Annotated in this window: 47 protein-coding genes and 6 tRNA genes (1 of these 53 running past the window's edge); 17 read left to right on the top strand and 36 right to left on the bottom strand. The window is 38.9% G+C overall.

All coding sequences use genetic code 11. From position 1 onward, the window contains the following. On the top strand, positions 1-219 hold the final stretch of the coding sequence (locus K1X82_01205; GenBank protein MBX7180699.1) for a hypothetical protein. The gene continues 1,014 nt to the left of window position 1, outside the view; the window shows 219 of its 1,233 coding nt (coding positions 1,015-1,233); its start codon lies off the left edge, out of view; its stop codon occupies positions 217-219. A gap of 60 nt (positions 220-279) precedes the next feature. Next, complete coding sequence (locus K1X82_01200) at positions 280-1,323, top strand: nucleotidyltransferase family protein (protein MBX7180698.1); 1,044 nt, start codon at positions 280-282, stop codon at positions 1,321-1,323. Positions 1,324-1,371: 48 nt separating this feature from the next. Here the strand turns inward: K1X82_01200 and K1X82_01195 are convergent, their stop codons facing one another. From K1X82_01195 to K1X82_01155, 9 genes are all read right to left on the bottom strand, one after another. Then, the gene (locus K1X82_01195) at positions 1,372-2,106 is read right to left on the bottom strand and encodes a hypothetical protein (protein ID MBX7180697.1); all 735 of its coding nucleotides are present in this window, start codon (positions 2,104-2,106) and stop codon (positions 1,372-1,374) included. A gap of 3 nt (positions 2,107-2,109) precedes the next feature. Then, positions 2,110-3,072 carry an NAD(P)-dependent alcohol dehydrogenase gene (locus K1X82_01190; protein MBX7180696.1) on the bottom strand — a complete coding sequence of 321 codons (963 nt, stop codon included), beginning with the start codon at positions 3,070-3,072 and terminating at the stop codon, positions 2,110-2,112. 20 nt (positions 3,073-3,092) lie between these two features. Then, the gene (locus tag K1X82_01185; GenBank protein MBX7180695.1) at positions 3,093-5,339 is read right to left on the bottom strand and encodes a CotH kinase family protein; all 2,247 of its coding nucleotides are present in this window, start codon (positions 5,337-5,339) and stop codon (positions 3,093-3,095) included. Between the two features lie 552 nt (positions 5,340-5,891). Then, on the bottom strand, positions 5,892-6,731 hold the full coding sequence (locus K1X82_01180; protein MBX7180694.1) for a hypothetical protein: 840 nt from the start codon (positions 6,729-6,731) through the stop codon (positions 5,892-5,894). A gap of 153 nt (positions 6,732-6,884) precedes the next feature. Next, on the bottom strand, positions 6,885-7,328 hold the full coding sequence (locus tag K1X82_01175) for a MarR family transcriptional regulator (protein MBX7180693.1): 444 nt from the start codon (positions 7,326-7,328) through the stop codon (positions 6,885-6,887). After that, entirely contained in the window at positions 7,321-7,812 is a 492-nt protein-coding gene (locus K1X82_01170; protein ID MBX7180692.1) for a glutathione peroxidase, read from the bottom strand. Before K1X82_01170 ends, K1X82_01175 begins: the two co-directional genes overlap by 8 nt. Before the next feature lie 6 nt (positions 7,813-7,818). After that, positions 7,819-8,244, bottom strand: a complete 426-nt coding sequence (locus K1X82_01165; GenBank protein ID MBX7180691.1) for a hypothetical protein — start codon at positions 8,242-8,244, stop codon at positions 7,819-7,821. An 80-nt stretch (positions 8,245-8,324) separates the two neighbouring features. Continuing rightward, positions 8,325-10,289, bottom strand: coding sequence for a transglycosylase domain-containing protein (locus tag K1X82_01160; protein MBX7180690.1), 1,965 nt, complete (start codon positions 10,287-10,289; stop codon positions 8,325-8,327). Continuing rightward, positions 10,286-11,158 (bottom strand): nucleoside phosphorylase, encoded by an 873-nt coding sequence (locus tag K1X82_01155; protein ID MBX7180689.1) that lies wholly within the window; start codon positions 11,156-11,158, stop codon positions 10,286-10,288. Before K1X82_01155 ends, K1X82_01160 begins: the two co-directional genes overlap by 4 nt. 133 nt (positions 11,159-11,291) lie before the next feature. On the opposite strand from K1X82_01155, the gene K1X82_01150 reads away from it, so the two are divergent. Further along, positions 11,292-12,182: a universal stress protein gene (locus K1X82_01150; protein ID MBX7180688.1), complete on the top strand. Its 891-nt coding sequence runs from the start codon at positions 11,292-11,294 to the stop codon at positions 12,180-12,182. A 735-nt stretch (positions 12,183-12,917) separates the two neighbouring features. Here the strand turns inward: K1X82_01150 and rpoC are convergent. From rpoC to K1X82_01025, 25 genes are all read right to left on the bottom strand, one after another. Continuing rightward, on the bottom strand, positions 12,918-17,195 hold the full coding sequence (gene rpoC / locus K1X82_01145) for a DNA-directed RNA polymerase subunit beta' (protein ID MBX7180687.1): 4,278 nt from the start codon (positions 17,193-17,195) through the stop codon (positions 12,918-12,920). Positions 17,196-17,274: 79 nt separating this feature from the next. Beyond that, a complete protein-coding gene (rpoB, locus tag K1X82_01140; protein MBX7180686.1) occupies positions 17,275-21,084 on the bottom strand; it encodes a DNA-directed RNA polymerase subunit beta in 3,810 nt (1,269 codons plus the stop codon). A 109-nt stretch (positions 21,085-21,193) separates the two neighbouring features. Then, positions 21,194-21,574, bottom strand: coding sequence for a 50S ribosomal protein L7/L12 (gene rplL, locus K1X82_01135; protein ID MBX7180685.1), 381 nt, complete (start codon positions 21,572-21,574; stop codon positions 21,194-21,196). A gap of 60 nt (positions 21,575-21,634) precedes the next feature. Continuing rightward, a complete protein-coding gene (rplJ, locus tag K1X82_01130) occupies positions 21,635-22,159 on the bottom strand; it encodes a 50S ribosomal protein L10 (GenBank protein ID MBX7180684.1) in 525 nt (174 codons plus the stop codon). Between the two features lie 28 nt (positions 22,160-22,187). Beyond that, positions 22,188-22,883, bottom strand: coding sequence for a 50S ribosomal protein L1 (rplA, locus tag K1X82_01125; GenBank protein MBX7180683.1), 696 nt, complete (start codon positions 22,881-22,883; stop codon positions 22,188-22,190). 28 nt (positions 22,884-22,911) lie between these two features. Continuing rightward, positions 22,912-23,352 (bottom strand): 50S ribosomal protein L11, encoded by a 441-nt coding sequence (gene rplK / locus K1X82_01120; protein ID MBX7180682.1) that lies wholly within the window; start codon positions 23,350-23,352, stop codon positions 22,912-22,914. Between the two features lie 300 nt (positions 23,353-23,652). Further along, complete coding sequence (nusG, locus tag K1X82_01115) at positions 23,653-24,204, bottom strand: transcription termination/antitermination protein NusG (GenBank protein MBX7180681.1); 552 nt, start codon at positions 24,202-24,204, stop codon at positions 23,653-23,655. Positions 24,205-24,222: 18 nt separating this feature from the next. Continuing rightward, positions 24,223-24,441: a preprotein translocase subunit SecE gene (secE, locus tag K1X82_01110; protein MBX7180680.1), complete on the bottom strand. Its 219-nt coding sequence runs from the start codon at positions 24,439-24,441 to the stop codon at positions 24,223-24,225. A gap of 12 nt (positions 24,442-24,453) precedes the next feature. Beyond that, positions 24,454-24,526: transfer RNA gene (locus tag K1X82_01105), tRNA-Trp, on the bottom strand. Positions 24,527-24,604: 78 nt separating this feature from the next. Further along, positions 24,605-25,792, bottom strand: a complete 1,188-nt coding sequence (gene tuf, locus K1X82_01100; GenBank protein MBX7180679.1) for an elongation factor Tu — start codon at positions 25,790-25,792, stop codon at positions 24,605-24,607. A 180-nt stretch (positions 25,793-25,972) separates the two neighbouring features. Then, positions 25,973-26,044 (bottom strand) — tRNA-Thr (locus K1X82_01095). A gap of 6 nt (positions 26,045-26,050) precedes the next feature. Beyond that, a tRNA-Gly gene (locus K1X82_01090) sits at positions 26,051-26,123 on the bottom strand. Positions 26,124-26,199: 76 nt separating this feature from the next. Next, positions 26,200-26,282, bottom strand: a tRNA-Tyr gene (locus K1X82_01085). 47 nt (positions 26,283-26,329) lie between these two features. Further along, a tRNA-Thr gene (locus tag K1X82_01080) sits at positions 26,330-26,402 on the bottom strand. 138 nt (positions 26,403-26,540) lie between these two features. After that, positions 26,541-27,692: a sigma-54 dependent transcriptional regulator gene (locus K1X82_01075; protein MBX7180678.1), complete on the bottom strand. Its 1,152-nt coding sequence runs from the start codon at positions 27,690-27,692 to the stop codon at positions 26,541-26,543. A gap of 59 nt (positions 27,693-27,751) precedes the next feature. Beyond that, the gene (locus K1X82_01070; protein MBX7180677.1) at positions 27,752-28,816 is read right to left on the bottom strand and encodes a tetratricopeptide repeat protein; all 1,065 of its coding nucleotides are present in this window, start codon (positions 28,814-28,816) and stop codon (positions 27,752-27,754) included. A gap of 4 nt (positions 28,817-28,820) precedes the next feature. Beyond that, positions 28,821-29,390 carry a sigma-70 family RNA polymerase sigma factor gene (locus K1X82_01065; protein MBX7180676.1) on the bottom strand — a complete coding sequence of 190 codons (570 nt, stop codon included), beginning with the start codon at positions 29,388-29,390 and terminating at the stop codon, positions 28,821-28,823. A gap of 24 nt (positions 29,391-29,414) precedes the next feature. After that, positions 29,415-30,137 carry a TonB-dependent receptor gene (locus K1X82_01060; GenBank protein ID MBX7180675.1) on the bottom strand — a complete coding sequence of 241 codons (723 nt, stop codon included), beginning with the start codon at positions 30,135-30,137 and terminating at the stop codon, positions 29,415-29,417. 87 nt (positions 30,138-30,224) lie between these two features. Further along, positions 30,225-31,412: a phosphoribosylformylglycinamidine cyclo-ligase gene (locus K1X82_01055; protein ID MBX7180674.1), complete on the bottom strand. Its 1,188-nt coding sequence runs from the start codon at positions 31,410-31,412 to the stop codon at positions 30,225-30,227. A gap of 64 nt (positions 31,413-31,476) precedes the next feature. Further along, positions 31,477-33,468, bottom strand: coding sequence for an OmpA family protein (locus K1X82_01050; GenBank protein ID MBX7180673.1), 1,992 nt, complete (start codon positions 33,466-33,468; stop codon positions 31,477-31,479). Positions 33,469-33,588: 120 nt separating this feature from the next. Continuing rightward, positions 33,589-34,755, bottom strand: a complete 1,167-nt coding sequence (locus K1X82_01045) for a class I SAM-dependent RNA methyltransferase (GenBank protein MBX7180672.1) — start codon at positions 34,753-34,755, stop codon at positions 33,589-33,591. Between the two features lie 6 nt (positions 34,756-34,761). Beyond that, entirely contained in the window at positions 34,762-35,526 is a 765-nt protein-coding gene (locus tag K1X82_01040) for an MBL fold metallo-hydrolase (GenBank protein ID MBX7180671.1), read from the bottom strand. 643 nt (positions 35,527-36,169) lie between these two features. Beyond that, complete coding sequence (locus tag K1X82_01035; protein MBX7180670.1) at positions 36,170-36,739, bottom strand: hypothetical protein; 570 nt, start codon at positions 36,737-36,739, stop codon at positions 36,170-36,172. 234 nt (positions 36,740-36,973) lie between these two features. After that, a complete protein-coding gene (locus K1X82_01030; GenBank protein ID MBX7180669.1) occupies positions 36,974-37,390 on the bottom strand; it encodes an EVE domain-containing protein in 417 nt (138 codons plus the stop codon). A gap of 1 nt (position 37,391) precedes the next feature. Further along, positions 37,392-38,039 carry a hypothetical protein gene (locus tag K1X82_01025; GenBank protein MBX7180668.1) on the bottom strand — a complete coding sequence of 216 codons (648 nt, stop codon included), beginning with the start codon at positions 38,037-38,039 and terminating at the stop codon, positions 37,392-37,394. A 91-nt stretch (positions 38,040-38,130) separates the two neighbouring features. Here K1X82_01025 and cphA point away from each other — a divergent pair, with 91 nt between their 5' ends. Continuing rightward, positions 38,131-40,776: a cyanophycin synthetase gene (gene cphA / locus K1X82_01020; protein MBX7180667.1), complete on the top strand. Its 2,646-nt coding sequence runs from the start codon at positions 38,131-38,133 to the stop codon at positions 40,774-40,776. A 216-nt stretch (positions 40,777-40,992) separates the two neighbouring features. On the opposite strand, the gene K1X82_01015 is transcribed toward cphA, so the two are convergent. Together K1X82_01015 and K1X82_01010 are read right to left on the bottom strand one after the other, a co-directional pair. After that, a complete protein-coding gene (locus K1X82_01015; GenBank protein MBX7180666.1) occupies positions 40,993-41,949 on the bottom strand; it encodes a DUF4249 domain-containing protein in 957 nt (318 codons plus the stop codon). Further along, positions 41,949-44,360, bottom strand: coding sequence for a TonB-dependent receptor (locus K1X82_01010; protein MBX7180665.1), 2,412 nt, complete (start codon positions 44,358-44,360; stop codon positions 41,949-41,951). Before K1X82_01010 ends, K1X82_01015 begins: the two co-directional genes overlap by 1 nt. Before the next feature lie 167 nt (positions 44,361-44,527). Here K1X82_01010 and K1X82_01005 point away from each other — a divergent pair. The 13 genes from K1X82_01005 to K1X82_00945 form a co-directional block, all read left to right on the top strand. Continuing rightward, positions 44,528-44,600: transfer RNA gene (locus K1X82_01005), tRNA-Pro, on the top strand. 62 nt (positions 44,601-44,662) lie between these two features. Next, a complete protein-coding gene (gene fabG / locus K1X82_01000) occupies positions 44,663-45,412 on the top strand; it encodes a 3-oxoacyl-[acyl-carrier-protein] reductase (GenBank protein MBX7180664.1) in 750 nt (249 codons plus the stop codon). A 96-nt stretch (positions 45,413-45,508) separates the two neighbouring features. After that, complete coding sequence (locus K1X82_00995; GenBank protein MBX7180663.1) at positions 45,509-47,218, top strand: T9SS type A sorting domain-containing protein; 1,710 nt, start codon at positions 45,509-45,511, stop codon at positions 47,216-47,218. Between the two features lie 60 nt (positions 47,219-47,278). Further along, positions 47,279-47,677: an acyl-CoA thioesterase gene (locus K1X82_00990; protein MBX7180662.1), complete on the top strand. Its 399-nt coding sequence runs from the start codon at positions 47,279-47,281 to the stop codon at positions 47,675-47,677. After that, complete coding sequence (locus tag K1X82_00985; protein MBX7180661.1) at positions 47,677-48,321, top strand: YdcF family protein; 645 nt, start codon at positions 47,677-47,679, stop codon at positions 48,319-48,321. The genes K1X82_00990 and K1X82_00985 overlap by 1 nt, the downstream gene beginning before the upstream one ends. Before the next feature lies 1 nt (position 48,322). Then, positions 48,323-49,456 (top strand): phosphatidylinositol-specific phospholipase C1-like protein, encoded by a 1,134-nt coding sequence (locus tag K1X82_00980; GenBank protein MBX7180660.1) that lies wholly within the window; start codon positions 48,323-48,325, stop codon positions 49,454-49,456. 294 nt (positions 49,457-49,750) lie between these two features. Next, the gene (locus K1X82_00975) at positions 49,751-50,596 is read left to right on the top strand and encodes a transketolase (protein MBX7180659.1); all 846 of its coding nucleotides are present in this window, start codon (positions 49,751-49,753) and stop codon (positions 50,594-50,596) included. Between the two features lie 10 nt (positions 50,597-50,606). Then, the gene (recJ, locus tag K1X82_00970; GenBank protein ID MBX7180658.1) at positions 50,607-52,307 is read left to right on the top strand and encodes a single-stranded-DNA-specific exonuclease RecJ; all 1,701 of its coding nucleotides are present in this window, start codon (positions 50,607-50,609) and stop codon (positions 52,305-52,307) included. A gap of 715 nt (positions 52,308-53,022) precedes the next feature. Continuing rightward, complete coding sequence (locus tag K1X82_00965; protein ID MBX7180657.1) at positions 53,023-54,252, top strand: OprO/OprP family phosphate-selective porin; 1,230 nt, start codon at positions 53,023-53,025, stop codon at positions 54,250-54,252. Between the two features lie 6 nt (positions 54,253-54,258). After that, positions 54,259-54,684, top strand: coding sequence for a Rieske 2Fe-2S domain-containing protein (locus tag K1X82_00960; GenBank protein MBX7180656.1), 426 nt, complete (start codon positions 54,259-54,261; stop codon positions 54,682-54,684). Between the two features lie 12 nt (positions 54,685-54,696). Further along, positions 54,697-55,761: a hypothetical protein gene (locus tag K1X82_00955; protein ID MBX7180655.1), complete on the top strand. Its 1,065-nt coding sequence runs from the start codon at positions 54,697-54,699 to the stop codon at positions 55,759-55,761. A 4-nt stretch (positions 55,762-55,765) separates the two neighbouring features. Beyond that, the gene (locus tag K1X82_00950; GenBank protein ID MBX7180654.1) at positions 55,766-57,145 is read left to right on the top strand and encodes a c-type cytochrome; all 1,380 of its coding nucleotides are present in this window, start codon (positions 55,766-55,768) and stop codon (positions 57,143-57,145) included. A gap of 42 nt (positions 57,146-57,187) precedes the next feature. Continuing rightward, positions 57,188-57,671, top strand: a 484-nt coding sequence (locus K1X82_00945) for a hypothetical protein (protein ID MBX7180653.1), incomplete at its 3' end; no start/stop codon positions are given.

Below are 57,671 nucleotides of genomic sequence, written 5' to 3'. Positions count from 1 at the left end.
GTTTTACAACAAGAACCCGGCAATTTTATTTTTGATTTCGACCAACCGGATCAATTTTATCTGGCACACCTGGGTAGGTATGCAGAGGAATTAAAACAATCAAAACCAAACCCACAAGTTAAAAACTATGCAATTCATTGTGAGGGAGGTTTAATTCATTATCTCAAGCATTATGAAAATTCCAAAACCTTGCAAAACCTGTTAAAAAATTGGTACTAGCTTAAAATAGTAGGTACTTGAAAAACCAAGCTACATTTTACATTATTTCGCACCTTCAAAATGGACGAAAGAACCGGTTTTAAAGATTCGTTGGAGTTATTGCAGGCCTGCATTATTGAATCGGAGGCAGAATCCTTGAAGGTATTTCAAAATTGGTTACAATCGGGCCATTTCGATATTCGATTTTCAACAGCCGAGTTCAGGTTTTTACCCTATTTATGGTTCCGACACCAGGAAACATTAGAGAAAAATGATGTTTGGCATAAAATTCAAGGCCTTTTTAAGCGCACCTATTTTCACAATACACAATTATTACTATTGGCAAAACAACTTTCCTCACAACTAGATGAACGAGGAATAACCCATGCCTTTTGCAAAGGTTCAGTGTATTTGCTAACCAAGTACCCCCATTTAGGTTCCCGGCCTATGGCGGATTTAGATATTTTGGTGCATCCGGAAGATCTAGAAAAAACCGCATCTGTATTGGAAGGAATGCAATTTACCCCTACCCGACCGCTTTGGGAAAGTAAGTTCGTTCACAAGCACTCCCTGGGGTTCACAAATAGCAAAAATCTAAGTTTGGATTTACACACCAGGCCTTCACCATCCGTTATAAATGGCTTTGATTCAAGGTATTTTTTGTCAAACCTAGCTCGGGAAACTACTAAATTTGGAAAATTACCCTTGTTAGATCTCAAAAAGGCTTTGGAATTTACATTGCTTAACAACTTGTATTCCAGGGATGTACATTGGATGCTAGACTTGCTATTGGCCGATCCCCAAAGGCAACATCTAACTCTGTTTTTCGAACAGTTAAAAAGCTTTCCTGAATTACGAAATGCATTGATTTTCAGAATCCAAAAAAACTATCCTTCCTTGCTACCAAGCGGAATTATCGTTGCCGAGTTACCCCAATTTTACATCCGATTTCTTGAAAATTTGTTTTTAGACAAACCGGAAACTACCTATGCCAATCATTTGTATTGGTATTATGGATTTAACGGAAAACATATGAAAAATCCCCAATTTAACCCAGTCTATTGGATAAAACTTGGAGTTTATAGCCTTGTCTGGTTCTGGAGAAAAAAAGTTGAGTGGATTTAATGAAAGGAAGCCTTACCTGGATTTTATTCTATTTGCATTAAACTCAAACTACCTTTCAAATTTAGTATTTTGAATATCAACCTTAACCAAGGCGTTCTTTTCCCAGGAGTAAATTTCAGTTATACTATAATTCTCCTCACCGGAATTGGGATTGGAATACCTAGTCGATTTCAATAATTTATGTTTGGAATCAGGAACTAAATTGGGAATTTCAATCGACTCTTTAACCAATACCAAATTTCGGGAATCCTCATCAAAAATCAATAAATATCCATACGAATCAGCATTTCCCATGCTTTGATAAAACTGAAGGAAAATATCTCTTCTATGGTCGAAATTATAGTCTTCAATATTAAATCGGAAATAAGCCGGACTAAAGGAATGAATCGGCAAATTGATCGAATTAGAACTTTCCTTCCACTTCCCATTGGATTCTAAAAAGTTTCGCACTAGTATGGCTGAATCTGAAATAGAATAAGCAAACAAAGTATTTTTTTCCTTTTTCGAAAACAAAAAACCTGATTTTACTAAAAACAGAGAATAGGGGCTAAAATCGCCATAAAAACCGGCACTTTCCAGGCTATCGACCATGGCTGTTTTGGAAAGATACGTTCGAACAGAATCTTCCCAATGATAGGTTGTTTCCATTGAGACATCGGCATTGGAGGAATTAATTTTCTTTTCTGCAATACCACAACCGACAAGGGTGAAAATCCAAAGCCAAAAACAAGGGGAAACAACAGGTGGTTTAGGATAACAAATGCTATGAAAAATCGCTTTCATTTATTATATTTTCAAAAGCACATTACCCAATTTCTGTCCGGTTTCAACATATCGGTAGGCTTCAACTATCTGATCCAATGAATAGCTTCTATCTACTATTGGTTTTAAAAGACCTTGGGAGGCTAGTTCCCCTAAAAATTCCACGTCTGATTTTGCTATGGAGGGCATAGGAAACATAACTCTGGGACCATTCATAAACGGTTTCAACATAGGCAACCAAACATTTTCCCAGTTTTTCCCCAATTCGGTTGAAATATAAATCCCATTTTCTGTCATTAACTTTTTACAAACTCCGAAGGAAGATTTACCAACTGCATCCAGCACCAAATTAAACCGATGTTGCGTTTGGGTGAAATCCCGGGTCTGGTAATCCCAGAGCTCATCCACAACACCCAGGTTTTGAATAGTCTGGTAATTTTTAGAATTTACCACGGCAACAACAAAAACATTCATAGATTTAAGAATCTGAATAGCTGCAGAACCAATTGCTCCGGTAGCACCATACACCAGGGCCTTCTGACCTGAAACTATTCCCGATGCTTTGATATCCACCAAAGCATAATGAGCACCTTCCGTTAATACAGCGGCGGTTTCAAATGAAACACCTTCGGGAATCAAGGCTATGGCATCGTTTTCCTTCTGAATTAAAAATTCAGCATGTCCGCCAAAAGTTTGATCGTTGAATCCAAAAACCCGGTCACCTTTTTTAAATTGGCTTACCCCCTGCCCTACTTCCTCAACAATACCCGAAAATTCGCAACCCAACACAGAAAAATTTGGCTTCCACAATCCGCTCCAAAATCGGGAAATAAAATATTCTGCACTTCGAAATCCGCAATCGGTGCGGTTTACCGACGAGAACATCACCTTTACCAATACCTCTCCGGCTTTAGGAATTGGACGTGGTATTTCTTCTAAACGAATAATTTCCGGTGGACCATAGCTGGAATAAACAGCAGCTTTCATGGTTTTTGCTTGGTTCTCCATTATAATTTTATCCATTTCTTAACCTGTTTCTCGGCCCCTTGCTTCATTTCCACCCAGTAACAACCCGGTGACAAATCACCCACATTCAAGTCCAATTTATAATTTCCGGTTCCCGACCTTTGATAAACCTTGTTTAGAATTCGTTTTCCGGAAAGGTCTATCACAAATAATTCTACCTGGGATTCCTTTTGTTCAATAGTAATGGTGATTTTGTCATTACCAGGATTAGGATACAAAACAAAACCCGGTTGTGTTATGTTGGTTTTAACATTGGTTGGGTCAACCCTACAATGACCGGGAATATTGGCCTCTAACCAGGCACAGCGGTTCGAAATCCAATTTTTCAAGGTATCCAATCCGGCAAGGTATTCAGTGGCAACAGCACCTACTTCCGGAGCCACAACCGCTTGTCCTAAAATATTCCATTTGCTGAAATGCCTTTCCTGGGAATGTTGCACCCGCAAGGCTATGCTATCAATAAAATGATTTAGGTATTCCGGATTTAGAAACCTATCCCGGTAAAATTCATAACGGCAGCGCAATTCATTGGCATACATACTGTCCTGGAGCAAACGAACATAATATCCATTTGAATTTACATCCTGACCGCCGCAATCATTGATAAGGTAAGCCCAACCCGAACCATCAAACACTTCATTCGACGGACAGCCCCAAATATTTTTAAATGCCCAGTCAAAATCCCAAACCGGTCCGGCCTTCATTTTTCCACCTTTTGAAAACTTGTCCTTATGGTAGAAAATACTCTTTTTAAATCCATCAAAGTTCCTGGCTAATTCATTCACCAAAAAATAATCAATAAATGATTTTACATCCATGTAGTGGCGGTAACCCAAGGCTGTATCGCTAAAGTTATCGGCATAGAGTGCGGTTTCCATGCTATCAACATAGGAAGCGATATAGTTTTTTTGTGGCAATTGAATGGCAAATTCGTCCGGATATTCGTACACATAATGAATGTCTAAACCGGGGTGATCGATAGGAGAATAATTGGAAAGAAAACTGTTGTTATCGTTCCAATAATTTTGCTGAAGAATATAACCGCCGGTTAGCTCATCCCCGAGTGTATCTGCCGGGTTCAGTTTAGAAATATTTACTCTTCCGGCATCCCTTTTTACCTTTTCTCCAATCAGGTAAACACCTTGATAAACACTATCAACCAGCACTTCGCAAAGTTGTTGCCTGATGCTGTAATTGCCCATTTTTGCAAACAAATCGTAGGCTATTAAGTTTCTCATCAAACTCATATCGCCATAGTTAGAAATCAACACCCAATCGTTTTCGCTTGGCATACCTAAAATAGAAACATCGTTGTTTGTACCATCTGCATTCCGGGTTTCAAAACCATACGGATGTTGAGGAAATCCGGATGAAGTGGCTCCACGAATTTCTATTCCAACCATTCCGCTATACACATTCGACGGACTAGTAACATAAGTTAAGCTGCCCAGTCCGTTGTATTTAATTTCCATTTGGCAATCGATTTTGGTATCCGGAACTATGGTTTGTCCGCCGGTATTTATAAGTACCAATGGAAGTTCGGTGCTATCGAGTTGAACAGGTTGAAAGGGTTTTATACACAAGCGAAAATCACCAGTTGCACCGCCATAACCGAAAATTTGCACGTAAATTGTCTCACCCACCGGCAAACTTTCCAATTGCAAGTACGAAAAATAGCCTTCACCGGCATCATCGTCACAAGCTAGTATTTGAAGACTATTGCAATCATCTCCCCTCCAGATACTCATTCCTGTATCGTTCAAATTGCCGCTATCGGTTTCAAAGCGAAGGTTCCCGGGGGCAGGCACTACCAGTTTAAACCATATATCCGAACCTTGATAACTCGAACAATTTGGCAACAAGCCTGTTCCCGGATAATCGGAATTATTGGCCAAGGTGCAAGTAACCGTATCTACCGGAATGGCAACACAGGGGTGAGCTCCGGGCAAGGCTTGAGTGGTGCAATTACCAACTGAGGCAAAAGCCAGGCCGGCAGTTGGATTGGGTCCATTTTGAAATATCAGTTGGTATGCTCCATCCAACAAGCGATATGAATTTTCTTCCTCCCAATCTCCGGCGGTATAAACCAATTCCAGGCTATCTCCGTCGCATAGTTGAAACGTTGCTGAGCTAGAAGCATTTTGACCACTATAAATACCGACAGAAGCTTGATTAACAAACACTTCCAAAGAACCTCCATTCCATCCATCGCCATACGAATCTTGCATAATTAGAGTGTAGGTACAACATTGTGAAAACGCAATCCCGGTGCTGAAAATTGAAAGGAGAAGTACGAATAGGCCGGTAAGCCCAAAAGAAAAAGCCCGCATAGGTATCCAGTTAAAACGAGGATGGAAAAGTAAGGTTTTTTAAACACACAAGGATGAAAGGTGGGTAGGATTATTTGGCGGGCTCCATTCCGCCCCAAACAGTGCATTTTTTGAAAAGGAGTAAGATTAAGGGGCGGAATGGCCACGCTTTCGGCGGTAGTCCTCGCCCCATTCCGCTTAGGCTGCATGGGGCTGTGGGCTACACTGCCTCAATCGTTGCCCGGGGATGAAGTGCAAAACCCAAGCTTGAAATAGAACCTTTCGATTACGTAAGAAACTATGTACAAAACGTCCGGGCAGGGATAGAGCAGGCTACCCCACAGGACCACGCGGCGCTAGCCAAGTGGGACGAGGAGTAGCAGCGATAGCCCGGCCCAGCCGCCTTGCAATACGTTAATTCATGCACAAATATTGGTGGCGGATGGGGCCCGCCAAATAAAAAAAACTAAATCAATGGCGACAATCACAATTCAAAATCCAAGGCTGAATCCCTTTCTTAAGCACATGAATTTTAGGACAACTGAAACTATAATATTCCAAACCCAAAAGTACGGGCGGTTGACCTTTTATCAATGAACCTATCCATTGATTACCGGTACTAAAATTTGGATCAACCAGGTTCAAGGGAGCAGGCTCACAACTTTCGGAACTTTGCACTAAAAAATCATCCAACAGTTCACCGGTAAGCTTGTTCTTGATTATATAGTGGTAAGCCTGACTCGATTGCTTCGTCATGGTATGAACATCAATCTGAAATTCATTATAGGTAGCAGTAAAGTATGCGTTTTTTTGAATTTCTGAACGCCAGAAAGAAGGCAGAGTCGAATTTTGCTTAGCAAAGTCAACCGCCTTACCAGGAATCCAAGAAACCATAGACAAACCTTTACTCATAAAGATATTTACTTTATTTATGGTAGCCAAACTATTAATTAAATCGAAATTTTGGACAGGGAATTTAGACAAATCCAATTGAAAACCAATCATATAATCACCCACCTCAAATCCTCCTTCCTCCCAATTATCGTAAGGGTTTAAAACGGCAACCAAGTCCAAAGACTTGACCGGTGCAGACCAGATATTATTGGATTTATAATCAAAAATCCATACCTTTTCGTTTTCAGAAATTGATGCCTTCTTAAAAAAGTCCTTTCTAGTTTCGGATGGAAGCAGGAATTTAAAAGCCGAATCTTTAGGCCAGTCAGAAATATCCGGAAAGGGAATATAGACAGAATCGGATGGAATATAAACCAAATCACTAAGACTAATAAAGGCAAATTCGGTATTATTCAAATTCTGGTATGTCCCCACCGGAAACAAACGGGGATTTTGACAAAGGCCCAAGCCCTGAAGCAAAAAAAACAGGATAAAGAAAGAAAAAAATTTCACGATATTTTAGTTGCCGGAGCTAAACAAAAACCAAGCCAGGGAAAACAAAAATAAGGTCTATTTTTCCAAGGCATTAATTAGTTTATTCAAGGTAAGTTTGAATTGTTGAATTTCCTCTAAATTAAGGACAGAATTATTCAATGAAACAATAAGATTTTCAGGAATACAAAAGGCTTTTTGCCTTAAATCAGAACCCAATTCTGTTAATTGAATTTTGACTGATCGTTCGTCACTTGGAGAGCGTTTGCGTATAACCAGATTTTTGTCTTCTAATCGTTTAAGCAGGGGAGTTAAGGTATTGTAATCAAGATACAATTTCTTACTTAACTCCCCTACGCTTAGGTTATCATTTTCCCATAAAACCAACAACACCAGGTATTGAGGATAGGTTAGCCCCAATTCCTCCAACAAAGGAGTATAAACCCGTGTAGTTAGCCTGGAGGCCACATAAAGTGGGAAACAAAGCTGGTTTTCGAGTAAAAGGACTTCATCCTTAGCCATTGGCCAATAGTTTTTGAAGAGTTGGTTCGATGTCTTTGGGTAAAACTGTTGGAGCAAAACGTTCCACAGGATTTCCATTTCGATCGATGACAAATTTGGTAAAATTCCATTTGATTTCGTCAATCAAAAAGCCACCTTGTTCCTTTTTAAGGTATTTAAAAATTGGATGCGCATTTGAACCATTAACATCAATTTTTTCAAACATGGGAAAACTAACCCCGTAGTTAAGTTGGCAAAACTCCTGAATTTCGGAGGCATCACCCGGCTCTTGTCCGGCAAATTGGTTGCATGGAAATCCGAGAATTACCAAACCTTGGTCCTGGTATTTTTTGTACAAGGATTCCAAGCCTTCAAACTGAGGGGTTAAACCACATTTGCTAGCCGTGTTTACTACTAAAATTACTTTGCCTTTAAACTCTTCCATAGAGCAGGCTTGGCCATTAATTCGATTGGCTGAAAAGGAATAAAAATTGGTTGTTGACATGATTATCTATTTTGATTTTATTTTTTTGATGAGGTTAAAGGAATCCATAGACCATAAAGCCCAATAGATTAGAATAGGTTGAAATAAAAGTCGAATCAGGCGTTTGGATTCTGTATCCAGACCAAAAGCATTAATATCATAGTAGTATTGATTAATATTTCCTGGAAAAACCAAAATGAGAAAGATAGCTAATCCAATTCCGAAATAGGGCCTGAGTTTGGGGAGAAAAAGCATTCCAAATCCGATAAACAGTTCCATCCAACCGGAAACAAGCACAACCCAATCTTTATCAAAAGGCAACCAGGTTGGAACCTCCGCTTGAAATTCTTGCCTGAAAAAGCTTAAATGACCTATACCGGCAAATAGAATAAAACATGCTAAAATCAGGCGAGCAAGGTTTTTAACAAAAAGGGAAATGCTTAATTGCTTCATTTTAATCGCACAAGATTAAATCGTACACGATGCAAATATCCGATATTTTTGAATTCTCGATTTATAAAAAAACTAAAAAATTACATGGGTAATTCTTCCACCTGCAAAACCGGAATTTCCAAGGCACTTGAGTCGGGCAGCAATGAATCAGTCTTATGAAGGAACTCTTTTGCCCGGCCGGTAAGTTCCACACCCGGCAACAAATCATTTTTTACTTCTTCAGTAATAACCCCTCTTTTAACCAAATGGCCTGAAATGATTCGGAAATAACCTTCCATATCCGAACGCAGATGTCCATTTTCATCAAAACGATACTTAAACCATTTGGGGCTTGGAATAATAGAGGCAAGGAAAATACTTTCGTTTAAGGTAAGGTTTTCCGGTGCTTTTTTAAAATAAAAATCAGATGCTTCACCAATGCCATAAATTCCGGGGCCCCATTCAATTACATTTAAATAAACTTCGTACATTCTTTCTTTAGAAGTTAGTCTAAGATTTTCAATTAACCAAACCATTAATATCTCTTCCAGCTTACGTGCCATGGTTTTGTTCCTGGTCAAAAACACATTTTTTACCAGTTGCATCGAAATGGTTGAAGCCCCTCGAACAAACCGTTTGGCTTTGGCATTAGCTGTTATGCTTGATTTAAAGGCATCCATATTAAATCCCAGGTGTCCAAAGAAACTTCCATCTTCACTGCTTAAAATGGATTGCTGTAGGAGTGGACTAATTTTATCAAGCGGAACAAAGTCCGGATTAGAAGGTCCAACTGCAAAGGTTTTCATTGGAACCCCATTTTCATAAGCTGTATAGAGGAATTCCGAATTCATTTTGGACAAATTCTCGGCCCCCATCTTAACTAATTTAAATCCTTTCCTGTTCAATCCGGCATCAAATTCCACCTGATCCGGATTATCCAGGTCGAGGCTGAAATTCAAATAAAATGACAAATTTCCCTGGGTCTGAATACCTTCCAAATTGGTAAACAAACCTGTAGGCAAGGAATTAAAAAATGCCTGACTGGAAGTTTCGGGCATGGTTAAATTCAGCTTGACCTGACGGCTAAGTTCCTTCTTAAACTGAAAAAAAGTATGCGCTGCAACCTCCCCCAAAAAGAACTTGGAAGTGGTATCTACAGTCACAAAATCCTTTCCAATTTTCAAATCAATTTCTCCTCCGCACTTTGGAATAGCAACAGGTCTGGGGGAAATTCTCCAGTGTTCCATCTCCCAGTTACTGCACCTCATTTTTGATTTCAACTCCAACACTCCACCGCTTACACCTTCATCCCGAAACTCAAAATCCAAGGTATCCATACTAAGCCTAAATCCTATCAAGGGCAGTAGAACCGGAACATTTCCCTTTTTTCCATTTCGAATAATAGATCCGGATATAAGACGATTCGATTTGTCGTTTGTTCCAATAAAATGCCAATAACTCTTATTTCCTGATTCATAAATTCCTGCCCAGAAATTATATTCTCCTTTCTCCGACCTAATTGAATCAATAATGATCTGTGTACAAACCAGGTCCTTAATTCCCGAAATCCTTAAATCATGAACAGAATAAGAGGCCGGCAATAAATCAAACAAGGTACTCAACAACCTATCTACCAAGGCTGCATAACCTTTTGAATCGCCCCCACTCTTATCATTTGTTACCGAATCCTTGGCTAATAAAAATTGAAAATTTTTTGATCCGAAAATATCTTTGGGGTGCAGATAAAGCTTATCCAAACTTAATGATTTAACATTAATCCTTCCCATCAACAAGGAAGTTAAGCGAATCTCTATCTGAGCTTCTCCCAAAAACAACAAGGTATCCTTGGGTTTAGGAACCACAGCTAACTGCTGAATGGTTACCGATGCAATTCCTGTAAATTTTGCCTCCGAATAGCTAATTACAATTCCTTTGTTGTTTTGGAATTGTTCAATCTTCTTCGATAAAACAGAATTTAATACCGTGTTTCTAAACGAAAAAATTAGAAGCAGAAGGATCAATCCTAAGGCAAAAAACCATATACCTATTCGGATGAATTGCTTCATTTAGCGATCATTTCTTCTAAAACCAAATCAATCAAGGTTTCGATGGATTTTTGGGAATTTTTACTGTATTCCTTTTTAATACGGTTAGCAATAATGGCGCAGATAGTTATGCAATTGTGACCTAAAGCCCTTCCCAGACCGTAAAGTGCCGATGTCTCCATTTCGAAATTGGTTATACGATGTTCCTGATAATGGAAATCGGTTAAGAGTTCATTCAAATCCTGTACTAAAGGTTTTAATCTCAATTGCCTTCCTTGAGGACCAAAAAATCCTGGTGCAGTAGCAGTAATTCCTTGTTTAGTAAAAGGCAATGCCTTCTTCAGCAGCGATTTACTTCCTTCAACAAACACTGGTAAATGAAGGGTAGCCGGCCATTGGGTATGTTCCTCAAATGCATCTGCCAATTCCTCTTCCAAATCAGTATGATCTAATTCATAATAATTCAACAAAATATCCAACCCCAAACCAAATGTACTGGCAACATAGGCATCTACCGGAATATCTGCTTGCAGGGAGCCTGAAGTACCAATACGAATCAAATTTAATTTCCTGAGATTCTTTTTTATCTCTCTGGTTTTCAAATCAATATTAACAGCCGCATCCAATTCATTTAATACGATATCAATATTATCTGTACCAATTCCGGTTGAAATAACAGTAACCAATTTCCCCTTATACTCTCCGGTATGGGTTATAAATTCCCGATGCTGACGTTCGAAATGAATTTTATCAAATCGAGCAGAAACTGTCTTGACCCTACCTGGATCACCAACTAAAATTACATGATCTGCTACCATTTCAGAGCTAAGCGCAATGTGGTAAACACTTCCATCCGGATTTAAAATTAATTCAGATTCCTTTATTGCCATAATGAGGCAAAGATGCAAAAGGGATTGGATATTTTGGAATTCCTTTTAAACATTCGATTATTTATAATTCCTCTCCAGCAACCCCTTGTCCATCAAACATATTCATCTTACCTTTGCAAATCAAAATTTCAAAATGAGTAACCCTAACAAAATTCTAGTTCCAATCGATTTTTCAGAGCAAGCAATTATTGCCTTTGAGCAAGCCCAAAATCTAGCCAAAGTTTTTAATGCTGAAATTACGCTATTGTTTATTGAAGAAGAATCCAGTCTGTTAGGCAGGTTGTTTCAGGACGATAACGAACAAATCGAAAGAAAAAAGCTTCATGAACAACTTCAGGCTAAATTAGATTCTTTTGCTAAAGATGCAGAAAACAAAAGTGGAATTCGGGTTGATACAGTGATTAGTCATGGTAAAATTTATGAAAAAGTTACGGAAGTAGCAGAAATGATTCAGGCTACCTTCATCTGCATGGGTACGAATGGCTCCATTGGAATTAAAAAGAAATTTATTGGTAGTAATGCACTTAGAGTGGTTCGGGAATCAAAAATTCCGGTTATTACCATTCATGGAAAAAATCATCGACGCGGCTGTAAAAACATTGTATTACCTTTAGATTTAACAAAAGAAACCCGCGAAAAAGTAAATCGGGCAATTGAGTTTGCTAAACATTTCGGGTCCACCATTCGGGTCGTTTCAGTTATTACCAGCACCGATGAATTTGTAGTCAACCGTTTGACTCGCCAAATGGATTCTACACAAAAATTTATCGAAAAGGAAAATGTTGAATGCACCGCAGAAATTATTCGTTCAGGTCGCACAGGTGAATCGGTTGCGGATAGCGTTATTGATTATGCAAACAAAGTAAAAGCCGATTTGATTATCATCATGACTCAACAAGAGCTTGAATTTACCGAAATGTTCATAGGTTCAGCCGCACAAGAAGTTATTAATAACAGCGAAATTCCGGTGATGAGTATTGTACCTCAATTGAAAAAGGATACTACCGTATTTCATCCATATTAAAATCCAACTCCCATTGTTGAAAGCCTCGAATTTTCGGGGCTTTTTCATTTATACCTAGCTTAAAATTCAACTTAACTTTTGCTTTCAAATGGAATCCGTGCTACGAGACATAACAGATTTTAGTATGGAGTTGGCTTAATGAAATCCATGAGGAGGAATTGGCATTTTTTTAAATTTCTTGTATGCGGGCCCCCTCCGCCCTAAATTACTTTTGCAAAACCCCAAACAACCTGCATGGGCGTTCGGGTCACGCTATCGGCTGTAGTCCTCGTCCCCCTAGGCTAAAGCCGTAGTGGTCCTGTGGGCTACTTGCCTCTATCGTTGCCCGAGGTGCAACCTATCACAGTATTGCTAACCCAACCTATTATGGTAACTGTCACTTTTCTGCAAGTGAAAATATTGAAAATTAATAAACCCAAAATTGTCATTTGAAACGAAGTGAACAAATGACAAGCGCGATGGGATGTGGGGTAATTTGGGTTAATCCCGAGCTAGTGTTAGTTAGTGCCGAGGTTACATTATGTTAGACCTAATTTTACCAATAAAGCTAATTCTTAAATAGGTCTTACATAATGTTCTCTCGGTAAAAATTACTAGAAAGCCTTACTAACACTTGTCTCGAAACGTAGTTTAAAATTTCTAATGACAATTTTGGGATAAACTTCAAGAATGCAAAAAAAAACGCCCCTTACACTGGTAAAGGGCGTTATAATTAAACAAAACTAAACTTTCTAATTAAACTCTTTCAAGTTTAGAAGCCATTAGTTGTTCGTACTCTGATTTAGAACCTACGATTAATTTATCGTAATCTCTCAATCCGGTTCCGGCAGGAATCAAGTGACCAACAATAACGTTTTCTTTCAATCCATTCAAAGTATCTACTTTACCTGCAACAGCAGCTTCATTTAATACTTTAGTGGTTTCTTGGAAAGAGGCAGCAGAAATAAAGCTATCTGTTTGTAAGGATGCCTTGGTAATACCTTGCAAAATTTGTTGGGAAGTTGCAGGCACAGCGTCGCGAGCTTCAACTAGTTTCAAATCTCTACGTTTTAGAGCAGAATTTTCGTCTCTCAATTTGCGGGCAGTAATAATTTGACCAGCTTTTAAGTTTGCACTATCGCCTGGATCAACAACAACTTTTCTTCCGTAAATCCAATCATTCTCTTCCATAAACTCGGCCTTATTTACGATTTGATGCTCCAAGAAATTGGTATCACCCGGATCGATAATATCAACCTTACGCATCATTTGTCTAACGATTACTTCAAAATGCTTATCATTAATCTTCACACCTTGCAAACGATAAACCTCCTGAATCTCGTTAACCAAATACTCCTGAACCTTAGTTGGACCTTTAATGGCCAAGATATCAGTTGGAGTAATAGCACCATCACTCAATGGTAATCCGGCTTTCACAAAGTCGTTTTCTTGAACAAGGATGTGTTTGGTTAATGGAACCAAATATTTCTTCACTTCACCGGTACGGCTTTCAACGATCAATTCGCGATTACCACGTTTGATTTTTCCAAAAGTAACAATACCATCAATCTCCGAAACTACAGCAGGATTAGAAGGATTACGTGCTTCGAATAACTCAGTTACACGAGGCAAACCACCTGTAATATCTCCACCTTTAGAAGCGGATCTAGGAATTTTAACTAATATATCACCTGCTTTAATTTTAGCACCGGCATCAACAATAATGTGGGCGCCAACAGGAATATTATAAGTTTTTAAAACCACACCTTTTTCAACAACACGTATTGCAGGGTTTTTGGTTTTATCGCGGCTATCAATGATAACTTTTTCTTCGTAACCGGTAGTTTCATCACTTTCGCTACGGAATGTTACACCTTCCTCAATTTGCTCGTATTCTACTTCACCAGCTTGGTCAGAAAGAATTACAGCATTATAAGGGTCCCATTTACACAACAAATCACCTTTCTTAACTTCAGCATTTGGTTTTACAAACAAATGAGAACCGTAAGGTACAGTGGCTGTTGTTAACTGAATACGGGTGTTTTTATCGATAATTCGCATCTCAGCCGAACGACCAATTACGATATCGTATTTCTCTGTATCATTTTGACCGGCAACAGTTCTCAATTCATCAATTTCAATGATACCATCGTATTTGGCTTCAATTTTTGATTCAGAGGCAATACGCATAGCGGCACCACCTACGTGGAAGGTACGCAAGGTTAATTGGGTACCGGGTTCACCGATAGATTGAGCTGCGATAACCCCAGCCGCTTCACCTTTCTGAACCATTTTACCGGAAGCAAGGTTACGTCCATAACATTTTGAACAAACACCGCGGCGAGATTCGCAGGTCAATACTGAACGAATTTCAACAGCTTCAATTGGTGACTCTTCAATAGCTACAGCAATTTCTTCAGTAAACTCATCACCACTATTGATGATAAGCTCACCTGTTTGCGGATGGTAAATATCATGAACTGAAGTACGACCTAAAATACGATCATACAACGATTCAACCTCCTCGTCATTATTCTTCAAGGCTGTGGCAACCAAACCGCGTAAAGTTCCACAATCAGGTTCAGTAATAATTACATCTTGTGCAACATCCACCAAACGACGAGTTAGGTAACCGGCATCAGCAGTTTTCAATGCGGTATCAGCCAAACCTTTACGAGCACCATGGGTAGAAATAAAGTACTCCAGAATGGATAATCCTTCCTTAAAGTTTGAAAGAATCGGGTTTTCAATAATTTCTCCACTACCTGCACCTTTCTGAGGCTTAGCCATCAAACCACGCATACCGGCCAACTGACGAATTTGCTCTTTAGAACCACGGGCTCCGGAATCAAGCATCATATAAACAGAGTTAAATCCTTGCTTGTCATTCGTCATTTTATTCATAACCACTTGTGTAAGTCGGCTATTCGTATGTGTCCAAATGTCAATAATCTGATTATAACGCTCGTTATTGGTAATGAAACCCGCTTCAAAATTGCTTATTACCTCTGTAACTTGCTCATTAGCGGTTTTCAATAAAGTTTCTTTCTCATCAGGGATAATTACGTCACCAAGATTAAAGGAAAGTCCTCCACGGAAGGCACTCATAAATCCAAGTTCCTTAATGTCGTCAAGGAATTTGGCAGTAGTAGCAATACCGGTTCTTTTCAAAATTTGACCAATAATATCTCTTAATGATTTTTTAGTCAAAAGTTCATTGATAAAACCAACATTAGCAGGAACAACTTGGTTAAATAATACTCTACCAACCGTAGTTTCAATCAGCTTTAAAGTTAAATCGCCGTTTTCATCCAAAACATTAACCTTAACTTTTATCCAGGCATGTAAGTCAACTTTTTTCTCGTTGTGAGCTACTATAACTTCTTCTGGTGAATAAAAAGCCAAACCTTGTCCTTTAACTACAATATCTGCTGCAGTTTTCTTCCCTTTGGTCATGTAATACAATCCAAGAACCATGTCCTGAGAAGGTACAGTAATTGGTGCTCCATTCGCCGGATTAAGGATATTGTGAGCTGCAAGCATTAGCATTTGAGCTTCCAAAACAGCAGCATGTCCAAGAGGTACATGCACCGCCATTTGGTCACCATCAAAGTCAGCATTGAAGGCTGTACAAACCAAAGGATGCAATTGAATAGCCTTTCCTTCTATCAATTTAGGTTGGAAAGCCTGAATACCAAGTCGGTGCAAAGTTGGGGCACGGTTTAATAGAACAGGATGTCCTTTTAATACATTCTCCAAAATATCCCAAACAACCGGATCTTTGCGATCAACGATTTTCTTAGCAGATTTCACAGTTTTTACAATACCTCTTTCCAACATTTTGCGAATGATAAAAGGCTTGTAAAGTTCAGCAGCCATATCTTTAGGCAAACCGCACTCGTGAAGTTTCAATTCTGGACCAACAACAATAACAGAACGAGCCGAGTAGTCTACCCTTTTTCCTAATAAGTTTTGACGGAAACGACCTTGTTTACCTTTAAGACTATCTGATAATGACTTAAGTGCTCTATTTGATTCCGTTTTTACTGCGTTTGATTTCCGAGAATTATCTAACAAAGAATCAACCGCTTCTTGAAGCATCCTTTTTTCATTTCTAAGGATTACCTCAGGAGCCTTAATCTCAATTAAACGTTTTAAACGATTATTACGGATAATAACCCTACGATATAAGTCGTTTAAGTCGGAAGTAGCAAATCGACCTCCATCCAAAGGAACCAAAGGACGCAATTCTGGTGGAATAACCGGAACAACTTTTACAAGCATCCATTCCGGTCTATTCTCCATATGGGAATTAGCTGAACGGAAAGCTTCTACTACTTGCAAACGTTTCAATGCTTCTGTTTTCCTTTGTTGAGAAGTTTCATTGTTGGCTTTGTGACGCAAAAAGAAAGATAATTCATCCAAATTAATACGACTCAACAATACTTGAAGTGCTTCTGCACCCATTTTGGCAATGAACTTATTTGGATCACTGTCATCAAGATATTGGTTATCTTTAGGAAGAGTTTCAAGAATATCAAGATACTCATCCTCAGTTAAGAAATCCAATAAATTAACCCCATCTGCAGCTTTAATACCAGGTTGGCAAACCACATAACGTTCATAGTAAATAATGGAATCCAATTTTTTGGTCGGTAATCCCAACAAATAACCAATTTTATTCGGCAATGAACGGAAATACCAAATATGAGCAACCGGAACAGTTAGGGTAATATGCCCCATACGTTCACGGCGTACTTTTTTCTCGGTAACTTCAACACCACAACGATCACAGATAATTCCTTTGTATCGAATGCGCTTGTATTTACCGCAATGACATTCCCAATCCTTTACAGGACCGAAAATTCTTTCGCAAAACAAACCATCACGTTCAGGTTTGTATGTACGATAGTTAATAGTTTCAGGCTTTAACACCTCACCACTCGAACGCTCAAGAATTTTCTCAGGCGAAGCCAATCCGATGATGATTTTGGTGAAGTTAGTTTTTAGTTTAATTTCCTTTTTGTTTGACATGTGTCAGGAATAAAGGTTAATTATTGATTACAAGCAAAAAAAGCCTCTTACCAAAAAATGGTAAGAGGCATATTAAAATCTAGTCTAGTGTAACATCCAAGCAAAGTCCGCGCAACTCATGCAACAATACATTGAAAGATTCGGGAATACCAGGAGTAGGCATTGGTTCACCTTTAACAATGGACTCATATGCTTTAGCTCTTCCCACAACATCATCTGATTTAATAGTCAAAATCTCTTGTAGGATATTCGCTGCTCCAAATGCTTCCAGAGCCCAAACCTCCATCTCTCCAAATCTTTGACCTCCAAATTGAGCTTTACCTCCAAGTGGTTGTTGGGTAATTAGAGAGTATGGACCAATAGACCTGGCATGCATTTTATCATCAACCATGTGGCCTAGTTTCAACATATAGATAATTCCAACTGTTGCAGGTTGGTCAAACTTCTCACCAGTTCCACCATCACAAAGGAAGGTTCTACCATAACGTGGTATTCCTGCTTGATCAGTATAGTGATTAATATCGTCCAAACTTGCACCATCAAAAATTGGAGTTGCAAATTTTAGTCCCAATTCTTTACCGGCCCATGCAAGAACAGTTTCGTAGATTTGTCCTAAGTTCATCCTTGATGGTACACCCAAAGGATTAAGAACGATATCCACAGGAGTTCCATCTTCCAAAAATGGCATATCTTCATCACGAACAATTCGAGCAACAATACCCTTATTTCCATGTCGACCCGCCATTTTATCACCTACTTTCAATTTACGTTTACGTGCAATGTAAACTTTTGCTAACTGAACTATTCCTTGTGGTAGCTCATCTCCTATGGTGATATTATATTTCTTCCTTTTATAAACACCAAGTAAATCGTTATACTTAATGTTATAATTGTGAAGCAACTGTTTAATCTGCTTATTCTTATCTTTATCAGTGGTCCAGTTAGTTGGGTTTACATTTTGATAATCAATGTTTTGCAACATTTTTTGTGTAAACTTAGTACCCTTTGCAATGATAACTTCCTTATAAACAGTTTGAACACCTTGTGAAGTTTTTCCGTTTACTAAATTGAACAACTTATCAATAAGTTTATTCTTCAAATCGGCTACTTGTCCATTGAATTCAGCTTCAATTTTGTCTAATAGGACTTTCTCTTCATTTTTAGATTTCTTATCTTTAATGGCTTTAGAGAAAAGCTTTTTGTCAATTACAACACCACTAAGTGAAGGTGGCGCTTTTAACGAAGCATCTTTAACATCTCCTGCTTTATCTCCAAAGATAGCACGCAAAAGTTTCTCTTCCGGTGATGGATCAGTTTCCCCCTTAGGAGTAATTTTACCAATTAAAATATCACCAGGCTTAACTTCAGCACCAACTCTTATCAAACCATTTTTATCTAGTTCTTTTGTGGCTTCTTCAGAAACGTTGGGAATATCAGAAGTCAATTCTTCCAAACCACGTTTGGTGTCACGAACTTCCAAGATGTACTCTTCAATATGCAGAGAGGTAAAAATATCATCTTTAACTACTCTTTCAGAAATCACAATCGCATCTTCAAAGTTATAACCTTTCCAAGGCATGAAAGCTACTTTCAAATTTCGGCCTAATGCTAATTCACCTTGCTGGGTTGCATAACCTTCACATAATACTTGTCCTTCTCTAACTTTCTCACCCTTTCTTACGATTGGTTTCAAGTTAACACAAGTACTTTGGTTCGTTTTCCGGAATTTAACAAGTTTGTAAGTTCTAACATCGTCATCAAAACTCAAACTTTTCTCTTCCTCTGTTCTATTGTAACGAATGGTAATGTAGTTAGCATCAACGTATTCAACTACTCCATCGCCTTCAGCATTAATTAGAACCCTAGAATCACGAGCTACCGGACCTTCTAAACCTGTACCTACAAATGGAGCCTCAGGTCTAAGCAAAGGAACAGCTTGTCTCATCATATTCGATCCCATCAAAGCACGGTTAGCGTCATCGTGCTCAAGGAAAGGAATTAAAGAAGCAGCAATGGATGCAATTTGGTTAGGAGCTACGTCCATCAATTGAACCAACTTCGGATCCATAATAGGGAAATCTCCCTGGAAACGAGCCTTAATTCTAGGAGTTTGGAAATTTCCTTCCTTATCATAGTCGGCTACAGCCTGGGCAATTGTATGTACTTCTTCTTCCTCTGCACTTAAATACTTAGGATCATTTTTAAGATCAACCTTTCCATCAACGATATTTCTGTAAGGAGTCTCAATAAATCCTAAACGATTAATTTTAGCAAAAACACATAAAGAAGAAATCAAACCAATGTTTGGTCCTTCAGGAGTTTCAATAGTACACAAACGACCATAGTGAGTGTAGTGAACGTCACGCACCTCGAAACCTGCTCTCTCTCTCGATAGACCACCGGGTCCAAGGGCAGATAACCTACGTTTGTGTGTAATTTCACTCAATGGATTAGTTTGGTCCATAAATTGGCTCAACTGATTGGTTCCAAAGAATGAATTAATTACAGAAGAAAGTGTTTTGGCATTAATTAAGTCTGTAGGGGTGAAGACCTCATTATCCCTAACATTCATTCTTTCGCGAATGGTTCTAGCCATACGAGCCAAACCAACACCAAACTGACCATACAGTTGCTCACCAACAGTCCGTACACGACGATTTGACAAGTGGTCAATATCATCTACATCTGCTTTGGAATTAATCAACTGAATGAGATACTTGATAATGGAAATAATATCTTCTCTAGTCAAAACTTTCACATCAGATGGTGTCGAAAGTCCCAACTTTTTATTAATTCGGTAACGTCCAACCTCACCTAAATCATAACGTTTATCTGAAAAGAATAATTTTTCAATAATCCCGCGAGCTGTTTCCTCATCAGGTGGTTCAGCATTACGTAAAATACGATAAATTTGCTCAACAGCTTCTTTTTCAGAATTAGAAGTATCCTTTTGTAAGGTATTATAAATAATGGAAAAGTCTACACTTTCATGTTCTTCTTTGTGAAGAATAATTGATTTAACACCTGCATCTGCAATTAAATCAATATGATCGTTCGATAAGGTAACTTCACGCTCTACAAGAACTTCATTACGCTCGATAGAAACTACCTCTCCGGTATCTTCATCAACAAAATCCTCAATCCAGGTTCTAAGAACTCTGGCAGCTAATCTTCTACCCACTACCTTTTTAAGTGCAGCTTTACTTACTTTAATCTCGTCGGCAAGATTAAATATTTCAAGAATTGCTTTATCACTCTCAAAGCCTATGGCACGAAGTAATGTAGTAACAGGCAACTTTTTCTTACGATCGATATAGGCATACATGACACTATTGATGTCTGTTGCAAATTCAATCCAACTTCCTTTGAAAGGAATAACCCTTGCTGAATAGAGTTTAGTACCATTAGCATGATAGCTTTGTCCAAAGAAAACACCTGGAGAACGATGCAATTGAGAAACAACAACTCGTTCAGCACCATTAATTACAAAGGTACCCTTAGGAGTCATATAAGGAATGGTTCCTAGATATACATCCTGAACTATAGTTTCAAAATCCTCATGCTCAGGATCTGTGCAATAAAGCTTCAATTTAGCTTTAAGAGGAACACTATATGTTAATCCCCTCTCAATACATTCATCAATGGAATAACGAGGTGGGTCAATGAAATAGTCAATAAATTCTAACACGAAATTATTTCGTGCGTCAGTAATTGGAAAGTTTTCGGAGAAAACTTTAAACAAACCTTCCTGACTTCTATTTTCCGGAGTTGTTTCAAACTGGAAAAAATCTTGGAAGGATTTTAATTGGATTTCGAGAAAGTCAGGATAATTTGCAAGAGATCTAGCACTAGCAAAATTAATCCGTTGGTTTTGGAGTTTATTGTCCAAGGTAAAATCTTTTAAATTCGTTTAATAATTCTGGATACCTACAAAACACAAAAGGGTTCAGCAGTCTACCAGAGTAGGACTGCTGAACCAAAATATTACCGGTTAAAGCTTACTTAATTTCGACTTCAGCACCAGCTTCAACAAGTTGAGCTTTAATTGATTCTGCTTCTTCCTTAGAAACGCCTTCTTTAACGGCTTTAGGAGCTGCATCAACTAAATCCTTAGCTTCTTTCAAACCAAGTCCAGTGATTTCTTTTACAAGTTTCACAACACCTAGTTTAGCTTGACCACCAGAGGTAAGTACAACGTCAAATGTGGTTTTTTCAGCAGCAGCAGCAGGAGCGTCTCCACCACCGGCAGGGGCTGCAACAGCAACTGCAGCAGCTGCTGGTTCAATACCATATTCGTCTTTAAGGATTTGAGCAAGTTCATTTACTTCTTTAACAGTTAGGTTAACCAACTGTTCTGCGAAAGCTTTAAGATCTGCCATTTTTATTTAATTTTTAGAGATTTGTAATTTAAAAAAAGATTGATTTTTGATTTTTTGCGATTAAGCATTGCGATCTTGAAGAGTCTTAACGAGGCCTGCGATTTTTCCACCGGCACTACCTTTAAGTCCTGAGATAACATTTTTAGCTGGAGATTGCAGTAATCCAATAACTTCACCAATAAGTTCGTTTTTGGATTTGATTTTTACAAGCGCTTCTAATTGGTTGTCACCAATGAATACGGTTTCTTGAACATAAGCAGCTTTAAGGATAGGTTTATCACTTGATTTGCGAAACTCTTTAATCAGTTTAGCAGGGGCTTTGTAATCTTCAGCCACAAGGATAGACGTTCCACCGTGCAATACGTCGTAGATGTTACCGTAATCTTTATTCTGACGCTCTAATGCCTTTTTAATCAAGGTATTTTTGGCAACTGTCAATTGAATATTACTTCCAAAGCATTGGCGACGTAATAAACTTGTTTTTTCTGCCGTAAGACCTGAAATGTCAGCAAGGTAAAAGCTAGTGTTACCTTCCAACAAGGCTACGATACTGTCAATCACCTCATTTTTTTCGTTTTTGTTCATTTTTTTTGGATAACGAAGAGGTTAAAAATTAGGCACCAACCGATTTAGTATCAATTGAAACACTTGGACTCATGGTGCTACTCAAATAAATAGATTTGATGTAAGCTCCTTTTGCCGATGATGGTTTCAATTTGATGATAGTAGAAATCAGCTCATTTGCATTTTCTGCTAGTTTAGCTGCGTCGAATGACACTTTACCTATAGAAGAGTGAACGATACCGGTTTTATCAACTTTAAAGTCGATTTTACCGCCTTTTACTTCAGTCACTGCTTTTCCTACTTCCATGGTTACAGTACCAGTCTTAGGATTTGGCATCAAACCTCGTGGTCCGAGAATTCTACCCAATGGTCCTAATTTGGCCATAACACTTGGCATGGTAATGATCACATCAACATCTGTCCAGCCACCTTTGATTTTCTCAAGGTAATCATCCAACCCAACATGATCAGCACCGGCAGCTTTTGCCTCAGCTTCTTTGTCAGGCGTACACAACACCAAAACACGCACAGTCTTACCTGTTCCGTGAGGGAGAGTTACAATACCACGAACCATTTGATTGGCTTTACGTGGATCAACTCCCAAACGTACAGCCAGATCGACTGATGCATCAAATTTGGTGGTGGAGATTTCCTTTACCAAAGCAGCAGCTTTTGCCAGATCGTATGATGCCTTCTGGTCAAGCTTAGCTAAAATAGCTTTGCGTTTTTTTGGAATTCTTGCCATTTTTGTTGATTAATAAATTAAATTTACCTTATTTTAAAGGTGATTCTCCATCGATTGCGATACCCATGCTACGAGCTGTACCTGCTACCATACTCATTGCTGATTCAATTGTGAAACAGTTTAAGTCTGGCATCTTAGCCTCAGCAATACTGCGAACTTGAGTCCAATTCACTGAACCTACTCTTTTACGATTAGGCTCTGCTGAACCAGCTTTGATTTTCGCAGCATCTAGCAACTGGATGGCAACCGGCGGAGTTTTGATAATGAAATCAAACGATTTGTCGGCGTAAACTGTGATAATTACAGGTAACACTTGGCCAGGTTTATCCTGGGTACGTGCATTAAACTGCTTGCAAAACTCCATGATGTTCACACCCTTCGCACCTAAAGCAGGTCCGATTGGTGGCGATGGATTCGCAGCGCCGCCTTTTACCTGTAACTTAATCAACGCACTTACTTCTTTTGCCATTGTTTTTGTTACTTATTATTTATTGTTTGATTATTGAACCGATCAACCTAGTCTAGGAAGCAATTTAGCTTAGGGACAAGTTCAATGCGTTTTTCATTTACTAAACTTCTCTAACTTCCTAACTCTATCAATTGTAAACTTTGGACTGAATTTTGATAGAAGGAAGTCGAAAAGGGGTGCAAAGATAAACATTAATTTAATTCGCAGAAAAAAAATAATTTAAATTTGATTATCTACTATTCCAAATAAAAAGAGCCAATCATTTTACTAATTGGCTCTTTTATACTTCTAAATTTTAGACTAGGTCTTTTCAACCTGCATGTAGCTAAGCTCCAATGGAGTTTTACGTCCAAATATCTTAACCATTACTTTCAACTTCTTCTTCTCTTCATTAATCTCTTCAATTATTCCGGTAAAGCTATTGAAAGGTCCATCGATAACTTTAACTGATTCACCCACAATAAATGGATTATTCAATTCTGTTGCTGCATCAGCAAGCTCATCTACTTTACCTAAAATACGATTTACTTCAGACTGACGCAAAGGCAATGGTTCACTACCTTTAGATGCTCCTAAAAATCCAACAACTCCATTAATGTTTTTTATAACGTGTGGAACTTCACCAACTAATACCGCCTCAATTAAAATATAGCCAGGTAAATAACTCTTTTCCTTTTGAATCTTCTTACCATTCCTAATCTGATAAACCTTCTCTGTAGGAATTAATACCTGTGCAACATATTCCTCAAGCTTGTTATGGATAATCTCCGATTGGATAAGTTCCTTCACTTTCTTCTCTTGTCCACTCACTGCCTTAACAACATACCACTTTTTTACATTAACATCACTCATCGTACAAAAGATTAAGGTTTAGAACAAACTATAAATCAAACCTAATAATCCAGACCAAACTGATCCTTCAGGTCTAACTCCTACTATGAAATCCATTAGAAATACGAAAGCAGCAATTATGATGGAAGAGGAAAATACAATAATTGCACTTTCTTGCAACTCAGGCCAAGAAGGCCAGCTAACTTTATTCATAAGTTCGCTGTAGGATTCTTGGATATATTCAGTTATTTTGTTCATGTTACTGTTTAGCACGGGTGGCAGGACTCGAACCTACAACCAATGGTTTTGGAGACCACTACTCTACCAATTGAGCTACACCCGTAAATTTTGATATCAATATAGGCTAAGAAAGGTGCCCCCATTCGAGAGCACCTTCTTAACTTATGTTATTGTTTTAGAATTAAGCTACAATCTCAGTTACCTGACCTGCACCTACGGTACGTCCACCTTCACGAATCGCGAAACGTAGACCTTTATCCATAGCTACTGGAACGATAAGTTCAACATTGATAGTAACGTTATCCCCAGGCATTACCATTTCACGTCCTTCTGGTAACAAAATCTCTCCAGTTACGTCAGTTGTACGGAAATAGAATTGAGGACGGTATCTGTTATGGAATGGAGTGTGACGTCCACCTTCTTCTTTTTTCAAAACGTAAATCTCAGCTTTGAATTTGGTATGTGGAGTGATAGAACCTGGTTTAGCCATAACCATACCACGACGAATATTGTTTTTATCAATACCACGCAATAGTAAACCTACGTTATCTCCAGCTTCACCTTTATCCAACAATTTACGGAACATTTCAACTCCGGTAACAGTTGATTTCATACGCTCAACTTGCATACCAACAATCTCAACCTCCTCACCTACTGTGATAATACCACGCTCAATACGACCAGTAGCAACTGTACCACGACCAGTAATAGAGAATACGTCTTCAATCGGCATCAAGAATGGAAGGTCAATTTGACGTGGAGGAAGTGGAATGTATTCATCAACAGCATTCATCAACTCCATGATTTTCTCAACCCATTTAGCATCATTATTCAAACCACCTAAGGCAGAACCTTTGATAACTGGAGTAGCATCTCCGTCAAATCCGTAGAATGATAACAGATCACGGATTTCCATCTCAACTAATTCAAGAATCTCCGGATCGTCTACCATGTCAACTTTATTCATGAATACAACAATCTTTGGAACACCTACCTGACGCGCCAAAAGAATGTGCTCACGAGTTTGAGGCATAGGTCCATCAGTTGCAGCAACAACTAGAATAGCTCCGTCCATTTGTGCAGCACCGGTAACCATGTTTTTAACATAGTCAGCGTGACCTGGACAGTCAACGTGTGCATAGTGACGTTTTTCAGTTTGATATTCTACGTGTGCAGTGTTAATGGTGATACCACGCTCTTTTTCCTCAGGAGCGTTATCGATAGAATCGAAACTACGAAGTTCAGCTAGACCTCTGTTAGCCAATACTGTAGTGATAGCAGCAGTAAGAGTGGTTTTACCATGGTCAACGTGTCCAATGGTACCAATGTTTACGTGAGGTTTGGTCCTCTCGAATTTTTCTTTTGCCATTTTGGTTTAGTTTAGGTTGTTTATTTTGTTTTGGTTTAGTTAATCACTTTTTTAACATGAACTATTTGGACTATTTGAAATTAACTTTCAAACATTCCAACAAATCCACTTGACATTTCCGACCTCTCTGATTTCAAAAAAGTCATAAAATCTAGAAGCTATTGCTTCTTTCAAGTTTAGAGCCGTTATCGGGAATTGAACCCGAGACCTCTTCCTTACCAAGGAAGTGCTCTACCCCTGAGCTACAACGGCTTTTAGAGCGGAAGACCGGGCTCGAACCGGCCACCCTCAGCTTGGAAGGCTGATGCTCTACCAAATGAGCTACTTCCGCTTTTTTTCGTGAGTGCTAGTCACTATGAATTCAGGGTTGCAAAAGTAATACTTTTTTAATTCCCAAATAACATTTGTGGGGCGAGGTGGATTCGAACCACCGAAGAAATTAATCAGCAGATTTACAGTCTGCCCCATTTGGCCACTCTGGTATCGCCCCAAGATTTTTAATCTATTATTTTCAATATTTCAATGAACCTGTATCAGAGCCGGAGAAGGGAATCGAACCCCCGACCTACTGATTACAAATCAGTTGCTCTACCAGCTGAGCTACTCCGGCCTACCCATCCTAAGAATTCGATTTGGAAAAATCGAGACCCTCATTTTTGGGAGTGCAAATGTATGAAGATTTTAATTCCCAAAACATTTGATGAATATTTTTTTTATTTTCTATATTTTATCTCCCTTCAACCCAAATCTACACATATTTCTTTATGTCATCAGATGATATCAATGTCCCTCCTAATATCATTAGTCGCTCTACAATATTCCTTAATTCTCTGATATTCCCAGACCAATTTCTAGCACTCAACTCTTGTAATGCCTCCTGGTCAAATTTTTTGGGTGATATACCATAATCTTTGCAAATGGCCTGTGTAAAATAATCTACCAACAATGGTATATCTTCTTTTCGATCGTTTAAGGATGGTACCTTTAATACAATTACACTTAAGCGATGATATAAATCTTCTCGAAATCGACCTTGTTCAATTTCTTCCACCAAGTTCTTATTTGTTGCCGCTATTACTCTCACATTTACCATAATTTCCTTTTCTCCTCCCACCCGCATTATTCTATTTTCCTGAAGTGCCCTCAATACCTTTGCCTGAGCAGATAATGACATATCCCCGATCTCGTCTAAAAATAATGTTCCGCCCTCTGCCTGCTCAAAATTACCCTTCTTCTGCTTAATGGCAGATGTGAATGCACCCTTCTCATGACCAAACAACTCGCTTTCTATCAGTTCAGAAGGAATAGCAGCACAATTAACCTCTACAAATGGTCCTCCTGATCTTAAACTCTTTTCATGAATCTCCCTTGCAACTAATTCTTTCCCACTTCCATTCGGTCCTAATATTAATACACGGGCATCTGTTGGAGCTAATTTCTCTATCATTTCCCTTACTGCTCCCAACTCTTTGCTTTCTCCTATCATGGTGGATCGACCACCGCCCTTCTTCTTTAATATCTTGGTCTCCCTCACTAATTTCTCCTTATCTAAAGCATTCCTTAAGGTGATTAATAGTCTGTTTAAATCTAAGGGCTTAGCTATAAAATCAAAGGCTCCTTTCTTGATTGCCTCTACCGCAGTTTCAATGTTCCCATGTCCGGAAATCATTATAACTATTGGCTGAGGATCTATTTCCTCCAATTTTTGAAGCAACTCCATCCCATCCATTCCTGGCATCTTAATATCACATAGAACCAAATCATACCTCTTTTCCTTAATTAATTCTAATCCTGCTATTCCATCTGCGGCATCCTCTACTATATGATTCTCATACCCTAAAATATCCTTCAAACTATTCCTTATTGCTCTTTCGTCATCTATTACTAATATTTTTGCCATGGTGTATATTTATTCCGCAAAGTAAATACTTCAAACGCTCATTCTGAAGGTTCGTTTGCTTATTTACCTTCTAATTTGTTTATTTCCTTACTTGCATCAATCGAATAAAATCCATCATACAATTGCACTTCCCTAAATATCTTAAGCGCTGATTCTGTTCTTCCCAACTCCTTTAAACATAAACCCTCATACCATAAGGCTTCCTGCTCAAATAATGGAGGGTAAGCGGATTTAACATTCTTAAAAAATTCCAATGCAGATTCATAATCCCCTTTTTGATAAGTTAAGATCCCGGAGTAGAAATTTAAATTAACATCGTCCGGGCGATCAGTTAACAAGCGTTTCATCTCTTTCAATGCTCCTTCCATTTTTCCCTTCTCCAAATAATACATTGCAACTCCAACCTTGGTTCTATAAGAGGTTCTCTGGATTGGAGTGTAACCATTCTCCACTCTCACCTTAAACTTATTTTCGAAAATAGCTTCAGTACCGCTTAATTCTATCTCCTTGTATTGTTCCGGGTATAACTTTTCATAATCCACCCACTTATATTGGCCAACATAAAAAAGTGGTACTTGAATTGTAGAAACTTTTAATTTAACTTCATTAGGTCTGCCAACAGGCACAAGCATAGGTATACCCTTGGTAGGCAATTCACTATATTTAATTTCTCCTTGAATTTCCTGTTCAATTTCTTTCTTTTCTATCGGGCCTTCCATCTGTGTATGAATACCTTTAGATGAGATTGTTGTGGATATATCCCTAGTCCTTTCTACCAATGGTACCGCTGAACTTTCATCGCTTTGGTTTAATGGTAATTCCCTACTTAAAGGTTCTTTCTTTATATCTCCGAAAAATAGTATCCCTCCTATCCCTAATAATATCCCCAATAATAAGGTTGTTGAAAATTGAATAGTCGTCCTATATCGATCATAAAAAGTGGGTTTCCAAAGAACCGATTCCAATTCCAATAACTTTTGGGTGCTAAACTCTCCTTCCAACAAGCCTTCCAAAGCTTCCTTTCCTTGATCAGAAATCTTACCATCCAACAATTGCTTGCCTTGGCTATGTAATTCATAGTCCTTTCGAGTAAAAAATCCTTTGTTCAAATTGGTGGGCTTCATGTTACTAAATGGCTCTGTTGATTCTGGTTTCTAGAAAAATCTTCAAATTGCGTTTTCCATTTTGAATATAACTTTTTACCTGCATTTCAGAATATCCTGTTTCTTCCACAATTTCCTTATACGACTTTCTTTCAATAAAAAATAATCTGATGCAATTCTTCTGATGCTCATTTAATGATTCAATTGCTTCAGGTAACATGGTTAGTTGCTCTTCCTCCAGTTCGTTTTCTTCTAAATCAATTGCAAAATTTTGAGAATATTCTTCTAACCTCCTTGATGCTCTCTCCATTGATTTTATCCTATTTAGGCAAGCATTCTTGGTTGTTATATATATCCATCCACCAAAGTTCTGCACAACCTGAACCTTTGACTCTGCCATAAACTTTTCAAATACTTCCATCACAACATCTTTTGCCTCTTCCTTGTCCTGTAAATGTTTAAAAGCAACACCTAATACAATATGAAAATACCTCGTATACAATTCTTCAGCAAATCGACTATTGCCTGTTTGGAGGTATCTTCCAAACAGCTCTTCATCGCTTAACTTTTTGATATGGAGAAAGAATGGGAACATTATCTGTGCATCTTGAAACTAAATTTACTCCGGATGACTTGCTAACCAAGCATTATAAAGATCAAAATAACTTTTGGTCTCAATAGCGACAACCCCTCCGGTCAAATCGCCGTATTGTGCAGGAACACCTCCGGTATATACCTTAATGGAACCTACAGCCTGACTAGGATACCCTTCTAAACTTCGAACCCTAACACCATCTATATAGTAAGCTTCAGCCCCATCTCGTGCCCCCCTAAAATGAATCTCCTTTCCATTATCACTAGTCAAGACTCCAGGCACAACGGAACCTACTAATTTCATTAATTCACGTTGATTCGGACTCTTAATAATTTCACTGGCAATAATAACCATAGTACTTGGCTCATCCGGATCTAATAACTTTCTGCCACCATCCTCGGAAAATACAATCCCACCTAATTCTATGCCAAAATTCATCGGAATTTTACCCAAAAACTTAACCTGATTGGCTATTACCTGAACACCTCCAATAACACGGGTTTGATATCCAACACAACTTGCCTTCACCTGGTAAATTCCCGATTTCAATCCTTTAAATATAAAGTCCCCATCCAGGTCGGTGGCGTTGGCAATAGAATCCGATCCGGTAAGAACAAATACATAGGCATTCGGAACCGGTTGTTTGGTTGTTGAATCTACCAAGGTACCGCGAATTTCACCTAATGGAGTCTGAGACCATCCAACTAGAGATAATAACAACAAAGCTAAAGTGAGGTATTTTTTCATGTTCTGTTTTTATGGATAGACCTCAATCAATATAAAATTCCATAAAGAACAACTATTTAAAAATGCAAAACCCTGAATATTAACGCTTTAAAAATACTCAAATTGCCCGTATTCCGATTTCAATGTCAATTTTTTGGACATTGAAGGTTCACAATACCCTACAATTTGGCTTTCAATATTTAAGGACCTTCCTAAATCAATCAATTCCTGAGCAATTTCAGGTTTAACATAAACTTCTAACCTATGCCCCATATTGAATACCTTATACATCTCTTTCCATTCTGTTTGAGATTGAGATTGAATCAATTGAAACAAAGGAGGTATTGAAAATAAATTATCCTTAACAATATGCAAGTTTTCAACGAAATGAAGGATTTTTGTTTGAGCCCCACCACTGCAATGAACCATACCATGAATATGATTTCGCCAATTCCCAAACATTAATTTGGCCAATGGTAAATAGGTCCGGGTAGGAGATAAAACCAACTTTCCGGCATCCACCTGAAAACGTTGACCTCCATAATCAACGTCAATTTTATCTGTTAAATTCTTTCCCCCAACATAAACTACTGTTTCATCCAAAGAATTATCAAAGGATTCCGGAAATAAACTAGCATACTTCCGTGCAAAAACATCATGCCTGGCACTGGTCAAACCATTACTTCCCATTCCTCCATTGTACTCCTTTTCATAATTAGCCTTACCAAAGGAAGAAAATCCAACTATCACATCGCCTGCTTCAATCCTGGAATTATCAATTATTTTAGAACGTTCGATTCTGGCTGTAACAGTACTATCCACAATCACAGTTTTTACCAAATCACCAACATCTGCAGTTTCCCCTCCTGTTAATTGAATATCAATACCATTCTCCCTAAGCATCTGCAAAACCTCCTCTGTTCCTTCTATAATCGCTTTTATTACCTCTCCTGGAATTAATCCTTTGTTCCTTCCAATGGTGGAGGACAATAAGATAGAGTCTGTTACACCAACACAGAGCAAATCATCTGTATTCATTACAACAGCATCTTGGGCAATTCCTTTCCATACAGACAAATCACCGGTTTCCTTCCAATACATATAGGCTAAGGAAGATTTTGTACCGGCTCCATCAGCATGCATGATATTACAATACTCAGGATCGCCACCTAAATAATCAGGAATAATCTTACAAAACGCCTTGGGAAATAAACCTTTATCTAAACCCTTAATGGCATTATGTACATCCTCTTTGGCGGCCGAAACTCCTCTTTGGGTATATTTTAGATCACTCATTTTTCTAAATAAAAAAACGCATCTGCACTCAAGGCACAGATGCGTTCATTTTCAATTCATTCTATTAATTACCTGCTTTTGGTTTTGGAACATAATCTGAACGAAGTACTCTGAACTCGGTACGACGGTTCATTTGGTGAGCTTCTTCTTTCTCAGGATCAGTTTTCAATTTAGCAATGTAATCATCGGTAATGCGATCGCCTTTTTGGAAGAAACTAGAGGCAGCATCAATAACCCTTGGAACAGATTCACCATATCCTTTGGCCACCAAACGCTCTGCATCAATTCCGTTTTCAATTAAATAATCAACTACCGATTGAGCACGTTTTTGAGATAAAGTTAAGTTTGCCTCATCTGTACCACGGGTATCTGTGTGAGAACCTAGCTCAATTACAACCGTTGGGTTATTATTTAAAGTCTCAATCAATCCATCTAAGGAAACTTTAGACTCCGGACGTAAAGTCCAAGATGCTAAGTCATAATAGATATTTGGAAGTTGAATAATAATATCGGTAGGATCTAATTCAAAATCATGAACCAATGCCTTGTCAGTTTCCAAACCTACAGTGGTTGATTTACCGGTTTTATTTAAGTATTTACCAATTTTACCTGCAGTAATAACATAAGAGGTAGCTGGAGAAAGATCAAATTTGTAGAAACCTTTACCATCGGTTTTAGTCTCCAATGAAGTTCCATCTGTACCAACCAATGTTACGGTAGCATCAGCAATAACTGCTTTGGTTTTTGAATCACGAACTGTACCGGAAAGGCTAAACACAAGTGAAGGTAAAATGAAAGAATAAATATCATCGCCACCTTTACCACCATCGCGGTTAGAAGTAAAATAACCTTTCTCCAATTTTTCCTCAAAAACAATCGCAAAATCATCACCGGCAGAGTTAATTGGATAACGCATGTTGGTTACGTTAGCAAATTTATCACCGGTTGGAGTTGCTTTGAAAATATCCAAACCGCCCATTCCAATATGACCATTGGAGGCAAAATACAAGGTTCCATCAGCGTGAATGAAAGGATACATCTCATCACCGGGAGTGTTAATAGTTGGGCCTAAATTCACAGGAGCTCCCCAACGTTTTTTCTCTTTATCCCAAGTCATTACCCAAATATCCTTTCCACCTTGTCCACCTGCTAAGTCAGAAGCAAAAAACAATTTTGTCTCGTCCTCATTAACAGAAGGATGCCCGGAAGTTACAAGCACTGAATCAGGTGTACCTAATGGAATAATTACAGGATCAGTAAAAGCTTGCCCGTTAATTTCTGAACGATACAAATCACAACCCATAGCTTTTTTCTTCTCAACGCCACAACGGGTAAAATAGATAGCATTACCTTTTGGGGTTAAAGCGCAAGCTCCTTCGTTAAATACCGAATTCACAGGAGCAGCTAATGCAGCAGGAGAACTCCATTTGCCTTTTTTATCCACTTTGGCAACAAATAAATCGGTAAAACTTGCACCTGTCCATCCGTCAACTTCTTTACCTGAGGCATCTTCACGGGCAGAAGTAAAATACAATTCTTTGTAGTTTTTCTTGCTGAAACTTGGACAGAAATCATTATTCTTTCCATTAATTTGAGCAACGTTCTCTACTACGTAACGAGTAGGATTATCTTTCCATTTTTGAGACAAATTACATGACTCCACGCCATTAGCACCTCTTGGATCCGATGGATTTTTTGACTTGTAATTCTCAAATTCAACCGCAGCATCTTGGTATTTCTCCATCACTTTCAAACTCTCTCCCAAACGATAATAAGCTATCGGATCGGCAAACTTTACTTTAATGGCCTTTCTGTACCAAACTTCCGCTTGTTTCCAGTTATTAGTTAATCGATAAGATTCAGCTACTTTAAAAATAATCTCTGCCTTTTTCGCTTTGTCTTTCTCTTTACCATAAGCCTTTTTCAGGGCTGCAATAGCGTTGGTGTACTCTTGTGCATCAAAGATGTCAAAAGCCTCTTTTGTCAAATCTTTCTGTGCATATGATCCCAACGATACACACATGATAAGGGTTAAAAGGGTAAATAGTTTTCTCATTTTTATGGTTGAAGTTTTTGTCCTAGAAACGGGGGGCTAAATTAAAAATTATTTTAAACAACCAAATTGATAGTAAAAATTAATACCAATTCTTTTTCTTTTTTTCCTTTTTGTTAGCAACTACGCTCCCTTTTTGGCAGCTTTCTTGCTTCCATCATATAATTCAAATCCCAAAAACCTACATTCCAGCGACCCATTATATACCGTATATTTCCAGGTAGGTTTTAAACCGATAAACTTAGCAGCATCTAAGTTGGCAGTTAATACCCATGCTCTACAACCGGCATAATTCCGCTTTAAGGTATTTCCTATTTCTTTGTAAAATTCCATCTCATCCTCCAATTCCATTCGTTGACTATACGGTGGATTAATTATCACAGTTCCCGGACCTAACTTGGGCTCCGATTTGAAAAAATCCTCCAATCCAATCTCTACTAAGTCCTCTACCTTGGCGCTTTCAATATTTTCTTTGGTTATTGAAACAGCCTTTTTTGAATGATCGCTGCACCAAACCTTAATATAATCATCTTTAATTCGCTCCAATGCCTTCTCCGAAATCAAATCGAACAAGGCTTCATCATATTTCTTCCATTTTTGGAAGGCAAATTCTTCCCTGAAAAATCCAGGTGGCACATTTGCAGCCATCAGTGCTGCCTCAATTCCAATGGTTCCCGAACCACACATCGGATTATACAAGGGCCGTGGCAATGACCACCCACTTAACATAACCAATCCAGCTCCTAATACCTCATTTAGCGGTGCCTCTAATGCCGATTCACGATATCCTCTTTTAAAAAGTATTTCTCCACTACTATCCAAAGCCAAACTAAACTTCTCATCATCGGCATGGATACTGTAATAAATAGCTGGCCTGTTCTTATCTACCGATGGACGTTTTTTATACTTTTCCATAAAAAAGTCAGCCAATGCATCCTTGGTCTTTTGGGCCAAATACAAAGAATGATTAAAAACAGCCTTGTTTCCTAAAACCGGGTTTATTACAAAAGTTTGATCCACATCCTGAATCTCATCCCATGCAAATTCCTTTAATTTTTTGTAAAACTGATCTTCATCCCTGGCCTTAAATTCATATATCGGAACCAATATGTTGATAGCTGTCCTTAAACTGAAATTAGCCTTGTAAACAAATCCCATATCACCTTCACACTGAACTGCTCTTACCAATTCTTTAATATTTCTTCCTCCTAACCTTAATACCTCCGCAGCTAAAACCCCTTCCAATCCGGCAAATGTCCGGATAATTATTTTCATGTTTTCTTGTTCCATCTTTTATTAAATTTCTATGCTTAAACCATCATAGGCCAAGCGAATGTCCGCACTTAATCCTTGCTCTATCTCCTCCTGAAGACCCAATTGATGACTTATGTGCGTAAAGTATGCACGCTCCGGTTTTAACTCTGCTACCAAATCTTTGGCCTCTTGAAAGGTAAAATGTGAAACATGTGACTCATGCCTTAATGCATTCAAAACCAAAACTTTACACCCCTTTATCTTCTGCTTCTCTTCCTCCGAAATCCAATTGGCATCCGTAATGTATACAAAATCGCCTATCCTAAATCCCATAACCGGTAATTTATAATGAATAACCTCAATGGGTTGAATAGCAACTCCTTCTATTTCAAATACCTCATTACCAATATGGTGCTCATTTATTAATGGCACTCCCGGGTATTTTACCTTCTCAAAAACGTAAGGAAACTCCCTTCTGAAGGCATCCCAAACCCGTAAACTGGCATACATTTCTACATGCTTTCCAAAAATGAAATTATACGCTCTTACATCATCCATGCCCGCAATGTGATCCTTGTGCTCATGGGTGTATATAAAAGCATCCACATCACCAAATGGATTAAATCTTAGCATCTGTTGCCTGAAATCCGGACCCGTATCAATTATAAACCTTTTTCCATTTGTCTCTACCATAATCGAACTCCTCAAGCGCTTATCTCTTGGGTCTTCCGAAAGGCAAACTGCACATTGGCAAGCAATTACGGGTACACCTTGAGAGGTACCTGTGCCTAAAAATGTTACTTTAATGGAAGTTCTCAAGGTTTAAACTTAGGTGGCGAAGGTATATATTTTGGCCTTTGCTTCATCCCATTTTGCCCTGTTTATTATCCTAAATTTCTTATTTCTATTCATTTACACCACCTTCTTTATGAAACCTTTTCTATCGGTTATCCCTTCATTTTTATTCGAAACAATTTTCTATCTTCTGCCTTTTCCGGAATATTATACCAATTTTAATTTATAAATAGTCCAAAGGCAATTTATAAATTTAGATTGGTAAGTACCGAGGATACAAAATGTTAGTCCGATTTTTTCAAGAAAATTTAAGCATAAAATTGGACTATACAATTTGTCCATTCGGTATAAATGCCGAGGATACAGAATGTTAGGCCAATTTTTTCAAATAAAATTATTACATAAAATTGGACTAAACATAATGTCCATTCGGTATTACGTTTCAATTTTTCATTTTTTTTGAAAACAATCAGTCAGGACCCGAAAAATCGACATCCCTGCTATCGGCTATAGTTTGCGGCCCACTTTTAATAAAATTTTCTTCAAATCTACACTTGTGTAAGTAATAAGATAAGGTGCCGCAAAGCTATTTGCCTCTATCAGGTTTAGCTTAGAAGTGTTTCTTTCAATCAATCAAACATAGATAATCAAGGTATCACTCATATCCATATTCCAAATGGCCTATCTCTTGGAGTTCATTCTTCTTAAAGAGAAACATCCGTTTTATATTCAACTCAAAATTACACAATGGCGCATACACACATTTAAATCGTTTGGCTTCACCCGAACCAAAACAGGATCTAAAATCGGCTTCCTTATATACTAATTCATACTTGTACTTTAATAGAATGGTCTCCCCCATCAATTTCCATTCGCCCGATAACAATGCAACAAACGACTTGAATTTCTTGGTTTTATAACAACTTTCCGGAAATTGAAACGAATCCCAGTCCTTAAATTCAATTTCTTCAAAAGTATGATCCGAATAAAACAATAAACGTCTATCTAATTCCTTAGCAGAACTCAACAAATTATTGGCTGAATCCTTCTTGGGAAATCCATAAAACGCTTCATAAAATCCATGTGAACATAACTTTTTTGAAATCAAATTCTCCAAAGAATCCAATCGGTTTGTTTGTGCAAAACCCGTATTCGAACCAAGGTACAGAATTATAAAAACAAGAAAAAGCTTAACTTTTCGAAGGAAGGTACCTACTCTTTTCATACAGGTTTAATCCATTCCAAATATACTGATAACTCCATTCAATTATCCTAAAATTTATTCACACAAAACCCAAAACCTGCATCAGAAATCGTGATGAAGCCTTCAAATGCAATAAAGACGAGGGGTTCAGGTTGATTATTGAGTGAAGAACTAATGGACTATTCGGAGATAAAACCGTTCTGAAAATTCTGAAATTGAAGCAGTTGGAAGCCGAAATAGATTCTTTTGCAGCCTTTAGTTTAACAGGGTATTACCCAGTTCCAATAGTTTATCAAATTCTTGCTTGCTCAGTTCCTGCACACTTAAACGTCCATTTCTAACCAAAGCAATATTTGCCAATTCAGGCTCAGCTTTTATCACCGACAATTCTACCGGCAATTCCAAAGATTTGTAAGGAATAAGTTCTACCGCCAACCAATTCGGATTATCACTGGTCGGGTCTTGAAAATGCTCTTTATTTACTTGTGCAATTCCCACAACGGCCAAACCTTCATTGCTATGATAAAACAATACCCATTCGCCCTGACGCATTTCCCTGAGGTTATTTCTGGCCTGATAATTACGAACTCCGTCCCAAACAACCTTACCTTCCTTCAAAAAACGACTCCAAGAATAAACAAAAGGCTCTGATTTTACTAACCAATACTTCATGCTACAAACGTATCTTTTTAAAGGTTTCGCCATAACTAAACCCATCTTTTTTCACAAAGTCCTTGAACTGCTTTCGGGTAAGCTTTACCCTGACAGGAGCAGTATCGCCTGGAGTAGCCGCAAATTCTTTCAACTCCTCTAACTCCCGTCTGGAAGAAATGCTACCTAAGCTTAAGTTTCCTCTTGAAAGTTCCAACATATTTACTTCCCAGGTATCTGTTTCTAGTAAAGTACTAATAAAATAATACCCTTTCAATTTTCTTAATACCTGATTTTCAGACAATACAACTAAGGTGTCTACATAATGAACATGATTTAAGGTCGAATCTTTTCTGGTACTTGTTAATTCAAAACCTCCGGCCTTAATTCGCATAACAGTGTCTTTACCTGTGCTAGCATTCAATGAATCTGGGGCTAGAACTTCATCATAATCATAGGTTCTATACATAACCGTTGAACCAATAGTAAGAACCGAGGCTTGGTCTTCGCTCAAATAATTACCACGTAAAACTTTAGGGAATTCAGGTAAATCGGGTTCACCCTGAGGCTGGGGTTCAACAAAAGAAACTGGGGCCTCGCAACCTATCCAAAATGTAAATCCGAGAGCCAGAACCACCAAAACAAACAAGGAAAACCCTTTACTTTTCATTTTTTTCAAAAACTTCGTACAAAGTTGAAAAAGAAATTTATGTTTACAACCTTAAAACATCTTAAAACTTTTTCTAGCAAGTTATATCGGTATGAAAATTCTTGAAATACGTGCCATGCGTGGCCCCAACTACTGGTCGGTAAAACGTCATAAACTCATTGTAATGCGCCTTGACATTGAGGAATTAGAGGAATTACCAACCGACAAAATCAATGGATTTAGTGAGCGTTTGGAAAAAATGTTTCCTTCCATGTTCGAACACCGTTGTTCGGAAGGTGTTGCCGGCGGATTTTTTAGCCGGGTGAAACATGGGACATGGATGGGACATGTTATTGAACATATAGCCTTAGAAATTCAAACCTTAGCCGGAATGGATTGTGGATTTGGACGAACACGCAGTACCGGCGAACATGGAGTTTACAATGTTGTATTTAACTACATGGAAGAAAAAGTAGGTATTTATGCAGCCAAAGCTTCCGTCCGAATTGCACAAGCATTAATTTCCAACGAGGAATACGACCTTGAAAAGGACTTACAAAATATGCGGGAAATACGGGAAGACGAACGTTTAGGTCCAAGCACCGGATCTATTGTTGAAGAAGCCGTTGCCCGAAAAATCCCATGGATTCGATTAAACCGACATTCCCTGGTGCAATTAGGCTATGGCATGAATCAGCGCAGAATACAGGCTACCGTAGCTTCAACCACCTCCAATATTGCTGTGGAAATAGCCTGCGATAAAGAAGAAACCAAAAACCTGTTGGAAGCCTCTTCCATTCCGGTTCCAAAGGGAATGTTAGTGTATGATGAAGAGGATTTAGAGGTAGCGGTTCGTAGAATCGGATATCCATTGGTTGCCAAACCATTAAATGGAAACCATGGACGCGGAGCAACCATTAATATCAAAACCTGGGATGAAGCCATGGCGGCATTGGCCTTAGCCAAGAAAATTTCAAGAGGGGTTATTTTCGAAAAATTTATTACCGGATTTGATTTTAGAGTTTTGGTTGTAAATTACAAAATGGTAGCTGCAGCCAAAAGAACTCCTGCTTGTGTAATTGGAGATGGAATCCATACCATCCAAGAATTAGTAAATACAACCAATGCAGACCCGAGACGAGGATATGGTCATGAGAAAGTATTAACCTCCATCAAGATTGATGATCATAGTTTACAAATGATTGCCGATAAAGGCTGGAATTTAGACACGGTTGTGGAGAAAGGGGAAATTGTGTATTTAAAGAAAACCGCCAACCTAAGCACAGGAGGTACCAGCACCGATGTTACCGACATAGTTCATCCATACAATGTATTTATGGCCGAACGCATTGCCCGAATTGTTGGATTGGATATTTGCGGAATAGATATCATGGCTTCCGATTTAAGCACCCCTATCAACGAAAATGGAGGAGCTGTTTTAGAAGTGAATGCAGCACCCGGATTTAGAATGCATATTTCCCCGGCAGAAGGCCTGGCTAGAAATGTAGCTGAACCGGTAATCGACATGCTTTATCCTCCCGGCAGCAGCAGCCGAATTCCAATTATTGCCGTAACAGGAACAAATGGTAAAACCACCACAACCCGCTTAATGGCCCACATGGTAAAAACGATGGGCCATAAAGTTGGATTTACCACCACCGATGGAATTTACATTCAAAACCGAATGCTTCAGGAGGGCGATTGCACCGGACCGGTTAGTGCTGAGTTTGTGTTGAAAGATCCAACCGTTGATTTTGCCGTATTAGAAACCGCCCGAGGTGGAATTTTAAGAGCAGGATTGGGTTTTCATACCTGCGATATAGGAATTGTAACCAATATTGCTGCCGACCATTTGGGATTAAAAGACATTAATACTTTAGAAGATTTAGCCAGGGTAAAATCTGTAGTGGTTGAAAGCGTGGCTCCGGAAGGGACTGCCATATTAAATGCCGATGATGATTTGGTTTACGCCATGCGTGAAAACTTGCAATGCAACATAGCAGTATTTAGTATGGATACCGATAATCCACGGGTAATTGAACATACCAATCAAGGCAAGCTCGCAGCCATTGTAGAAGATGGTTGGTTCACATTGTGCAAAGGCACTTGGAAAATTAGGGTTGCCAAAGTGGTTGATGTTCCTTTAACCATGCGAGGAAGAGCCGCTTTTATGATTCAGAATGTGTTGCCCACCATTTTAGCAGGATTTATTCGTAACTTCAAAATTGAAGATATGCGATTGGCTTTGGAAACCTTTATTCCTTCACCAACACAAACCCCGGGAAGGTTGAACATTTTCCAATTCAAAAACTTCCAGGTAATGTTGGATTATGCCCACAATGCAGCCGGATTTCAGGCAATTGCCAGGTTTCTTGAAAAAACCGAAGCCACCCATAAAGTTGGAATTATTGCCGGAGTAGGCGATCGCAGGGATGAAGACATTCGAGACATAGGGCGAATTTCGGCCCAGATGTTTGATGAAATAATCATACGCCAAGACAAGAATTTACGCGGCAGATCGGAAGAAGAAATTATTGCCTTGCTCAAGGAAGGAATTGAAGGCGTTGATAAAACCAAAAAGGTGAGTCATATTAAAACTGAGGCAGAAGCAATTACCCATGCCATCAAACATGCAAAACCGGGTTCATTCATTACGGTTTGTTGCGATGTGGTACCGGCAGGAGTAAATTTGGTTAAAAAGTTAAAAGAGGAAGAAGATCACTTTGAATTAAAAAAGGAAGACATCCCTAACCTTTAGTACCCAAGCACAAAAGTTCGTATTACGTGTCGGGTAGGGATAGAGGCAAGTAGCCCACAGGAGCACAGAGCCACGAACACTTTCGTGGCTCTGTGCGACGAGGACTACAGCCGATAGCCCGACCATGAGCCAGAAAACAGTAGGGGAAAAGCCACAATTTTAGTGCGAATGGGACCCGCCAAAAAGCAATAAATACACATTAAATACTTCTGCAACTTATTGAGCAACAGCCTTTTTGAAAGTAGCTCCATAACCTGACCAAATTCCGATACCACCCTTTCCGGAGATATTCGATTTTAAGTTAATTGGAGCTGCAAAAGGACTTCCATTGCTTTGACGGCTAATACTGAATGTACGCCAAAAATCGTAGGAAGCCTTGTCCATGGTGCAAAATTTAATATCCATCGTATCACCTTTGAGGTATTTTCCCCGAATTCGGTCTTCGGCATCGTTTTGAAGCGTATCGTCGGATAATTGAGAGCCCCGGTTAAACGGAAAATCGAATGCTGTACCATTCACAAAATAATCGTCGAATTCATTTCCGATGGGAGCTACATAAGGCTCATCGTAGCCACCTCTGCGGGTAAAAATTCGATAGGCATTGCCCAAGGTATCAGGATCTTGAAACTTTGTCCATGGAAAACCCACCCCATCATCGCTGATATCCGGTTTCCAATACAAGGTATCCATATAAATTAGCTCCGGAATACGGGTAGAGGAAGTAAGAGTTTTGCCTTCGACCATCACTTTTAGAGTATAGGTTTTGCCAACCTCGCCTTTGATGGTATGTCCAAGATAAACCAAAGGAAGGCGGTATTCTTTGGAGAAATTAATAATATCAAGGGTTGGAACGAGGGTATCGGAAATAATTCCATCGCTGACAATAACCGTTGCATTTTGTACCACCAAATCATTCAAAATATAATTCAAGAAACCGATGGTATCTGCCAGCGTAGGAACGGGATCAAAGAAGCCGGCGCTGCGAGATAATTTAACTACAGGATATTGGTCATTTTCGATCCAGCCTTCCACAACTATTTTATTTTCGGCGTCAGGAAGAACCACCTCAATTTCTTTGGTGCAGGAAGAAGCGCTAAACAACACAACCAGGAAAAAGAGCCCGGTGAATAAGCTGGGAAAACCATGGATGCTATGACGAAGGCTTGATTTCATTAAAAACTAAAATTCCAGGTGATGGATGGGATAACAGGGAAAAGAGATACTTGTTTGGCTTTGATTCTAAAATCTCTAGGTTCTTTACCATTGGATGAAATTCCGGCTGCGGCTTTGAAAAGATCGCCGGTGGTATCGAAATAAATAAAGTAAGGATTTTGTCTGCTGTAAACATTATAAACTGAAAAATTCCAGGAGCTCATCCATTTTTCGGTTTTTTTGTGAACGTAAGTAAGAGACAAATCAAGGCGGTGGTAAGGTGCCATCCTATAGGAATTTCTTTGTCCAAATTCATTAATTACTTTACCTTCAATAAAATACCTTGCCACAGGAACTGTTAATGCAGCCCCAGTGCTGTATACCCAAACAACAGAGAAGGTCCATTTTTTACTAAGTTCCTGAGTGAGGGTAAATTGCACATCGTGGCGACGATCGTACCGGGCAAAGAAAGGTTTACCATTGTTGAGGTCGTCGAACTGGCGTTGAGTCCAGCTTAAGGTATAACCCAACCATCCTGTTGTTTTCCCTACTGATTTTCGAACAAAAAACTCAGCTCCGTAAGCCCAACCCCGTCCGAAGGTGAGTAAGTTATCGATGTTATCATTGACAGTATTGGAAGGCATTACTCCATCTTTGAACTCGATGAGGTTGCGCATATCCTTGTAATACAGTTCTACCGAGGTTTCCCAGGTATTGTCTTGAAAATTGCGGAAATATCCCAAAGAATATTGAATCCCTTGTTGGGGTTTAATTTTCTCGGAAGAAGGAATCCAAAGGTCGGTAGGCAGGGAAACGGTGGCCAGGTTAGCAACTTGAAGATATTGGTAATTCATAGTAACTGCAGCTTTAACCGAGCTTTTGCTATTGATAATGTAATTTAAGGCGAGTCGAGGTTCCGGTCTCATATAAAACTTAATGTGTTCACCTCTGGCATATTGAATGGTATCCACTACCCTATCTCCTTCCTTCACAAAACGTTCAAAAGGGCCAATTTGTTGAAAACCGGAAACCCTGATACCTAGATTTATTTTGAATTTATCGGTTACATCAAAGTCGTCGCTCAGGTATGCTGCGAATTCATTTCCATAAATCCGTTCTACTTTACCAAAATCGAAGGTAATATCACCTGCTTCGGCGGTTGCATTGTTGGGAGTGAACCGGTGGTAGGTATAATTTAGTCCAAAACGAACATGGTGGCGTATGGTAGGTTGCCAACTAAAATCAAGTTTAGCATTGTAATCTCTGATACCGGAATACAAACCAAAATTAAAATCGGACTGACCCAGGGTTACTTTAAAGTTATAATCGGTAAAAATGAGGCTGGTATTCATAAATAACTTGCTATTAAACAAGTGGTTCCAGCGAAGACTTGCGGTGGCGTTTCCGTATGGCAGAACAGCTTTAAAGCCAAGGTCCTGGTTATCCTGGAAAGTAAATTTATCTTTTCCGAAATAGCCACTGATAAAGACTTTGTCTTTGTCGGAAAAGGCATAATTCAATTTGGCATTGAGGTCATAGAAGAAGTAGCTGGAACCATAAAACTGTTGATCCTTACTAATAAAAGGCTTCATCAGGACATCGATATAGGTTCGGCGACCGGATAGGATGAAAGAAGCTTTATTCTTTTTAATCGGCCCCTGAATGGTCAGACGGGAGGAAATTAAGCCAATACCGGCATCCACTTTAAATTTTTGGTTATTACCTTCCTTCATGGTTATGTCGAGAACAGAAGCCAGTCGTCCGCCATATTGGGCTGGCATTCCTCCTTTAATGAGGTTCATATTTTTAACGGCATCGCCATTGAAAACGGAGAAAAAACCAAATAAGTGAGAAGAATTATAGACAACAGCTTCATCCAGAAGGATTAAGTTTTGATCGGGGCCACCACCACGCACATAAAAGCCGGAGCTTCCATCGCCTGAGCCTTTAACACCGGGAAGAAGTTGAATTGTTTTCAGAATATCCACTTCTCCCATGAAAGACGGCAATAATTTCACCTGCTGAATATCCATTTTTACCTGACCCATGTTGGTATTGGTGATGTTTTTATCTTGTCGTTCCGAAGTAACCACCACCTCCTTCATATCTTGAGTGGTTGGCATCAAATCGATGTTAACAGACACGTTTGCATCCAATTGAATGGGTTTAGAAAACTCGTTGTAAGAAAGGTAGGAGCAAACGAGGGTATAATTACCTTTTTCTATGGTAATGGAATAGAAACCATAAGTATTGGTTGAAACGCCTTTGAGGTTTTCTTTTAAAAAAACATTTGCACCAATGAGAGCTTCTCCCGTTTTGGCATCTTTGACGAAACCTGAAATGGTAAATTTTTCGGAACCTTCGGCAAGGGAGAATAAAGGGAAAACAAGAAAAATTGCCAGGCAGACAAAATATAAACTCTTGTAATTCAATTTATTCACAGTATTTCTTTCTAATTTTTATGGTAATAATCCGGCTAATAGTTGGAGTTGGTAATAAACTTCTACTTTTGCGGCAAATTTAACAGCAAATCAGGCTGTTTGATTGATGGGTTGAGATTAATTTCAGATTTAAGAAATTTTCACAAAACCTTACATTTCGGGCTGTAGCACAGTTGGTAGTGTACCAGCATGGGGTGCTGGTGGTCGCCTGTTCGAGTCAGGTCAGCCCGACAAAGCCTCTGCTAAGCGGGGGCTTTTTTATTTTAATACCTTTGTCTATCAAACAAACGAACATGACGAAACTATTAAGCGGCAAAGTAGCCTTAATTACAGGAGCTTCTAGAGGAATTGGAAAATCAATTGCCAAGAAATTTGCCGAACAAGGAGCCGATGTAGCCTTTACCTATTTAAGTTCGCCGGAGAAAGGGATTGCATTGGAAGAAGAATTAAAGGCTTACGGAACAAGGGTAAAGTCCTATCGCAGTGATGCATCGGATTACGGACAAGCCGAGCAATTGGTGAATTTGGTCATACAAGATTTTGGTGCATTGCACATTTTGGTAAATAACGCTGGAATTACCAAAGATAATTTATTGATGCGGATTACGGAAGAGGCATGGGATGAGGTGTTAAGAGTTAATTTAAAATCAGTTTTTAATTTAACCAAGGCAGCCCAAAGACCTATGTTAAAGCAGCGATGGGGAAGCATAATAAATATGAGTTCGGTGGTAGGAGTTAAAGGAAATGCCGGACAAAGCAATTATGCAGCCTCCAAGGCAGGAATTATTGGATTTACCAAATCAATTGCCTTAGAATTAGGTTCAAGGAATATACGTTGCAATGCTATTGCCCCGGGATTTATTGAAACAGAAATGACCGAGGCCTTAGATGCAAAAACGGTTGAACAATGGAGAGAACAAATACCATTAAAACGGGGTGGACAGGGAGAAGATGTAGCGAATGCTTGCTTGTTTTTAGGAAGTGATTTGTCGGCCTACATTACTGGACAGGTTTTGAATGTATGTGGAGGGATGTTGACTTAGTCGACATTTTTTCCGGTTTAGACTTTTAATTCAAGCAGAATTTTTGAATTAAAATTTTACTTGAATTGGTATTTTTGCATCCATACAACTACTCGGATGAAAAAGTTCAATTTTACAATTCTTGGAATTTTTATTTGGCAATTCAATTTTGCCCAATATTGTGGTGGAGCCTTCTCCTATATGGATAGTTTGGTTTTTATCGACGGGGTATCCATCAATGGATTCAACAACCTAAATACCGGTGTAACGGATGGGCAAACCTACCGCAATTACACCAACCTTGGACCAATACAATTAACCATGGGACAAACCTACCAACTGAATGTGGAGGTTCCTTCTGGTCAAATTTGTAAAGTGGCAGTATTTATGGATTTTGATAATGATAATACTTTTTCAAACAATGAATTAATTGATGTATGGGCCAATTACCAAGGACATATTCAATTTAATATTCCAATACATTCCTATTTTGGAACCGGACAAAAAAGATTAAGACTAAGAGCAATTCCTTACGGCATTACAGACATTCATCCATGTTTCGAAGTAATGGATACTTACCCCGGTGAAACCGAAGATTATACCGTTAATATTACTTCCCCCGGAGCAGTTTATTGCACTCCTTGGTATTCGGTTGGAACCCAAAATATGGACTATATAAATGGAGTTGTTTTAAATACTATGAAAAATGAAAACCAACTTGGTGTCGACTCCTTCCCCTATTATGCCAATTTTACCAATTCAGTGTCGACAACAACTTTGTATGCTCGTACAACCTATTTGATGCGAGTTTATGGAGGAATGAACCCCGGTTTTACCTATACTGCATGGCTAGATTATAACCGGGATAGTGTTTTTAGTTTCGAAGAACGACTTGGAGAGGTAGTTCAAACCACCAACCCAATGTTATTTCTCGTTTCTTTTCCATTAACAGCTTCTGAAGGTTTAACCAGGTTAAGAATCCGATGTGAAGATTCACCAATAAATGGCATTGATCCTTGTACAAACCTGGTTTATGGAGAAACAGAAGATTACCATGTCAACATTCAGATGAATTCACCCGGTTATTGCACCCAAGGTCTACATCCTGTCAATTGTAATCAGTTGGAAGTGATTAATACAGTTTCTATTGCTGGTACCACTCTCAACAATCAAAATACCGGATGCGACAACACTACGACCGGATATGTCAATTGGCCGGTTACCTCATACACTACGGCATCGCTTGACGCTTTTAATACCTACACCTTAAATGTAACAACGGCACAGAATAGTCAAATCTTCGGGTGGATTGACTATAACCACGACAATGTATTTTCAAGTTCAGAGGTTATCGAATTTGCTTCAAATTCTACTGCAAATACACCTGCCTCAACCACCTTCTTTGTTCCGGGAGATGCATTGCCCGGACCCACTAAAATGCGAATACGCAATTGCAGTGCTAATGGAGAATTAATGTATTCAAGTGATGCTTGCATGCCCTTTAATTCAGGCCAAACCGAAGATTATACCATTAACATCGTAAATACCAGTGTTGGAATTAGATCAAACGATGGTAATCTGACACATTTGAATTGCTTTGTAGATGATTCAAAAAATTTACATGTCAATTTTACCAATAAGTTTACCCAAAAAACCAATTTTACCCTCTTAGATGCAATGGGAAAAATAGTGAAATTCCAAACCAAAACGCAAGAAATTGGCGACCATCAGGAATTACTGAACCTCTCCGACTTAGCAGAAGGAATTTATTATTTTAATTTCCAGCAGGATGGATTAACAAAAGGCTTTAAATTTTCTCTAAAATAGTTTAGGGAATTTTGTCAAATCGCTTTGATGTAGATTAACTTTGGGCTGCAAATTAAAAACTTGATAACCCAAACCATCACCTTACGAACCCGTTATGGCGAAACAGACCGAATGGGTTATGTGTACTACGGAAATTATGCCCAATATTACGAAGTAGCACGGGTTGAACTTATGCGATCTGCGGGCATTTCCTACGCCGAATTAGAAGATTCAGGCATCATGATGCCTGTTATTGATTTGCAAGTTAAATACATTCGCCCGGCCTATTACGATGAAAACCTTCAAATAAGCTGCATGGTTAAAGAAAAACCGGGCTCACGTATGAAATTCGAATACCAGGTTTTAAATTCCAAAAATGAATTGATAAACCAGGGTTCGACCACCTTGGTTTTTGTGAACAAAAGCACAGGACGTCCGATTCGTTGTCCTGAGGTGATTTTGGAAAAATTCAATTTCTGATGGCAGGTCAAGATGCAATAAACCCCTGGTATAACAGACCACTGGTAAAATGGGGAATGCTCCTGATGGGTATTTCTTTGATATTGATTTTAGGTTTGATCCCTATTTTAAAATCTACTGCTAAATTTCTTATCTCGCAGGATAATGAACAATCTTGTGGTGTTGCCTTTGTTTTAAGTGGAAATAGCATTGACCGAGGAAAAAAAGCGGTTGAACTTTTCAAGAAAGGACAAATAAAAAAAATAGTTTGCACAGGCAAAAACCTACACCCTCTTTTTGAAGCCATGGGTTTTAAATTTTCGGAAGGAGAAGTTACCCAAAAAGCACTGGTAAAAATGGGGATACCAATAACCAGTACAGAATTATTGCCATTTGGAACCAGCACCAAGGAGGAAGCCCAAATCATTTTTGATTATTGCCACCGAAATAAATTGGATACCGTTATGATTATCAGTTCAGAATTTCATACCCGAAGAATCAAATACTCCTTGAGAAATTCAACCCAAAAAAATGGCATTCACTTTTGGGTGGTTGGTGCACCTGACAATAAAATAAGGTATTGGAATTGGTGGAAAAATGAAGACGGATTAATCATGATAAACAATGAATGGATTAAACTTTTATACTATTACTGGAAATACTAAAATGAAACAGATTTTACTTTTGATTTTAATACTTCAGGCTTTATATTCCTCCGGACAAAAAGACTCGGTATTGCATCTGAATCAAATTCAAATAATTGCCAGCCACAACAGCTATAAGAAATACCCACCTGCAAAAGTCATTCGCTATCTGAATCGGATAAAAAAACTGTTGGGGAAGGATTTAGATCCTAGTGGAATAAATTATGCTCATCTTCCTTTTGATGCACAATTCAGCGATTGGAATATTCGAGGATTAGAAATTGATATTTATTATGATCCAATTGGTGGAGAATATTACAAAAGGGCTTTAAACGGATTGGCTGGGCTTCGTAAGAAATCAAAAATTGAAGAATTAAAAAAACCGGGATTCAAAGTTCTACACATCAAGGATGTAGATTATGAAACCCATTATTTTACATTCAAACAAGCCTTGGAAGCGGTTAAGAAATGGAGTGATGCACATCCTAACCATTTACCAATCTTCATCAATATTGAAAGTAAGGAAGAAGGACCGGGAAATCGCAGCGGATTTCTTCGAATGCTTGGATTTAAGCGATCCAGGGAATTTGATGCTACCGCCTGTGATTCCATTGATTCAGAAATAAAATCAGTATTTGGAAAAGATTTAAAAGGTGTCATCACTCCGGATTGGGTTAGAGGGAAGCATGCAACCTTAAATGAAATGGCAACCAGCAACGATTGGCCCCTATTGGAAGAATGCAGGGGAAAGGTTGTTTTTATTATGGAAGGAGGTGCAGTGGACGATTATATCCAAAACCATCCGTCACTAAAAGGTAGGGTTATGTTTATTTATGCATCACCTGACACACCGGAATGCGCATTTACCAAGCAAAATGATCCATTACCACCATCCAACACCCAACGAATAAAGGAGCTGGCACGAAAAGGTTATATTATCAGAACCAGGGCAGATTCAGAAACGGAAGAGGCCAGAATAGGTAATTATGACCGATTAAATGCTTGTTTAGAAAGTGGCGGTCATATTATTTCAACTGATTATTATGTACCCAATGTGCAATTAGGCCCCTATCATGTCCATTTTCCAAACCATGAAGTAGGAAGGGTTAATCCGGTGAATGGAGGGATTGATGGAGGCAGCGGACTTAAGGAATAAGACTATAACGGAACTTGTATATTGCCATTTAATCTTTTTACTCAAGCTTATAAAAATGCAAATGAGGTAATTAATTCCTAATAAAGAAATTGTATTTGCAGAATTTTCGAATCCAGGGGTTTTTACTTAGTAAGATGGAAAGTTAGAATAATTGCAACTTCTCTTTTCCCTTTAGCTATTTTAAGAATTCAGGTAATTTTTCAATTTCCCTTGCTCAAACTATCTTAATAACTTTCCAAAAGTCAACTGGTTTGACATTTTCGCCTAAAATATCTTTGCAAAAAATAACCCTCCATGGCCGATATAGAAAAACTTACAAAAATCAGTTCTCAAGTCCGTCGCGACATCTTACGAATGGTTCATGCTGTAAATTCCGGTCACCCGGGCGGTTCTCTCGGTTGTACAGATTTTTTAGTCGCTCTGTATTTTGAAGTGATGAACCATAATCCAAAGGATTTTGATATGAATGGAAAAGATCAAGATGTATTCTTTCTTTCTAATGGCCATATTTCACCGGTTTGGTACAGTGTTTTGGCAAGAAGCGGTTACTTCCCCGTGAGCGAACTTGCTACTTTTAGAAAACTGAATACCCGGTTGCAAGGTCATCCTACAACCCATGAGCATTTACCGGGTGTTCGAATCGCAAGTGGTTCTCTCGGACAAGGTTTATCTGTTGCCTGTGGTGCCGCCAGTGCAAAAAAATTAAATCAAGACAACAAATTAGTATATGTACTTTGTGGGGATGGTGAAATTCAGGAAGGTCAGGTTTGGGAAGCTGCTATGTACGCTGCAGCCAAGAAAGTTGATAACCTTATTGCTACCATTGATGTTAATGGAAGGCAAATTGATGGTGATACCGACAAGGTTTTACCAATGGGAAATTTAAAGGCCAAATTTGAGGCATTTGGTTGGGATGTATTGGATATGAATGGTAATAAAATGGAGGATGTTTTAAGTACCCTCCAATTGGCTAAATCATTGACGGGAAAAGGCAAACCAATTTTGATTTTGATGAAAACTGAGATGGGACAAGGCGTGGATTTTATGATGGGAAGTCACAAATGGCACGGTGTTGCACCCAACGATTCTCAATTGGAAGCAGCCTTATCTCAACTGGAGGAAACCTTACAGGATTATTAATTTTTAAACCATGAGATGGATTTATAAGTTCCATCCTGAGCCTCAGGCAATTGATTCCTTGAGAAACAGCTTAGGTGTGGACAGAATTACGGCAACCTTGCTTTTGCAACGGGGTATTTCAGATTTTGACCAGGCCAGAGAGTTTTTCCGACCCAACCTGGACCAACTTCATTCTCCTTTTTTAATGAAGGGAATGGAAAATGCCGTTGATCGAATCATTAAAGCACTTGAGTTAGGTCAACGTATTATGATTTATGGAGATTACGATGTAGATGGTACAACCGCAGTTTCCCTAGTTTATCAATTTCTCTCCAAACAAACATCCAAAATTGAGTATTATATCCCTGACAGGTATTCAGAAGGGTATGGTATTTCTTTTAAAGGAATTGACGTTGCAGAAGAACACCAAGTCAATTTAATTATCGCATTGGATTGTGGTATCCGTTCAATTGATAAGGTAGAATACGCCAAAAGTAAAGGCATAGATTTCATTATTGCCGACCACCACCTACCCGGATCACAGATTCCGGATGCTATTGCTGTTCTAGACCCTAAACAATCCGATTGCCCTTACCCTTTTAAAGAACTTTGCGGGTGTGGAATAGGTTTTAAAATTTGCCAGGCTTTGTGCACAAGACTTCATTTGCCCTTGTCGGAAGTTTATGAATATCTAGATCTTGTTGCTGTAAGTATTGGAGCCGATATCGTGCCTATTGTAGGCGAAAACAGAATACTTGCCTATTTTGGTTTAGAAAAAATAAATACCAATCCCGGAGTAGGAATACGTACGATTTTACAATTCAACAAAATAAAAAAGAAACTGACCATTTCCGATGTTGTTTTCATCCTTGCCCCGAGGATTAATGCCGCCGGAAGAATTGAACATGGCAGTAATGCAGTAAAACTTTTAATCTCACCCAATGAATTATCGGCTGAATCATTCAATCAGGTTATTCATTACAATAATATTGAACGTAAAAGTTTAGATAGCATCATTACTCAAGAAGCTTTGGAATTAATTAGAACCGATGAATCTCTTCTGAATTCAAAAAGCACAGTGGTGTATTCTGAAAATTGGCATAAAGGCGTTGTTGGAATTGTAGCTTCCAGGCTGATTGAAAAATACTACCGACCTACCATTGTTCTTACCGAATCCAACGGAAAGGCAACCGGATCGGCTCGAAGTGTCAAAGATTTTGATGTTCATGAAGCTATTCAGGCATGCAGTGACTTACTCGAACAATTTGGAGGACATAAATATGCTGCTGGTTTAACCCTTAAAATTGAAAACATCGATGCCTTCCGAAGCAAATTTGAATCGGTGGTAAGGTCTTCCATAACTGATGAAATGCTTATTCCTAGCCAGGAAATTGATTTGGATATTCAATTGGAAGAAATTACGCCCAAATTATTTCGAATTTTAACCCAAATTGGCCCTTTTGGCCCGGGAAATATGCAACCGGTTTTTGTTACCAGGTCCGTTTTAGATACCGGTCATGCCAGAATTGTGGGTGAAACTCACCTTAAATTGGCCATTCAAAGTTCTCAAAATCCGGAATTGGTTTTTCCTTGTATCTTTTTTAAAGGTTGGGAGCATTTACCTCAAATCCAGACCGGTAAACCCTTCGATATCGCCTTCTGTATTGAAGAAAATGAATACAACGGGCAAGTGAGTATTCAACTGAATATCAAGGATATCCAATATGTATAGAGAGTCGAATAACAAGCAATCTTACTACAAGTTGAAAAAGTCATCCCGTACGAATTGACTATTTCTTTTTAAAATTACTGGTATGCGGGCCCCCTCCGCCCAAAAATCTTTTGCAAAATTCCAAACAACCTGCATGGGCGTTCGGGTCACGCTATCGGCTGTAGTCCTCGTCCACCTAGGCTATCGCCGTAGGTGTCCTGTGGGCTACTTGCCTCTATCGTTGCCCGATGCGCTACCTATAACTTTCATTCGTCCCCCAAAGGTTCAACGTATCTATCATTATTCTGCAAAGAGGGAAATTTTATACATCTGCTAACTTCTTGTTGGATTTGAAAACAAGCAAAAAAAGCCGGGGATCAGAAGCAAGAAATAATGACAATGCTTTATTTATAACCTATACCCCAACCATCGAAAAGGAAAATTATGAGTTTCACTAAAAGCTCCTTTCAAGCAGTTTTACCAATCCAAATTCTGTTTTGGCTAATAATTTCGAAGATTAATTGCCCAATTTCAGGTTTTTTACCTGCCTTATCTCCCCTTTATGAAACCAACTAAATATGCGTAATTCCATCTTTCCCGGCCATTTTTTATAGAGTCTTTGGTTTCTGAATATCCAAGCATCCTCCTGGTATCCTACCTCAAAGTTGGTATTGCTTATTTTTATTTAAATTAATTCTAAATAAGCACTTTCTTTGCAGCCGAAAATTGTATGTCAATGAACTTCTTTACCCAACGTTTACTTCCAGCCTTAGCCATTATTGCCCTTTTCTCGCTTTCCGGTAATGCCCAAATCATCACCTATGAAGATAGTCTTAATGCCGGATTAACTCGATCAGCCAATAAAACATTTGTATCAAGTTATGGACAAGCACATGCCTCTTATGACTTAAAACTTGGAAAAGGGACAGCAAACTTAGAACGGGTAATTCTATTTTTAGGACATAAGTTCAATAACAAGATTACCTTCTTTTCTGAATGGGAATTGGAAGATGCAAGGGTTGAAAATGGAAGGCCAGCCGGAGAATTCAGTATAGAGCAGTGTTTCCTAAAAATGAACCTAAATCCGGAATACTATTTTACTGCCGGTTTGTTTATTCCTCGTATCGGTATCATTAACGAAAACCACTTACCTACCACCTTTAGTACCAACCGCCGACCATTTGTTGAAACCTATGTAATTCCTGCAACCTGGAGAGAATTAGGAATCGGTTTCTATGGAAGTCCACGATCTATGCCTGGTTTCAACTTTTCCCTAGGTCTGGTAAATGGCTTAAGTTCACAAGGATTCGAGCATGGAACGGGTATCCGGGAAGGACGATTTAATGGTCAAAATGCTAGCTCAACCAATATAGCCATTACAGGAGCAGTTTTGCAATACATCAAAAACTGGCGTATTCAAGTTTCCGGTTACTACGGAGGTTCAGCAGGACTCACCAAAAGACAGTCGGATAGTTTAATGCTCGACCGGGGAGTTTTTGGCACTCCTGTGGCCGTAGGTGAAGCCAATGTGCAATATTTAGGGAAATGGTTTTATGCAAGAGCCTTAGGAACCCTGGTTTCCATCCCCAAAGCATTTGAAATAAACCGTGCCTATGCGAATAATACCGCCAAACTTATGTATGGTGCTTATGTGGAAGTAGGCTATAACCTTATGCATATCTTTAACAAACCCGAACGAGCTTTGACCATTTTTGGCAGGTATGAAAAACTTGATTTGAATGCCCAAATGTCAAGCAACGGAATTGGCGATGGACAATATAACCAGGCCTATCTGATTGGTGGAATCAATTATTCTCCTGTAAAAGGTGTCATTTTAAAATTGGATTACACACATAGAATTACAGGAGAACCCAATAAATCCTTACTGATTAACCCCTACCCTACTGCACCTGCTTATTATACCAGCAATGGCTTCGTAAATTTAGGTATGGGATATTCATTTTAAATTATCATGCTGAATCGTCGAAAATTTGTTACCCAAACTGCCGCCTGGTGCATTGTTCCGGGAATTGTAAGCAGCTTGCTAAATTCCTGTAAATCTTCTGCCACCTTTACCTCCACTTCCACTACACCCGGCGTTATTGCAGTTCCTCTACTCTCCTTTACTGAAGGTAGCGACCGAATTAATGTAAGAGACAAACGCTTGGAGTACGATATCCTTTTATTGAAAAAACCGGGTAACGAATTTAAAGCCATTTATATGAAATGTACGCATTACGACAATCCCTTGGTGGCTTCTTCTACCAGCATTTATTGCAATTCCCACGGAAGTCAATTTGACATGGACGGAAAAGTAATGAAGGAACCGGCCTCCACTAACCTAAAAATATATCCTGCAAAACTAGAAAACGATCAAGTTTTAATTCAAATCCAATAAACCTCAAACCCTATGAAAAACGCGGACCTCTCCCTATTAACCCTGGCAACCGGCTTATTATTTGCCGGTTGCAACAAGGGTGATGAAACAAACAACCTAACTCCAACTTCCGAAATCATTACTAGTTTGTCGAGCAACGTCATTGTTGCTACCTATGATGATTTAGCTTCAAAAGCTTATCAATTGGAACTTTCCCTGGAAACTTTAAAAGCAAATCCAACAACTTCTAACTTAGAAAACGCTCGTCAGCTTTGGAAAGAAACACGAAGTGCATGGGAACAATCGGAAGGATTTCTATTTGGTCCTGTTTCTTCCGAAGATATTGACCCCGGTATTGATACCTGGCCGGTTAATTTCCTGGAATTAGATTCCCTATTGGCTTCCTCAACTACCATTACCCCTCAATACCTTGCCGGATTAACCCAGGATGCTTTACGTGGTTTCCATCCATTAGAGTATATTCTTTGGGGACAAAATGGAAACAAACTAGCTTCTGAATTAACGGAAAAGGAAATGGAATACATGGTAGCCCTTGGTGCATATATCCGGGATCGTACTTCACACCTTAGCAGCCGCTGGGATATCAACAACTCCAATTCATTTCGCCATGAATTCGAAAAAGCCGGTAATGGAAGTTCAGCATATTCAACCAGAAAAGATGCCATGTTGGAGGTGGTTTCTGCCATGCAAGGCATTTGTGAAGAAGTTGCTGACGGAAAAATTGAAGAGCCCTTTTTTGCACAAGACCCTTCATTAGAAGAAAGCCCATTCAGTGGTAATTCCATTGCCGATTTTACCAATAATATGCGAAGTATCGAAAACATGTATGTTGGAAAATATGCCTCAGATGGAAAAGGTATTCAGGACTTCGTAAAAAATTACAACCTTAGTCTGGATGCAGAAATTACCCAAAAAATTGCTGCTGCAATTGCTGCATTGCAAAATATTACAGTACCGTTTGGTGAGGCTATTTTAACACAACCACAACAAGTTGCCAATGCCCAAACGGCCATCCGAAATCTAAATGAATCTCTTGAAAAGTTAACACCATTAATTCAACAACGTGTTACCGATTAATTCCATGTTCAAACCTTTCTTCTATTCGGCTTTTTTCCTTTTACTTTTAAGTGCCACTTCCTGCTCTAAACCGGAAGCACTTCAAGAAGAAGATCTGGATGAACGCTTATCCGGCGGGTCTCAAACTGTTTTTGATGCCGGCTCAGGTGCGTATTCCCATCCTTTTCCCAATCTCTCCGATAGAGGCAATTTTAACCATGGTGTTGGCGACATCTCATTTGAGGCAACCTTCGTTACGGCTCCGGCTCCCATCCATTCCGGGTTAGGACCCATTTTCAACAATGTGTCCTGCGCAAGCTGCCATATTGCAGATGGTAGAGGACGCCCCCCTCTAAATCCATCCGAACTTCTAAGTTCTATGTTGGTGCGAATTAGTATTCCCGGCGAAAACCCACACGGTGGACCAAACCCTGCTCCCGGATTTGGAGGACAACTACAACAACGGGGCGTTTTTGGAAAACCTGCCGAGGCTGATGTGGTAATTACCTATACCAACACCCAAGGAAATTTTTCTGATGGCACCTCTTACACTCTCCGAAAACCAACTATTTCACTCGAAAATCCATACATTCCCCTTCCTTCCGGACATTTGCTCAGTGGACGAGTTGCCCCTCCGGTTTTTGGAATGGGCTTGCTCGAAGCCATTGATGAAATGACAATCCTTGGTCTAAGCGATGAATTTGATGCAAATGGTGATGGCATTTCCGGACGACCTAACATGGTTTGGGATGCAGTTCATGGTAAAAAAACCATCGGACGATTTGGTTGGAAAGCCGGAAATCCCAGTGTGCTTCAACAAACAGCAGGCGCCTACAACGAGGATATGGGAATCACTTCCTTTGTTTTTCCAACCGAAAGTAGTTTCGGACAAACTCAATTCGATGGATTATTCGATGATTACGAATTAGCAGATAGCATTTTATTTGCCACCACTTTTTACACCCAAACACTAGCGGTACCTGCGCGTCGTAACACCGACGACCCAAAAGTAAAAAAGGGTAAACAGTTATTCAAAGAAGCAAACTGCTCAGGTTGCCATACCCCAATGGTAAGAACAGGTACCAACATCGCTTTTCCTGAAGCCAGTAACCAAATTATTTTCCCATATACCGATTTGCTTTTGCATGATATGGGTCCTGAATTGGCCGATAACCGTCCTGAATTCCTCGCAAATGGACAAGAATGGCGAACCTCTCCGCTATGGGGAATTGGTCTTACCGAATTAGTAAATGGTCATAGCAATTATTTGCATGATGGTAGAGCCCGAAATCTCCTCGAAGCTATCCTTTGGCACGGAGGCGAAGGGGAAAAATCAAGAGAATATGTTAAGAAACTTAGCCAGGCCGACAGGGAAGCATTAATTGCATTTTTAAAATCAATTTAAATTTTTAATATCAACTGATTCGTTTTAAACTACGTTTGCTAAATGAATCAACCTTGGTATAAATCTATTTCCTTTGGTTCGCTTGTATTTTGTTTCCTGAGTATAGTAATTTCTCGATTGCTTACCCCGGTAGACAAAACCATTACCTGGGATGTTTTTGGATATTATTTATACCTGCCGGCTTATTTCATCTACCACGATCCTTTCTTTACAGACTTATCTTGGGTAAAGCATCTGGTTGAAACCTATAAAAACACCGATTCCCTTTACCAACTTGTCGATCTTCAAAACGGTAAGTTCGTAATCATGTATTCCATTGGGATGGCTATGCTGTATAGCCCATTCTTTTTCATTGCTGACCTTTGGGCCAATTTTTCAGGTTACCCTCCCGACGGACTTTCCTACCCTTATCAAGCTTCCATAGCATATGGTATGATGGTGTATGTTGGGTTAGGCCTCCAAATTTTCAGGAAAACCCTGCTTTTATTTTTTGAGGATAAATGGGTGGCTCTGTTGATTTTCCTCT

The organism is Bacteroidia bacterium (assembly GCA_019695265.1).
Classification (GTDB): domain Bacteria; phylum Bacteroidota; class Bacteroidia; order JAIBAJ01; family JAIBAJ01; genus JAIBAJ01.
The sequence above is the reverse complement of the archived record's forward strand: the minus strand, read 5'-3'. Positions and strand labels throughout refer to the sequence as shown.

Bases quoted from the DNA above. Each gene is read 5' to 3' on its own strand.
- K1X82_01200 (MBX7180698.1), top strand. From the start codon at position 280: ATGGACGAAAGAACCGGTTTTAAAGATTCGTTGGAGTTATTGCAGGCC.
- K1X82_01195 (MBX7180697.1), bottom strand. From the start codon at position 2,106: ATGAAAGCGATTTTTCATAGCATTTGTTATCCTAAACCACCTGTTGTT.
- K1X82_01190 (MBX7180696.1), bottom strand. From the start codon at position 3,072: ATGAAAGCTGCTGTTTATTCCAGCTATGGTCCACCGGAAATTATTCGT.
- K1X82_01185 (MBX7180695.1), bottom strand. From the start codon at position 5,339: ATGCAAGATTCGTATGGCGATGGATGGAATGGAGGTTCTTTGGAAGTG.
- K1X82_01175 (MBX7180693.1), bottom strand. From the start codon at position 7,328: ATGGCTAAGGATGAAGTCCTTTTACTCGAAAACCAGCTTTGTTTCCCA.
- K1X82_01170 (MBX7180692.1), bottom strand. From the start codon at position 7,812: ATGTCAACAACCAATTTTTATTCCTTTTCAGCCAATCGAATTAATGGC.
- K1X82_01165 (MBX7180691.1), bottom strand. From the start codon at position 8,244: ATGAAGCAATTAAGCATTTCCCTTTTTGTTAAAAACCTTGCTCGCCTG.
- K1X82_01160 (MBX7180690.1), bottom strand. From the start codon at position 10,289: ATGAAGCAATTCATCCGAATAGGTATATGGTTTTTTGCCTTAGGATTG.
- K1X82_01155 (MBX7180689.1), bottom strand. From the start codon at position 11,158: ATGGCAATAAAGGAATCTGAATTAATTTTAAATCCGGATGGAAGTGTT.
- K1X82_01150 (MBX7180688.1), top strand. From the start codon at position 11,292: ATGAGTAACCCTAACAAAATTCTAGTTCCAATCGATTTTTCAGAGCAA.
- rpoC (MBX7180687.1), bottom strand. From the start codon at position 17,195: ATGTCAAACAAAAAGGAAATTAAACTAAAAACTAACTTCACCAAAATC.
- rplL (MBX7180685.1), bottom strand. From the start codon at position 21,574: ATGGCAGATCTTAAAGCTTTCGCAGAACAGTTGGTTAACCTAACTGTT.
- rplJ (MBX7180684.1), bottom strand. From the start codon at position 22,159: ATGAACAAAAACGAAAAAAATGAGGTGATTGACAGTATCGTAGCCTTG.
- rplA (MBX7180683.1), bottom strand. From the start codon at position 22,883: ATGGCAAGAATTCCAAAAAAACGCAAAGCTATTTTAGCTAAGCTTGAC.
- rplK (MBX7180682.1), bottom strand. From the start codon at position 23,352: ATGGCAAAAGAAGTAAGTGCGTTGATTAAGTTACAGGTAAAAGGCGGC.
- nusG (MBX7180681.1), bottom strand. From the start codon at position 24,204: ATGAGTGATGTTAATGTAAAAAAGTGGTATGTTGTTAAGGCAGTGAGT.
- secE (MBX7180680.1), bottom strand. From the start codon at position 24,441: ATGAACAAAATAACTGAATATATCCAAGAATCCTACAGCGAACTTATG.
- tuf (MBX7180679.1), bottom strand. From the start codon at position 25,792: ATGGCAAAAGAAAAATTCGAGAGGACCAAACCTCACGTAAACATTGGT.
- K1X82_01075 (MBX7180678.1), bottom strand. From the start codon at position 27,692: ATGGCAAAAATATTAGTAATAGATGACGAAAGAGCAATAAGGAATAGT.
- K1X82_01070 (MBX7180677.1), bottom strand. From the start codon at position 28,816: ATGAAGCCCACCAATTTGAACAAAGGATTTTTTACTCGAAAGGACTAT.
- K1X82_01065 (MBX7180676.1), bottom strand. From the start codon at position 29,390: ATGTTCCCATTCTTTCTCCATATCAAAAAGTTAAGCGATGAAGAGCTG.
- K1X82_01060 (MBX7180675.1), bottom strand. From the start codon at position 30,137: ATGAAAAAATACCTCACTTTAGCTTTGTTGTTATTATCTCTAGTTGGA.
- K1X82_01055 (MBX7180674.1), bottom strand. From the start codon at position 31,412: ATGAGTGATCTAAAATATACCCAAAGAGGAGTTTCGGCCGCCAAAGAG.
- K1X82_01050 (MBX7180673.1), bottom strand. From the start codon at position 33,468: ATGAGAAAACTATTTACCCTTTTAACCCTTATCATGTGTGTATCGTTG.
- K1X82_01045 (MBX7180672.1), bottom strand. From the start codon at position 34,755: ATGGAACAAGAAAACATGAAAATAATTATCCGGACATTTGCCGGATTG.
- K1X82_01035 (MBX7180670.1), bottom strand. From the start codon at position 36,739: ATGAAAAGAGTAGGTACCTTCCTTCGAAAAGTTAAGCTTTTTCTTGTT.
- K1X82_01030 (MBX7180669.1), bottom strand. From the start codon at position 37,390: ATGAAGTATTGGTTAGTAAAATCAGAGCCTTTTGTTTATTCTTGGAGT.
- K1X82_01025 (MBX7180668.1), bottom strand. From the start codon at position 38,039: ATGAAAAGTAAAGGGTTTTCCTTGTTTGTTTTGGTGGTTCTGGCTCTC.
- cphA (MBX7180667.1), top strand. From the start codon at position 38,131: ATGAAAATTCTTGAAATACGTGCCATGCGTGGCCCCAACTACTGGTCG.
- K1X82_01015 (MBX7180666.1), bottom strand. From the start codon at position 41,949: ATGAAATCAAGCCTTCGTCATAGCATCCATGGTTTTCCCAGCTTATTC.
- fabG (MBX7180664.1), top strand. From the start codon at position 44,663: ATGACGAAACTATTAAGCGGCAAAGTAGCCTTAATTACAGGAGCTTCT.
- K1X82_00995 (MBX7180663.1), top strand. From the start codon at position 45,509: ATGAAAAAGTTCAATTTTACAATTCTTGGAATTTTTATTTGGCAATTC.
- K1X82_00985 (MBX7180661.1), top strand. From the start codon at position 47,677: ATGGCAGGTCAAGATGCAATAAACCCCTGGTATAACAGACCACTGGTA.
- K1X82_00980 (MBX7180660.1), top strand. From the start codon at position 48,323: ATGAAACAGATTTTACTTTTGATTTTAATACTTCAGGCTTTATATTCC.
- K1X82_00975 (MBX7180659.1), top strand. From the start codon at position 49,751: ATGGCCGATATAGAAAAACTTACAAAAATCAGTTCTCAAGTCCGTCGC.
- recJ (MBX7180658.1), top strand. From the start codon at position 50,607: ATGAGATGGATTTATAAGTTCCATCCTGAGCCTCAGGCAATTGATTCC.
- K1X82_00965 (MBX7180657.1), top strand. From the start codon at position 53,023: ATGAACTTCTTTACCCAACGTTTACTTCCAGCCTTAGCCATTATTGCC.
- K1X82_00960 (MBX7180656.1), top strand. From the start codon at position 54,259: ATGCTGAATCGTCGAAAATTTGTTACCCAAACTGCCGCCTGGTGCATT.
- K1X82_00955 (MBX7180655.1), top strand. From the start codon at position 54,697: ATGAAAAACGCGGACCTCTCCCTATTAACCCTGGCAACCGGCTTATTA.
- K1X82_00950 (MBX7180654.1), top strand. From the start codon at position 55,766: ATGTTCAAACCTTTCTTCTATTCGGCTTTTTTCCTTTTACTTTTAAGT.